General features: G+C 38.2%; 41 protein-coding genes. 12 read left to right on the top strand and 29 right to left on the bottom strand.

The window, feature by feature from the left end; translation table 11 throughout:
• Positions 1-382: 382 nt before the first annotated feature.
• From EGT49_RS08595 to EGT49_RS08490, 22 genes are all read right to left on the bottom strand, one after another.
• Complete coding sequence (locus tag EGT49_RS08595) at positions 383-1,072, bottom strand: 2,3-diphosphoglycerate-dependent phosphoglycerate mutase (RefSeq protein ID WP_010020956.1); 690 nt, start codon at positions 1,070-1,072, stop codon at positions 383-385.
• Positions 1,073-1,280: 208 nt separating this feature from the next.
• On the bottom strand, positions 1,281-2,693 hold the full coding sequence (locus EGT49_RS08590; protein ID WP_135373472.1) for a hypothetical protein: 1,413 nt from the start codon (positions 2,691-2,693) through the stop codon (positions 1,281-1,283).
• A 68-nt stretch (positions 2,694-2,761) separates the two neighbouring features.
• Complete coding sequence (locus tag EGT49_RS08585; protein WP_135373470.1) at positions 2,762-3,814, bottom strand: AI-2E family transporter; 1,053 nt, start codon at positions 3,812-3,814, stop codon at positions 2,762-2,764.
• A gap of 10 nt (positions 3,815-3,824) precedes the next feature.
• The gene (locus EGT49_RS08580; protein WP_135373468.1) at positions 3,825-4,625 is read right to left on the bottom strand and encodes a YdcF family protein; all 801 of its coding nucleotides are present in this window, start codon (positions 4,623-4,625) and stop codon (positions 3,825-3,827) included.
• A gap of 12 nt (positions 4,626-4,637) precedes the next feature.
• Positions 4,638-6,062 carry a hypothetical protein gene (locus EGT49_RS08575; protein WP_135373466.1) on the bottom strand — a complete coding sequence of 475 codons (1,425 nt, stop codon included), beginning with the start codon at positions 6,060-6,062 and terminating at the stop codon, positions 4,638-4,640.
• 126 nt (positions 6,063-6,188) lie between these two features.
• Positions 6,189-7,157 carry a peptidoglycan recognition protein family protein gene (locus EGT49_RS08570; RefSeq protein WP_135373464.1) on the bottom strand — a complete coding sequence of 323 codons (969 nt, stop codon included), beginning with the start codon at positions 7,155-7,157 and terminating at the stop codon, positions 6,189-6,191.
• Between the two features lie 104 nt (positions 7,158-7,261).
• Positions 7,262-7,759 carry a sigma-70 family RNA polymerase sigma factor gene (locus tag EGT49_RS08565; RefSeq protein ID WP_135373462.1) on the bottom strand — a complete coding sequence of 166 codons (498 nt, stop codon included), beginning with the start codon at positions 7,757-7,759 and terminating at the stop codon, positions 7,262-7,264.
• 161 nt (positions 7,760-7,920) lie between these two features.
• Entirely contained in the window at positions 7,921-8,658 is a 738-nt protein-coding gene (locus tag EGT49_RS08560) for a hypothetical protein (RefSeq protein ID WP_135373460.1), read from the bottom strand.
• A gap of 352 nt (positions 8,659-9,010) precedes the next feature.
• Entirely contained in the window at positions 9,011-10,738 is a 1,728-nt protein-coding gene (locus EGT49_RS08555) for a glycoside hydrolase family 73 protein (protein ID WP_135373458.1), read from the bottom strand.
• Positions 10,739-10,866: 128 nt separating this feature from the next.
• Positions 10,867-11,106, bottom strand: a complete 240-nt coding sequence (locus tag EGT49_RS08550) for a hypothetical protein (RefSeq protein WP_135373456.1) — start codon at positions 11,104-11,106, stop codon at positions 10,867-10,869.
• A 59-nt stretch (positions 11,107-11,165) separates the two neighbouring features.
• Positions 11,166-12,185 carry an acyltransferase gene (locus tag EGT49_RS08545; protein ID WP_135373454.1) on the bottom strand — a complete coding sequence of 340 codons (1,020 nt, stop codon included), beginning with the start codon at positions 12,183-12,185 and terminating at the stop codon, positions 11,166-11,168.
• A 552-nt stretch (positions 12,186-12,737) separates the two neighbouring features.
• On the bottom strand, positions 12,738-13,016 hold the full coding sequence (locus EGT49_RS08540; RefSeq protein WP_135373452.1) for a hypothetical protein: 279 nt from the start codon (positions 13,014-13,016) through the stop codon (positions 12,738-12,740).
• A 568-nt stretch (positions 13,017-13,584) separates the two neighbouring features.
• Positions 13,585-14,535, bottom strand: coding sequence for an ABC transporter substrate-binding protein (locus tag EGT49_RS08535; RefSeq protein ID WP_135373449.1), 951 nt, complete (start codon positions 14,533-14,535; stop codon positions 13,585-13,587).
• A gap of 87 nt (positions 14,536-14,622) precedes the next feature.
• Positions 14,623-15,282, bottom strand: a complete 660-nt coding sequence (locus tag EGT49_RS08530) for an MgtC/SapB family protein (RefSeq protein ID WP_135373474.1) — start codon at positions 15,280-15,282, stop codon at positions 14,623-14,625.
• Positions 15,283-15,327: 45 nt separating this feature from the next.
• Positions 15,328-16,155, bottom strand: coding sequence for a PTS system mannose/fructose/sorbose family transporter subunit IID (locus tag EGT49_RS08525; protein ID WP_135373447.1), 828 nt, complete (start codon positions 16,153-16,155; stop codon positions 15,328-15,330).
• Entirely contained in the window at positions 16,152-16,991 is an 840-nt protein-coding gene (locus EGT49_RS08520; RefSeq protein WP_135373445.1) for a PTS mannose/fructose/sorbose/N-acetylgalactosamine transporter subunit IIC, read from the bottom strand. The genes EGT49_RS08525 and EGT49_RS08520 overlap by 4 nt, the downstream gene beginning before the upstream one ends.
• Before the next feature lie 21 nt (positions 16,992-17,012).
• Complete coding sequence (locus tag EGT49_RS08515) at positions 17,013-17,504, bottom strand: PTS sugar transporter subunit IIB (protein ID WP_135373443.1); 492 nt, start codon at positions 17,502-17,504, stop codon at positions 17,013-17,015.
• Between the two features lie 15 nt (positions 17,505-17,519).
• On the bottom strand, positions 17,520-17,933 hold the full coding sequence (locus EGT49_RS08510) for a PTS sugar transporter subunit IIA (RefSeq protein ID WP_135373441.1): 414 nt from the start codon (positions 17,931-17,933) through the stop codon (positions 17,520-17,522).
• Between the two features lie 129 nt (positions 17,934-18,062).
• Positions 18,063-20,621 (bottom strand): sigma 54-interacting transcriptional regulator, encoded by a 2,559-nt coding sequence (locus EGT49_RS08505; RefSeq protein WP_135373439.1) that lies wholly within the window; start codon positions 20,619-20,621, stop codon positions 18,063-18,065.
• A gap of 131 nt (positions 20,622-20,752) precedes the next feature.
• Positions 20,753-22,201 carry a hypothetical protein gene (locus tag EGT49_RS08500; protein WP_135373437.1) on the bottom strand — a complete coding sequence of 483 codons (1,449 nt, stop codon included), beginning with the start codon at positions 22,199-22,201 and terminating at the stop codon, positions 20,753-20,755.
• A gap of 357 nt (positions 22,202-22,558) precedes the next feature.
• Positions 22,559-22,771 carry a DUF2922 domain-containing protein gene (locus EGT49_RS08495; protein ID WP_135373435.1) on the bottom strand — a complete coding sequence of 71 codons (213 nt, stop codon included), beginning with the start codon at positions 22,769-22,771 and terminating at the stop codon, positions 22,559-22,561.
• Positions 22,772-22,789: 18 nt separating this feature from the next.
• Positions 22,790-22,990: a DUF1659 domain-containing protein gene (locus EGT49_RS08490; RefSeq protein ID WP_135373433.1), complete on the bottom strand. Its 201-nt coding sequence runs from the start codon at positions 22,988-22,990 to the stop codon at positions 22,790-22,792.
• Between the two features lie 155 nt (positions 22,991-23,145).
• Between EGT49_RS08490 and EGT49_RS08485 the strand changes: the two genes are divergently transcribed.
• The 5 genes from EGT49_RS08485 (at position 23,146) to EGT49_RS08465 (ending at position 27,507) form a co-directional block, all read left to right on the top strand.
• Positions 23,146-24,024, top strand: coding sequence for a hypothetical protein (locus tag EGT49_RS08485; protein ID WP_135373431.1), 879 nt, complete (start codon positions 23,146-23,148; stop codon positions 24,022-24,024).
• A 222-nt stretch (positions 24,025-24,246) separates the two neighbouring features.
• The gene (locus EGT49_RS08480; protein WP_135373429.1) at positions 24,247-25,086 is read left to right on the top strand and encodes an SLAP domain-containing protein; all 840 of its coding nucleotides are present in this window, start codon (positions 24,247-24,249) and stop codon (positions 25,084-25,086) included.
• 1,089 nt (positions 25,087-26,175) lie between these two features.
• Complete coding sequence (locus EGT49_RS08475) at positions 26,176-26,520, top strand: hypothetical protein (protein ID WP_135373427.1); 345 nt, start codon at positions 26,176-26,178, stop codon at positions 26,518-26,520.
• A 28-nt stretch (positions 26,521-26,548) separates the two neighbouring features.
• Entirely contained in the window at positions 26,549-27,103 is a 555-nt protein-coding gene (locus EGT49_RS08470) for a helix-turn-helix domain-containing protein (protein ID WP_135373425.1), read from the top strand.
• Complete coding sequence (locus tag EGT49_RS08465) at positions 27,103-27,507, top strand: protein-export chaperone SecB (RefSeq protein ID WP_135373423.1); 405 nt, start codon at positions 27,103-27,105, stop codon at positions 27,505-27,507. The genes EGT49_RS08470 and EGT49_RS08465 overlap by 1 nt, the downstream gene beginning before the upstream one ends.
• Before the next feature lie 530 nt (positions 27,508-28,037).
• Here EGT49_RS08465 and EGT49_RS08460 read toward each other — a convergent pair.
• Together EGT49_RS08460 and EGT49_RS08455 are read right to left on the bottom strand one after the other, a co-directional pair.
• Positions 28,038-28,286: a P8 family protein gene (locus EGT49_RS08460; protein WP_135373421.1), complete on the bottom strand. Its 249-nt coding sequence runs from the start codon at positions 28,284-28,286 to the stop codon at positions 28,038-28,040.
• A 166-nt stretch (positions 28,287-28,452) separates the two neighbouring features.
• On the bottom strand, positions 28,453-29,907 hold the full coding sequence (locus EGT49_RS08455) for an APC family permease (protein WP_135373419.1): 1,455 nt from the start codon (positions 29,905-29,907) through the stop codon (positions 28,453-28,455).
• A 454-nt stretch (positions 29,908-30,361) separates the two neighbouring features.
• Here EGT49_RS08455 and EGT49_RS08450 point away from each other — a divergent pair, with 454 nt between their 5' ends.
• The gene (locus EGT49_RS08450) at positions 30,362-37,549 is read left to right on the top strand and encodes a beta strand repeat-containing protein (protein ID WP_135373417.1); all 7,188 of its coding nucleotides are present in this window, start codon (positions 30,362-30,364) and stop codon (positions 37,547-37,549) included.
• 199 nt (positions 37,550-37,748) lie between these two features.
• On the opposite strand, the gene EGT49_RS08445 is transcribed toward EGT49_RS08450, so the two are convergent.
• Positions 37,749-39,473, bottom strand: coding sequence for a pyruvate oxidase (locus EGT49_RS08445; protein ID WP_135373415.1), 1,725 nt, complete (start codon positions 39,471-39,473; stop codon positions 37,749-37,751).
• 497 nt (positions 39,474-39,970) lie between these two features.
• On the opposite strand from EGT49_RS08445, the gene EGT49_RS08440 reads away from it, so the two are divergent.
• A complete protein-coding gene (locus EGT49_RS08440; RefSeq protein ID WP_135373413.1) occupies positions 39,971-40,495 on the top strand; it encodes a DUF308 domain-containing protein in 525 nt (174 codons plus the stop codon).
• Here EGT49_RS08440 and EGT49_RS08435 read toward each other — a convergent pair.
• Positions 40,492-40,857: a PaaI family thioesterase gene (locus tag EGT49_RS08435; protein WP_135373411.1), complete on the bottom strand. Its 366-nt coding sequence runs from the start codon at positions 40,855-40,857 to the stop codon at positions 40,492-40,494. The genes EGT49_RS08440 and EGT49_RS08435 overlap by 4 nt on opposite strands.
• A gap of 113 nt (positions 40,858-40,970) precedes the next feature.
• Between EGT49_RS08435 and EGT49_RS08430 the strand changes: the two genes are divergently transcribed.
• The 3 genes from EGT49_RS08430 (at position 40,971) to EGT49_RS08420 (ending at position 44,346) form a co-directional block, all read left to right on the top strand.
• Positions 40,971-42,425, top strand: coding sequence for an AMP-binding protein (locus tag EGT49_RS08430; RefSeq protein ID WP_135373409.1), 1,455 nt, complete (start codon positions 40,971-40,973; stop codon positions 42,423-42,425).
• Positions 42,426-42,537: 112 nt separating this feature from the next.
• Positions 42,538-42,954 carry a MarR family winged helix-turn-helix transcriptional regulator gene (locus EGT49_RS08425; RefSeq protein ID WP_135373407.1) on the top strand — a complete coding sequence of 139 codons (417 nt, stop codon included), beginning with the start codon at positions 42,538-42,540 and terminating at the stop codon, positions 42,952-42,954.
• A 3-nt stretch (positions 42,955-42,957) separates the two neighbouring features.
• Positions 42,958-44,346, top strand: a complete 1,389-nt coding sequence (locus EGT49_RS08420) for an MDR family MFS transporter (RefSeq protein ID WP_135373405.1) — start codon at positions 42,958-42,960, stop codon at positions 44,344-44,346.
• Here EGT49_RS08420 and EGT49_RS08415 read toward each other — a convergent pair.
• The 3 genes from EGT49_RS08415 to EGT49_RS08405 form a co-directional block, all read right to left on the bottom strand.
• Positions 44,334-45,086 carry an alpha/beta fold hydrolase gene (locus EGT49_RS08415; protein WP_135373403.1) on the bottom strand — a complete coding sequence of 251 codons (753 nt, stop codon included), beginning with the start codon at positions 45,084-45,086 and terminating at the stop codon, positions 44,334-44,336. The two genes, EGT49_RS08420 and EGT49_RS08415, sit on opposite strands and share 13 nt — an antisense overlap.
• A gap of 353 nt (positions 45,087-45,439) precedes the next feature.
• On the bottom strand, positions 45,440-45,715 hold the full coding sequence (locus EGT49_RS08410; RefSeq protein WP_135373401.1) for a hypothetical protein: 276 nt from the start codon (positions 45,713-45,715) through the stop codon (positions 45,440-45,442).
• 1,336 nt (positions 45,716-47,051) lie between these two features.
• On the bottom strand, positions 47,052-47,330 hold the full coding sequence (locus EGT49_RS08405) for a LysR family transcriptional regulator (RefSeq protein WP_135373399.1): 279 nt from the start codon (positions 47,328-47,330) through the stop codon (positions 47,052-47,054).
• Between the two features lie 94 nt (positions 47,331-47,424).
• Between EGT49_RS08405 and proB the strand changes: the two genes are divergently transcribed.
• Both proB and EGT49_RS08395 read left to right on the top strand, forming a co-directional pair.
• Positions 47,425-48,234, top strand: coding sequence for a glutamate 5-kinase (gene proB / locus EGT49_RS08400; protein ID WP_135373397.1), 810 nt, complete (start codon positions 47,425-47,427; stop codon positions 48,232-48,234).
• Positions 48,235-48,244: 10 nt separating this feature from the next.
• Positions 48,245-48,610, top strand: a 366-nt coding sequence (locus EGT49_RS08395; RefSeq protein ID WP_135373395.1) for a MarR family winged helix-turn-helix transcriptional regulator, incomplete at its 3' end; no start/stop codon positions are given.

Genomic DNA, 48,610 nt, shown 5'->3' with positions numbered 1-48,610 from the left:
ACTTTTACAATATCCGGCTTTTCGTCCATTAAAAATACCTCACCATTTATTTTGATGAGGTAATCATATCGCTTATTGTGGACCGAGAGAATACGGTCGGTTATTTACTGCTTACGAAAAAATAGCGTAATCACTCATTACAAGTAAAAAAGACCACACATAATATTATGGAATATTTCTATCTCCCGCTTACACTTTCATTAAATACTTCTTTATTCAATGACTTCGCTTTCTATTGAAAATGGCTGGAATATGTATTTCATCCTCTATGAATGGATTGTGAATTTGGCGACCAAATAGCGTCCGTAGCGTCCCAAAAAGGCAAAAAAAATACAGCCATATACAAAATACGGCTGTATCTTTATATTCAACTAATCAAAAATTAGTTAAGCTTTGTCTTGTTAACAACGTTCAACTTTTCGTCCAAGTCATAAACAACTGGTTCACCAGTAGTCATTTCAACGTCCATGATATCAGCATCAGAGATGTTTTCGATGTACTTAGTCAAAGCACGTAGTGAGTTACCATGGGCAGCGATGATTACGTTCTTGCCGTCTAATAGCTTAGGAGCAATTTCATCTTCCCAGAATGGAATTACACGTTCCAAAGTAACTTTAAGGTTTTCACCACCAGGAATAATTCTTGGATCAAGGTTTGCGTAACGACGATCGTTAGCTGCTGAACCTTCATCAGTTTCTTTCAATAGTGGAGGTAATGTATCGTATGAACGTCTCCAGATATGAACTTGTTCATCACCGTATTTTTCAGCTGTTTCCTTCTTGTTTAGACCTTGAAGTGCGCCGTAGTGACGTTCGTTAAGTCTCCATGTCTTTGTTTCAGGAATCCATAGTTGATCACAGCCTTCAAGTGCGTAGTGCAATGTCTTGATAGCACGTGTCAATACTGATGTGTAAGCTTGGTCAAATTGGATGCCAGATTCCTTAAGAAGTTTACCAGCATTTTGAGCTTGCTTTACACCTTCTTCACTAAGGTCAACGTCAACCCAGCCAGTAAATTGGTTTGATAAATTCCATTCACTTTGTCCGTGACGAATGAAAACTAATTTTGCCATTTATATGATCCTCTTTTCATTTCATTAACAATCTCCATTTTACACGATATTGGCAATAAAAAAAAGAGAGTGGCACCCAAATAGTGTGTTTCTTTAGTTTATTTCCAATTACTAAAAAGCAAAAACAGCACCTATTCAGAAAACGCACTGGATCGTTTACACGATATCCTCACGTTCATTATGAATAGCTGCTGCATTTTTATATTTATTATTGTTTATAAATTGGTGTATCGATTTCTTTTAAAGTAGTGATATCCAATTTAGATTTAGCGTTCTTATTCAAGTAAGTATTCACTTGATCAGTTCCAGCTAAAACAGCAGAAACTTTATCGGTACCTTCTAGTAAATTGGAAATAGCATCGGCATTTTCACTCTGCTTCATCACGATTGGAATCACTTCGACGCCGCTGTCTCTTAAACTCAAAAGTTTTTGATAAAATTCTGAGCCGATAGAAACGAAGACCGTGGCATTACTTTGCTTGAGTGCTTGATTTTTGAGCCACCAGACGATTAAATCTTCATCACTGTCAAATGTACTAATTAAGACGTTGCCTTCGCTGAAGAGCTGAATATAAGGCTCATCCCCGGTGTAACTCTTGATCAAAACTAATGTCCCATTTTGACGATAAAAGTTTTCACGCACTACTTTATTGGCGTTTTTATGATCATAGAATTGGGTCGCTGAGATAACGCCGTTGACATCAAAAATATCACGACTCAAAACCTGATTGTCTTTGTAATGGCGAATGATTTGGAGTTGGTGGTTGTCATCTCGAGAGACTTCCATCACTAAATTATCTTTAGCATCCAAAATTTTATCGACCTTGTCACTCATATGTTGCACACGGTAATTAGGGTCGAACGGAATTTCGGCTGGCGTGACAGGAACATTCAAGTTACGACCTTGCAATTCATTGTACATATTTAACAAATAAGCATTACCGTCAACGAAACCGGCATTTTGATAATTCATCCAAGTCACATCAGAACGGTCGTTGTAAGTTACGGAAATGGCATTGGCCAACAATCCACGATCAGCCAGTGTCATAGTGATCTGTTGCCACATCGAACTCGTTGCGCTATCGGGATTGGCTGGTAAGTCATCGACGAAAACGAAGTACTCACTATTAGGATCCATATAGACTTCGTTAGCCATATCAGAAGTACCAAACCAGTCTTTTAATGACGTGTTGATTTCTTCAATTCGGTCACTGGCCTGCTTTCTTTGGTCAACTTGGTCACTTCCAACTGTCCGCAAAATATGATTGCAATAACTACGGTCAGCCAATAATTGACTGCGCAATTGTGACTTCAAATCAGCACTTTGATCCAAAGTATCCTGCAAATTTTGTTCAGTATACTCCCAATTATCAACATCTTGATTCTGTTGCATTGGTTGAGGCTGTGGTTGCGGTTGTTGTTGGTCAAAATAGTAATTAGTGCCATTACCATTATTAAAATCATTTTGATTAAATTGAGTCCCCGAACTCATTGGGTCATTGAATTGGCTTTGACTAGGATCAAAATTATTTTGGTCTGGTTGTGGATTTTGATATGAAGAGTTATTTAGATCAGAATAATTACCATCGTTGTCTTTCTTTTTTCTATCAAAAAATGACATACACTTAATCTCCCATCTACGTCAGTTAATTATCTTCATTATATATGACAACTCCAATTTAAACTCAATTATAACGATTTCTTTAATTTTATTCTCTTCTTTTTGGGGTTCTTGGTGATTGAATGCACACCGAGAATATCTAAGAAGAAAACAAAAATTGGTATACCAATGATCAAGCCCCAAGTTCCGAGCAATTCTTCGGAAACAATCAAGACAACAAAGGTAAAGAAAATTGGTAGATGCGTCATACTCGACATGAATTGTGGATTCAAGAAGTACGTTTCAATCAAATGAATTACCACGATCATCACGATAATGTAGATGACATAACGGATACCACCAACCGTATAGGCGACAAAACTCAGTGGCACCATCGAAATAATTACCCCAGCAACCGGAATCAACGACAAGATAAAGACCATCACTGAAAGTGCGATAATTCCCGGCATCTTCATAAATAACAAGGTAATCGTCGTTAAAACCGTGTTGACAATAGCAATTAAGAGTTGCGCTTCTAAGACAACTCCAAAAGTATTGACAAATTTTTGTCCATAATACTTCAAATCAGAAAACACCCAACCGTATTTACTGTCCAAAAATTGACGACCAAAGGAATTCATCTGCTCAACTTGACTTGAGTAAAAGAAACTCAATAGAAATGAAATAACGATATTGAACCCTACAGCCCCAACACTACCGATATAATTGACAACTTGACCGATGGCAACTTTGATCTGATTGTCCAAATTTATCTGTTGCAAGAAGTTATAGATTATTTGTAAATACGGACTGGCATTGACATCTTCATGCTCATAAAACTGTTGCAGTGACGAGAACATCTTCGCCGTTTGATTGACTAATTGCGGTACGTAATTAGCAACTACAAACACTAACAAGGCAATGATAATCAAATAAACTGGAGCGATTATCCAAACCGGTTTGATCTTAGGAATCTTTCTTTGAATAGCTCGAACTAATTGAACTGATAAAAATGTAAAAATAAAGGTTAGTAAAAACATACTCATCATCGAACGGAACAAGTAGATCAGGACAATGACTAAGACTAACAGCGTAAACCTTCTCAAACGTTTGTTATCAACAAACTTATCATACAGACTCATAAAAAACTCCTCACATACACATGCTGACTGAGAATACAAAATCCATCCCCAACAGTGTTATTAACGAATAACGATGATACCAGACTATCGCTGTGAACTCTCTGAACATAGCGGGCCAACGTAACATCTGAACGGTTCTAGCCGTTGAAAATTGGACTTTTAAGCCTAACTTTTGAGCGTGCCATTTGGCTCTTGGAATATGAAAATCACTAGTTACTACGATTGCTTTGGGGTGTGACGCTTTTTGCCAAAGTCGGTGGACGATAATTGCCGAGTATTCCAAATTTTGGACCGTATTGATCGATTCCGTTTCCTGAACGATTTTCTCATCCGGAATACCTCGATCGAGTAAGTACTCACGCATCATTTCTGCTTCGGTCTTTTCCGAATAATTCATACTCTTGCCACCGCTGACGATGATCACAGGTTTGGTTTCAAAGCTTTGATACAATTCAATCGCTTTATCCAAACGCTCACTCAAAATTGGTGGAACGTGTGAACTGAGACACTTATTGCCTAACACAATCAAAAAATCCGGCTGGTTTGCGGCAGGAAGATTTTTCAAGTCGTGTTTCATCTGGTACATGTAGCACAACATGATGACTAAAAGTATCAAATCGACCGTCGCTAAATTGAAGGTGTAGGCTCTTAGATATTTACCCATCGATAGTTTAGCAATCACGTAAAAAACACCAATTGTAATCGCTGTCAAAACAATTGCAAAAAGAGGCATGCGACTGTACGCATATCTAATTTTGTAGACAATTACAACTTCGATCACCGTTACAGCAATCATTAAAATTAAATTCACATTCCCCTCCACTTAGTTTAAGCTGAATATCAACTTAGGAACTTGCAATTCAAAGTCCTTCACTAATGTCCAAGTTACGGTCGTTGAATCTTTATCTGGTTGTTTCAAGAGAAACAACTTATTATCTAATGAACCGTAAATCAAAAATTTACCTCGAGTCGTAGTTACGGCTGGTCCATTCTCCGAATAAGCTGAAGGCGAAACTAAAAACATATACTGCATCAATGGTTGTTTATCACCATTGACACTAATCCCTTGATAATCCGTCGGCTGCAAATTAGTTCCATACTTTTCACCAAAGTTGACCCCTAAATTGCCAACTTTTTTATCATGGTTATCCGATATGGCCCCAACTAATTGCATCAAATCAGCGTTTGATGATAACGGATTTTCTTTATACTTATCATAATATTCTTTTGTCTGAATGATTGCATCTTTCAAACTAGTTTGTTGTTCATTAGATTTAGTCAAAAGATTACCATTCTTATTACTTTGCCCTTTCTGCATGCGAACGGTGTAATCGTTGCAGTAGAGATACAATTGGTTTTCGTCACTCTCAATACGAATCTTCGCACGTTTAATTTGATTCCCGGTCGACTTGGAATTTACTTTCAAGTTCACACGCTGTGGCAAAAGTCGATCGGTGTTTTGACCATGATAGTAGTAATCAATCGTCACTTCGTTCTTCGGAGTCAAATAAACTTTGCCGTAAAGATTCTGCACGTAACCATTTTCCACGATTGTCGTCATAACGACCTTACTGTCAGTCTCTTCGGACAACTTCTGAGCTGAATGTTCAGTCAGAGTCAGTTGGTAAGTGCCATTTTGATTAATCGTCAGATTCCCATCAGTCCGCCGATAATCGATAATAGTTTGAAAATTGTAGTTGCCAATCATACTATTATTAGCCACCAACGGATCGGCATGGGCATCAATATCAATAATGTGATTAAACAACTGATCATAGGCGATTTTTTGTGAGGTATCTTTTGGAGTTTTACTGACATTGGACGGCTTATCAGTCTTAGTAATGTAGGCAAATTTATACGTAGCGCCGTTATACTCGACCGAGTAACCCTTCATATGCTTGCCATAAACATTTTCGTGATAGGTCTTCAGCAACTTTAAGGTCATCTTATTTTCCGCCGTGTCGAAAGTAATGGTTTTGCCATCACGATCTAACTCGTACTTGGGATTATTCGATTGCGCGTCAAAACGGTCAATCCCAACTTTCCCATTGATAGTCGAGACATCTTTGATCCGCGCCCGCTGATTTTTTAAAAACTTAATTGAAACAGTATCGTTTTCTCCTTGGTCCTGATAAAGATACCAAGTATGATTATTAGCGACAATCTTACTAGTTTCTTTTGACTTACAACCTAAAATTACGAGAAAAAGACACAAAACGCCGCAAACTACCCAAAATTTTTTAACCATGTTTTCACACAATGCCTTTCTGATAACAATTATACAACTTCCAATTTCCCCTTTTAGAAAATATCATAGCAAAAAAAGGCACGCTTGACAGCGTGTCTTTCATAATAAAAAATTATTAAAATCTAATTATCCAATAACATAACTTTGTTGAACCCATTCGTTAGTAGCAACACGGCGATATGTTGTACCGTCAACAACTTTAATTTGGTCAGTTTGCCAAGGAGTATTATTTGCCAAAGCACGGTTAGTGATAATTGTCATCTTACCATCGTTACCTAATTGATACAATGGAACTGCATATCTATTAGGAGCATTGACCTTGATAACACCTTTAGCTGGTGTACCTGAATTGTTGTTATTATTGTTGTTATTTGTGTTTTCACTACCACCGTTAGTATTTGAACCACTTGTCAATTGATTGTAGTACTTACCAACTAGATTGTAGAATTGTATCATGCTATAACCCCAGGCAGCAAAGTAACCAACGGGATCAGTATGAGTTGTTTCACCGTACATTCTTGAAACGTCGTTATGTGAAACAACGGTCTTACCAGGTGTAAACGGCAAACCATATTGAACTAATCTATAAGCTGTATAGTAAGCTTGGTTAGCGACTGAACGAGCAAATTGATCCTTTGTGCTTACACGGCACAACTCAACTTGGATGTATTTGTTGTTAGCAGTTGGACCAGCACCCCAAACACCGTAATCGGCACTGTGGATATTTAAAATTTCTTTATCATCAACAAAAGCATGGACATAAGTCTGTGTTGTAGGCCATGACCAACTGAAGTATGAAACCTCATCTTCGGCACTAGCACCTGGTGTAGCAGTTTCGTGAATTACGACCCCTTCTGGCTTACCAACACCATTTTCGTAACCGAAATATTTATTAAATGTACCAGTACGATATTGAATTGAAACTGGTTGAATGTTATTTGCATTAATATAATCGTTAATTGCTGAAGTGGCGGCTTGTGCCTCTTGAACGTTACTTCCAAATTGTGGAACGACTTGTCCGACAGTTGCGAACCCGACACTAGCAAGAGCAGCTGAAGTAGCTAAACTCGTCATGAATTTTTTCTTCGAGACCATAATATATAATTCCCTTCCCACGTTAATTTCCTTAACTAATAAATTATAACAACTTTTTTCCCCTTTTTGAGAAAAGTAATGAATCTGTAAACAGATGGTAAACTTCATTCGGCTTTCATCCGACGTAATTTTTGCAAAAGCTTGTCGCGATGGTATCTCAAGTTACGTGACGTACACTTTTCTTGTCGAGCTATTTTCAATAAAGAGGTTCCATTTATGAAATGTTCTTGCAATATTTCTCTTTCAAGCCGATTTAATTCAGTCAAGTTGATGAACTCCAATGACTCTAATATAACGCCTTGCGGAACACTTTTGAAATCAAATTCGTCTAACTTATTAAAATCATAATAACTTTTCTCTTGCCGCAACAGGTCGGTCATTCGCCAGACGAGTTTTTGAAAAACGTACGGTTTAAACTTTTCTAAATCCTGATTTTTTTGGCGATATTTCAAATAAGTTTGCGCATAAATGATCAACGCTTCTTGAAAATAATCCTCGTAGTCAAAGCGAGTTGGATAAATGTGGACTCGTTTTAATACTCCGTGAATTAGTTTTTGATTCTTTAGAGCGTCTTCAAAACCTTGCGTGATTTCTATTTCCATATTTGTGAGTTCTCCTTTTTACTCACAAGCGCTTGTGGTAGACATAGAATAATTGAAATCACTCATTTTTATTAGTTGCTAAAACCATGTAATTTGGTGCATTTCTAGGCAGTAAATCAAAAAAAGCACCCAGTAAACTGGCTGCCTTTTCGTTTTGGTGCCTAAAATAGTTTTTTAATTCTTTGATAGTTATATTTGTAATGTTGCTTCGTGGCTTCTTTTACTGGACCTTCGATGCCGATGTTTGAGAACAAGAAATCCACATGTGAATCATTTAAAGACCGGAGGCTTTCTATTTCTTTCAACCTTTGATGTTTTGCACAAGTGCAATTATCAAAGATTTTCATAAGTTGATCTTTTTCATATATCAAATAGGCGGCCCAAGACTTACTCTTCAGCTCTAAAATCTTCAAATGAGTCCGTCTAACAATATCAATGTCATGCAGTCTTTTCTCAAGTTTACCTCGCGGAAAATCTAACGTGATTTTGTTATTTAACGTAGTTATAAAGTGAATCTTTTTATCAAGAATTTCAAAATCTTCAATGAAGTGTAAACCAATCCAGTCGGTATTCCGACGACTTCCTCCTGCCATTGGCATGTAGGCAACACGGCCATTCACGTACGGTAGATGCTGTTTCAATTTATACTTGGAGTAAAGAAATTTGGAAATTTCAAATCCTACTCCATCTGATCGATACATTTGATTCATGAGTTGCTTAGTAGTACGAGTATCTGTATAAATGCCATTAGAAATACTGATTACAAATGAGTTACCGGGGATATCCAAATTCGAAATATCAAATAATGCAATAATTTGATTATTTGGTTCAAAATTTTTAAGTACTCTTGATTTCAAATGTTTCTTCAAGTTTTCAACAGTTTTTTTAAAGCACCGCATAATTAAATCCTCGATCCTTAGATTCACTCTATGTGAGTGTGTATTTACTATAACAAGAACGTGTGTTCTAAGATATAGTTTAATGTCGATTTTTTAATTTTTTTGAGTCAATAAAAATAGACCTTGGAAATCCCTTTGATTTGGGAGTTTTTAGGTCTATTTTTTGGATTTATTTTTTTATAACCATAGTTTTATTTTAAATAACCATGGTTTCTGGCGATATAGCTAAAACGCGTTCCGCAGGCCAGGACTTGGACATATAGCTACGCTTCCCAAATCGCCCGCAAGTGCGGCAGGCAATTCGTGAAGCTAGGCTATCTACCAAGTCCTAAGCGGGCCTGCTTCACGCTCTCTAATTTTCGTGGAAAATACAATACTTCCCATTAACCCATCCAGCATTCACTTTATACCAAGTTTGTCCATCAACGATTTGTTTTGATGTAACTCGCCAGGTTGTTCCGTCGGCTAGTCTGGTTCCGGTGAACTTATTATTAGCTGCGGGGCTATTGTAGACGTTGACTCCGTATCCTGGGATGTAATTGATCTTTGCCATTCCATCGACACTGGTTATATAATTTGAACCTTTAACTTCAACGTCATTGGCGCTGACCCATTGATTTGTTGCTACTCGATACCAGATCGAACCGTCACTGTGGGTCGACTTCTTGTCGATCTTCCAATTTGTGGTTCCGGCTAAACTTACGGCTAGTAAGTTGTGCTTATTGTCGTAAACTTTGGCACCTGGTGTTGCGGTAATCTTGACGATATCTGGATATGGAACTTCTTTATCCTTGGTATAATCGCCATTTGATTGTTGTGATTTCAATGTTACGTCATTTGCTTTGACATAAGAGTCATTACCAACAAAGTAGAACTTGTTGCCCGAATTATCAACGACGTATTTCGTGGTGATCCAAGCTGATTGATATGGCAAAACTCGGTTCGTGGCTGTTCCTAAATCAGCATTCTTATAAACAACTGCACCTTTGGTATCGATCACAATTGCTGTGTCAGCAATCTTAACTGCTGGATTAGTTTGTTCAGAAGCCAGTTTCATATCAGAAGCTTTAACGAATTCGTTAGTTGCCACTTGATAATAAGTCGTGCCGTCTTTGGTAACAACTTTTGAAGATACACTCCAATCGGTATTATAAGCCAAGGCACGGTTTACTACTACTTTATTTGGATCGGCGTTGATATAAATCGTAGCTGAATTTTTATTTACTACGGTCGCAGTGTCATTCATTTTCGTTTGCGTACCGTCAATCTCATTTTCGTTACCAGTACCACTTGTGCTGGCTTTTCCGTCATATTGTGTCAAATTAGAGCTCTCAATAATATTATTTAATACTGATGCGTATGTTGGTGAAGTTGCATATCTGCCTTGCAACCATTTTGTAGCATCTTTATAGGAAGAAGCATTTTCTCTCCAGGTTCCTTGGTAAAAAGCGTTGTTGCCAGTGATTCCGTTGCGGAGTTTATCACCATTATCAGCGAATGATTCATAAACTGTTGGATAACTTCTGAAATTATCAGAAATAAAGTAGTAACCTTTTTCAGCACTCCATTCACGGGTCTTCATCGTGACGTATTGACCTTTATAGCTACCTTTAACTCCAAAATAGTTATTGTATTGCGTTGCTAAGGTTGAAGTCCCCCAAGAACTCTCCAAAATAGCTTGTGCCAACATGACCGATGTGTACAAGTTATACTTGGATGCAGCTTGTTGAGCCATTGGTGCTACTTTGTTCAAGAAGGCCTTTTGTTGTGCAAGCGAAATCCCACTAGTACTGGAAGCCTGTGTTAAAGCCGCGATTGCGTTTGCTGGCAAGACACTTCTAGTTCCATTTTGATTAGCTTCAATTGCATCAGCCACGTCATCGTCGACCGGAGCACCATTTGAATCCATCACACTAGCAACCGTTTCATCTTTTTTAGCAAGTGATTTTTCATCTTGGTCATCTGTTTGATTTCCGTCATCATCTGAAAAAGCAGCTTTTACTGGAGAAGCATTTGAAGACACACCAACAGCTGCTAAAAAGCTAGCTAAAGCAGTTGAGGCAACCCATTTCTTATTCATACTTTGTCTCCTCCCAATTCCTTGTCTATTAAACTTAGACTACTATTTAAAGGAAAAGGGAACAACAAAACCTTAAGAAATTTGGATAATTTTAAACAATTTTTGTGATTTTTAATAAACTTGTAACATTAGTCCTCAGTTGGGATAAAGTCGACGTATTCAGCTTCGATCCATTCGCCATCTTCAGCGATTCGATAGAAAGTTTTACCGTCATCCCCTGTACCTTTGGCATCAGTATACCAAGCCGATTGACCTTTAACGTAACGGTCTTGGAGCATCTTGCGGTTCACTTCGAAATTGTCGAATAAGAAGACCACATAACGATCATCTTGAGTTACTTTAACGATTCCATTAACTTTTTCAAGCATTGTAATACCACCTTTAAATCATATTAATTACATTATACCTTACTACCTCAAAAAATATTCTAAGTAAATAATCTTTTGACAACCGGAATCTTGCTGAGAACAAAGATTATCAATAATGAAGCGACAACTGACAACAACCAGACGTATAAAAAATTGGCCGTGACGTAATATTTTTGTACCGTCTGAATTGCCAAACCGTGCACCAGATAAACGCCATATGTCAGTGGAGCAAGCAATTCAATTATGCGTGAAAAGTTGTCCGTATACTTAGGTTCAAAACGTTTGAACAATATGAAAATCAAAGCGGCAATGATCGGAATATTGACATTAGAAACGGCGTTTAAGAAATTTAGATTTTTGTTCAAAGCTAGGAAGCTGATCACGATATTTATCGCCAGCAAAATTATTGGCAGCAAGATGTTCAAGTTCAACTTCAAATGATGGCGTTCAATCTTAGAAATCCGATAACCGATAAAGAAGTAGCCGATATCCTTAGACACCACGATCCGTCCGAGGTCAAACGAATCGAAGTACATTCCAATATTTTTCGGTGTGGTCGTCGTCAAAGTTGGCAAGACGAGGTCAATTACCGCCCACAAAATCAACAAGTAAAGCAGTGTTTTGTCGTCGATTTTATCAGCAATTGCCTTCAAGAATGGCGATAATAGATACAAACCAATCAAGGGATACATGAACCAGTATGCTACTAAAACGGGCTTGTGGTACATCAATAACAAAGTATTGGCGAAGTCATTCATATCAACTGGACCCGCCAACCAGCGGGCTAAAAAGGCAGAAACGACCGACCAAACCAGAAATGGCACCACTACTCGTACTAGTCGATGTTTGAATAGATATTTCAGATCATAAGTTTTGCGACTGTTCAAAACCATCGCTCCACTGATCATGAAAAACAGTGGCACGGCAATTTCAGTTATGATAACAATCGAGTTGACTACATCCCATTTCAAAGTTCTTGGCGTAGCAGCTAGGTCATTCGCACAAGCATGCGCCAAAACCACCAACAACATAGCAAACACCCGAATCGTATCCACATAAATCAATCTTTTTTTCTTCAAAATAACGCCCTCAAATCAATTAATAATAGAAATATTTTACCATGAAAAACTAGATTATGAGTTGTTCTGTAGTTTGATTGGTGATTAAACTAGATAATTAATCCTTCTTTAGCTCAGTTGGTGGTTGATGCCGTCTTCCGCAACAGCTCTGGGAAATGACTGGAACGCGGTGGGCACGACTTGAAACTACCGCAAAGTGCGCGGCATTTCCAAGCTCGGCCTTCTACGTAAGCGCTAAAGCGCTAAGTAGAATTTCACGGCTGAGCATTTCCCAGAGCTGTTACTCCAGACTGAATTTCAGTTATTTGCAGTTGAATCTTATATTTGGAAATGGACAGAGTTCTATTTGTAGTATGTCCAAATATGTTTTGTTGCTGGGATACGTTTATGGCTTTCTTTCCTGTAATAACGCGAATAGTAGTAGGCCTTATTGAGACAGCCACATCCTTTGAAAAAGTAGCAATTCTATTATTTTATATAGTACATAACAAAAGAGTCACGCAATCATTTACGTGACTCTTTTTTAAGAATGAAATTTGATTTTGATAGTAATTAATCTTCTTTACTATCGCTTTGGTAAATGGCATTTCCATCATAGTCTCCGCCATTGACGGTAAAGTGATTATTGTCACTCAATTTAATCTCGGGCCCAATCCAATACCATCCTGGAGTTAAGTTGGTTGCTCCAAGATTGGCACGATCAAAGACGTGCATTTCCATATTCTTGTATTCGCTATCAGCAAAACGAACTTCTCCATTATCATACGTGACACATAAATTGAAGTTTGGTAGTAGAGAAACAGATTTTACTTCTGGTACTTGTTGAGTCATCAAAATCTCCCCTTCCATTGTTTACACCTTCATCTTACCCTCTCTGATAGCGTTTACGATGGAATTTTCGATATTACTTTACAATTTGATATTTGAATCAAATATTAGGAAAAACAAACATAATTATTGAGCAACTCAATTAAAATGCTCAACTGAATGGAAATATGATTATAGGTATTACCTTTTACCCAATAATCAAAAAACGGGCTGAACGATTAAAGTTCAACCTATTTTTATTTTGCTGTAATAGTCTTTATCATACAAAATACATGCTACATTCCTACGATTCAAATCATCCCATCAAAATCCAAATAGAATGCCATCTCCTAAACCAATAGAACGAACATAACCCAAAGAACCACAAATCCAGTCCGGAACAAAAAAACTCGATTGGGCTCAGATGTGAAATTATTCTTAGCAATTTATTGCTTAGAATAAGGCCGAGCTTTGAAATGCCGCGTACTTTGCGGTAGTTCAAAGTCGTGCCCACATCGTTCCAGTCCCAATCGAGTTTTTTTGTGGAGGACGGCATACTTAATCCTACATCCAAATAGAACTTAACTATCTTCTATTTAATATGACGAACCTTAATAGTAGCCTTCTTGTAATTAACTTTACCTTTATACAACTTCTGTTTCTTAGCAAACTTGTAAGCTTTCTTGAAGTTAGACTTCTTAACCTTGTGCATCTTCTTGAATCTAACATCCATCGCATTCAACTTAGTAACAGCTTTTCCACTGACATCATACTCAGAGAATGAATTGTTCACTTGCATGTAAGAATCAGTCTTGTTGATAGTTCTGATTTGTTCATTGATCACACTAGCCAAAATATTGGTGTTAGAAATATTCTTCTTAGCGTAGTCGTTGTTAACAATCAAAATGTTACCATTATCGGCATTCTTCTTTTGCTTGTTCAAAACTTTTGAACCGTTAACTTTGGCTTCGGTCAATGACGGATCTGATAATACCGCAGCGTCAACTGAACCATCCTTCAAAGCATTTACTCGATCCTTTTGTGAGTCAACTTGTTTAATATGAACTTTGGACAACTTAACCTTTTTCTTCTTCAAAAGATTCTTCAAATAGTAATACGACATGTTACTCTTATCAACTGCAATCGTCTTACCCTTTAACTTCTTAACAGTCTTAACTTTTTTGTTGGCAGCTAAACCAAAATAACCTGGCATCGTGCCGACAATTTTCCAATTCGAATGTTTTTTTGATAAAGCCGCATAATTAACTAAATCAGTTACGGCTGCATTGACTGTCCCGTCAGTGATAGCAGCATTCAAATCCTTAGTTGAATCATAGGCTTTAACGTCCGCATTCAAATTATTTTGTGAATAACGATTTAAATTCTTACCCATTGAAGCAATGGCAGATGGAATATCCTTAGTTGTTCCAATCGTGTATTGAACATCAGCAGCAGAAACTTTCTGAATCCCGACAAATGAAAATGAGCTCAGAATCATTAAACAAACTGCGAAAAAAATGCTTAATTTCCTTAATCTCTTCAAAACAAACAACTCCCTTTACGTTTTCATTTTCATCATAACGTAAAGGGAGTTGTCTTTTCTACCTAAATAAACTTACTTATAATTTTTTTACACATTGATAGTTTCGACTTTAACGATATTATCGTTCATCGACAGATTTTCTACGATATCCACATAGTTAACATTTTTGCCAAAATCAATCGAATAAACGTTGGTATAAATATTACGGTTATTCAACTTCGTCGCGCGAAACTTAACATCTTCAACCGAAATCTGATTTTCCCTAAAATAATCGTCAATAAATTCCTTCGTCGCCAATTTTTCCTTATATTCAATTTTGATTTTGCGTACCGGACTGATCCGGATAATTTTTTTCAAAAACGCTACCACACTAAACACCACCAAAAATCCACTGACTGCAATAATATAATTTCCCATCCCAATTGCGATCCCGATACAGGCCACGACCCACAAACTGGCCGCCGTCGTCAGACCACGAATCGAATGGTTCTCCACAATGATCGTCCCGGCACCTAAAAAGCCGATACCACTGACAACTTGGGCAATCAATCTAGCCTCGTCAACGCGGATGATGCCTTTATATTGTGGATAAGTCTGAGCAATCGTCAAAGCATTGTAACTCAAGTTCTTTTGAATCAAAGCGATAATGCAAGCTCCTAAGCAAACCAAGATGTGCGTCCTCAGTCCGGCAGGTCGGTGCTTATAAGCTCGATCTAACCCAATGATTCCGGAGAAAACAGTTGCCATTAGTAACCTAATAATAACTGTCACAAAGTCTAAATGAGCTGGCAACTAAACAACACCGAGCAATCCTAAAATAATCGCCAGAACTAAGACGCCAAGTAAAATCCAGTTAACGTTAACTTTCTTACTCAATAACCAGTAACAAAGCAATGTGATACCAAGTGGAACTAAACCCTTGAACAATTGGTCTAAATAAGTTTGAATCAAGATTGGCTTACCACCGGCGATTGGAACCGACAACTTACTTTCGAATTTAACCATGCTGGCAGTCATACTACCGATCATCAACAAACCTAAGGTGCTGGCAGCTTTGTTCAAGATCTTCATACTGCCGTTAGCGTAGATTTTTTCAATGAAAGTTGATCCAAGTGAGAAGCCCATGTAAGTCAAATAGTATCTTGTCAAAATTGAAGGAATATTATAGATCAACAAGAACAAGATTGGTCCCAAAATTGAACCTTGCGTTGCGAGAGAAATTCCGACACCAGCAGCGATAACACGGATAACGCCCCAGAAAATTGAGTCACCGATACCTGACAAAGGACCCATCAAAGAAGTCTTCAAGGCAACGATTGATTCAGCATCGAAATCTTTTTCTTCAGAATTCTTCTTCTCCATCGAAGCAACTAGACCCATAACGAAAGTACCAACGTTTTGAGTGATGTTGTACCAAGTAGTATGACGCATCATTGCTTCACGTCTACCCTCGGGATCATCTTTGTAGTAACGCTTCAAAGCGGGAGTGATAGAATAAATGAAACCAGGAGCATGAGCTTTAGTAGCACCGGCACGACTGGCAAAAACGGTAAATGAACGCCAGAAGATACCATTCAACATTTTACGGTCTTCTTTTGACATGTTTTCAGTTAATTTCATGAGAAAAAGTCCTCCTCTTCTTGTTCCTCTTTCGTTGCATCTGAGTTACTTGGACCGGCCACAGCTGGTCTTTGTTCTAATTCTTTTTGTTTGTTTTCCATATCAAGTAATTGTTTGTCTTTAAAGCTAGTTACGAGAACTAGAATGATACCTAACGCTGCTACAGCAACTGATGGCAATTCTAGATAAGCTACTAAGATAAAACCTAAGAAGAAGTATGGAGCCAATTGTTTACTCCACAACATTCTCATCAAAATAGCGAATCCGACGGCTGGTAAGAGTCCCCCAGTGGCAGAAAGTCCAGCCATCAAATTATCAGGAATACTGTTAACTAAAGCTTGGACCGGTTTGGCACCTTCGAGCACACTGAAGAATGTGATCAAAGAGAAAACAAAGTAATTGATAAACCACATTAAATAGTGAATAAATGCCATTTTCTTAGGACTATTTTCTTCGGCATATTTATCAACTAGTGGAGCGAATAAGTTCATTACAACGTTTTTCATAAACATCGAGATAAAAGCAGCTAAGACACCGATTGGAACAGCTAGAGCTAAGGCAGCTTTTTCATTAACATTCAACACAATTGAGAAAGTCGTTGCCAAAACGGTTGCCGTAACTGGTTCAGCTGAAAGTGCACCACCAATATCAACCGCACCCATGAAGATAGCTTCTAGGGATGCTCCCATAATAATACCAGCACGCATATCGCCAAAAATAAGACCAGCAATACAGCCAACAACTAATGGACGTTCGATCATGGTTTGACCAAAGAGCCAATTACCACCGTAACAGATGAAAACCGTCAAAGCGGCTAAAAACGCTTCTTTATACATAATTAATTTCCCCCTCAAACACTATTTTTTTAACATCGAACTAATACTTGTCTTAGGATTACTTGGAACAACTTGTTGAAAGACTGGGACATCTAGTTTGGTCAATTCCTTTAAAGCCTCAAGTTCTGAGTCACTCAACATCAAAGTACTACCAACTTGATGAGTCTCCCCTTCAGATTTATCAGCGAATCGACCGACATTAGCAACGTTGATACCGTCAATATCTTCAACATTTTGAGCAATCTTTAAAGCATCAGCGACACAATTTGTTAAAGCAAACATCCGCATGTTTTTACCCTTAGGATTGTTGAAAACTTTAATCGCGTCATCAACTGATCTGATCAACAATTTCTTGCCAGTCGGTGTAGCCATCTTCAAAGTCATTTGCACCATTTCGTTGTTAGCGGCGTTGTCGTTAGCAACCACAATTCCTGGTGTATCCAATTCCTTTGTCCAAACTAAAGCTACCTGTCCGTGAATCAAACGGTCATCAATTCTTAATTGTGCAATCATAATTTTTCCCTCCAATTATTCTAAGAAACTGTCATCTGACATTTCCGAATTTTCGTTTGGTGCCTCCACTAATTGAACTTGACTCTGGGAAATTAATCCGTTGAGTTTTTCCTTAGTCAATTCATCAGCTTCCAAAATCACTGACAAAACAATCGATAAATTAGTGCCCGATATTACTAAAACATTCTCGTGGCCAACAACTTCTAGCATCACCTTCTGATTAACACTGCCGCCAACGAGATCGGTAAAGATAACCCCGACTTCACCATTTAATTGTTCAATAAATTTTTTGATGTCCGGCACATAATCATGGTCATCAACATAAGCATCGATCACCGAAACCTTATCTCCCATACCAGTGAGAATTTCCAGTGAACTCTGCAACCCACTAGCTAAATGTCCATGACTAGCAATTAAATATTTTTTCATATCATTTACTCCTCGTTTTGTCTTCACTTTTATATAAGCAAGTTTCGTGCCAACTTGTTTAATCCCCATCACGCCAACAAAAAAAGAGCTAGTGTTTAACGTTAAACACTAGCTCTTCTCTTGTGAACACTAAAACAAAGTCTTAAACACTTCATACATGAGTGACAGTTCATAGTCATTGACCACGACATTATATTTCAACTCAAGGGGCTGGAAAATGCTCTTAGAAATCGAGATAAATTCTTGCTCGTCACCACTAGGCTTGATTTCCGGTACTTTGGGCGACTTTCTAACCATCAGCCGCTCGATCATCAAGGCAATGTGCATGTACAAATTGAGCTTAACTTTCCCATCGAGTTTGAGGTGATAGTAACTCTCGTACTTGTAAATGACCGTCTCCACTTCTTTGATGATAATCTTGGGATTCAAGAAGCTGAGCCGCTCACTGACTCCTTCGATGGAGAAGAAACGCAACAATTCCTGATTCAAACGATCGATCGCATCAGCTTTCAAATACGGCGTCAACAATTTCGTCAACTTCTGTTCTCCTTTAGCATCCAACAGGTCATAAATGTTGATATTAGGAATTTGGAAATCCTTGGGCAAACTAGTCGTCGTCAAAACAAACAAAGTTGTGTCAAAGTAATGATTGTCATTTTGATGAATATTTTCCTTCAACTTGTAATAATCCAAAGTGTTGATCTGAATGTCATTGGGAAAATATGGCAACATCGTTTCTTTAATTTTTTCAGAAATTCCTAAACCAGAAATACAAGAAATAATGATATTTTTCTTATTCGAATAGCCGGCATAGTACTTACTGTGAATTTGATATTCATCCTCCGCTGCCGTCGCGATCGACCTGAAGGATTCTTTACTCTGAATCTTTAAAGCCACATCCAAAGCAGTCGCGGTGGTCAAGTTATCAATTACCAACAAATCGCCATTGAGATGATTCTTAATTTCCGCATACAACTGATTTAAAGAACCCATATCGACTAACATCACTGTCCCATTGGAAGTGTCATAAGAATCGAATAAGTCTTTAGTCTGTTTGACAATTTCGTTGATTCCAGTATCAATCGGCATGTCGATGGCATCGAATAAGTAATTGCCACAGAGCTGATTTACGACGGCTTGAATACTAGTGGCCGTATACTCACCGTGAGCCAGTAACAAACCACGTAGTTTCAATGATTCATCAACCCGTTCACTCAGTAAAATCACTAGAACGAGCCCAACTGTTTGATACTTAGCACTCAATTGATAATGAAGTTCCTTGAAGAAATACTTCGCCACGTGCATCGAACGTGGGCAAAAACTCTCCAAGCGTTTTTCCAAACTTTGCAATTGATTTTGTGGCAAGACAAAATCAGCTTGATACAATTTAAAGACGATCTGGGCAATATCTAAGACGTTACCGAGACCGAATTGTTTACCGACAATTCTTTGAAACTGATTTTTGAACCTTAAGAAAGTCGGTTGATCAAACTCACTGATATTGAGTGATTGCTCAATTTGTTCCAAGTCGTGAATTGCTTTCTTACAACTGAATTGAAAGGAATTAACTTCCGACTGACTTAATTCGGTAAAAAGCTTCGTCAATTCTTTTTGGTAACCGAGATTGGAACTGGTGAAATCATAGTTTTTCTGTGGATCGATTGAAACGTGTTCCGTACTTTCTGCCAGTGGTTGATCAAAGATGATATTTTGCGGTTTAATCACAATTTCCGTCTGTTCTTTTTGATCCTTATAGGAATTGGCACAACCGACTTTGATAATATTTTTCAACCGCCCGATATTACCATCTGACTTCAAATCGACTAGTGCTTCCAAGACATTCTCATCAATTTTCAATGGTTTAGCCATCTTTTGTGCTTCATTGTAAAAAATCGAGTAGATCAAACTCAACCGTTCATTTCGGGGGCGGTCGTGATAATCAGGCAAGTGAACTGCAATCGAAATTCGCCGACGAAAAGTTTCCAATAGGACATCATCCGTTTTTTCAGTCGTAGCGAAGAGAAATCTAACTTTACTAGTCTTGGCCGTCTTATTTTCACCCATGCGCATGAAAGTTCCCCGGTCAATGAAACTAAAGAGCTTCTCCTGATTCTCACTCGACAAACGATGAACTTCATCCAGAAACAAAAAACCACCGTCAGCTTGTTCCAATAACCCCGGCTTATCCTCATTGGCACCAGTAAAAGCCCCTTTGACGTAACCGAAGAGAATACTCGACAACAATTCCGGATTATTAGCATAATCAGCACAATTCAGAGTCAAAAATGGTGCTGAGGAGGTAATCACGTGAGAACTTTTAGCTGATTGATAAATTTTTTTAGCCAGAAAACTCTTACCCACTCCACTATTACCAGTGATGATGATACTCAATCCATTAGGAGGATAATTGATTGCTGCTTCACATTGAGAAACAACACTCTTCAAACTACCATTAGCGCCAATAAAAGTTTTCAAACCATCACTTGAAATTTTCTTGTCAACCAAATCCCACAAAACTGGTCGGCCATCAATCTTTTTAACTTGTCCGTCATCCAACAATTGATGTAAATAATGACTAGTAACTGAACGACTAAGATCAGCCAATTCAGAAATTTGACTAGTATTGATTGGCAACTGATCTGGATTGAGTCGTTTGAGTTTTTCTAACAGTTCAAATTTAGCTTCCAATGGTAATTCCCCTCTTTTGAAGATTCTTCATTATTTAGTTTATAGTATCTCAGAAGTTTTGCAATCGATTTCAAAAAAGTGCATAAAAAAAGGCTCGCTTACGCGAACCTTTAAATTTCAGTAATTAATAATTACTTGAATGAAACGCCTTCACCGGCTTGTAGCCATTCGCCAGTAGCAACACGGTAGTATGTGTTACCTGCAGCGTCTTTAGCAGTCTTATCAACTCTCCAAGCAGTACCTGAAGCTAGACCACGGTCAAGAACGTTACCGTCATCACCGAATAGTGACATTACGTAACCAGCTGGTTTTGTCAATGTAGCAACACCAGAAGCAGCCTTGATGTCTGTCAAACCGTTTGATGTAACAGTTTCACCATAGTTAACATCGTCAGCATTGATCCATTCGTTTGTAGCAACACGATATTGTTTAACACCGTCTTGGTTTACACGAACCTTATCTGTCTTCCATGCTGTGTTTGCAGCCAAACCACGGTTAACGATTGTGTTATTGTCAGCATCTTTTAGTGTGTATACTGAGTGATCACTCTTTGTTGTAACAACACCTGTTGTGTCAGAAACTGTCCACTTGTCTGTGCTGTTTGAAACATTGATAGCACGAACAAAGCTTAATGTGTTTGTTGTTGAGTTGTAACCGAAGTCATAACCAGCAGCAGCATTTGAGCCGTTTACACTAACTGTGTAAGCTGAAGGGTTCTTGCTGTATGCAGCCAAGAAGCTTTGTAGAGCAGATGACTTGTCAGCTTGGAATGTAATTACTTGGTAATATGTACCAGCTTTAAGGAATGATGTTTGACCACCATTTACATTAGCATTTGGGCCAACATTTGTAGCAGCTGTTGCATCAGCAGTATGACCATCAGCAACCTTCATAGCAGCTTTGTATGTATCATAGAATACAGGTTTTGCAGCAACATATTCTGTATCTGTAAGTACTGAGTTACCGTCTTGATCCTTAACAGTAGCATCGTTACTTACATCAAGTGTTGTAGCTGTTGTTGTTGAGTTCAATGAAACATTTACAGGTGTTGTGAATGAAACATTTGCTTGTGTCATTTCACTTGTAGTATCAGTGTCTCTAGTAGCTGTAACACTGTATGTCTTTGATTGTGCAACACCATTCAAGTTATTGTATGACAATGTAATTGTGAATACAACTTCTGGATATGTTGTGTCGTTAAGAATCTTGTACAAATCATTGTTTGTAGTGATTGATGTGTTACCATACTTAGCTGAAACGTTTACTTGAGCTGTACCCTTTGAATTCAATAGAGCAACATCTGAAGCGTCACCAGTAATAAGTGCAGCATCTTTTGTAGCAAACTCTTCAGCATTTACAGTACCTAATTGTACCTTACCAGCAGCAACTGTCTTAGCAGTCTTGTCTTGGAATTGGTTACCAAAAGCAGTAACAGCTTTGTCTTGTTCTGATTGGTCAGTTGGTTTTACAGATGAAGCATCTGTAACAGCATCAGCTTGTGAAACAACAGGAGCAGCAACTGGTGCAACAGCTAGAAGTGTAGCAGCAGCGATTCCTGCATATTTAATAGATTTTTTCAATGTTAATCCTCCCCTGGACTACAAGAATTTATTATTTTAATTGTCGTGGGGCTATCCCACTGACAATCATTATATGAAACTCCGGCTTGTGAATCAACTGAAATTTAAAAAGTCCCCACTTTTGTAACATTTCTGTATTAAATATCACAGTTTTGTAACATTTCCATACCAAAATGCATTAAATTAACAAATTCCTCTAAGAAAAAAATTCAAATCTCATGCATAAAATGTTTAAGCATTGACTATATAAATTTTATTAACCCAAAAGAGCCTACTCTTATTCTATTCTAAATAAGTCGTAGGCTCAAGGCTTATACCTTAAATATTTGAAGAATTTTTAGTAAAAACTGGAACCGCTTAGAAGATAGTGCTCTCTTCACGATCAACGTACTTGGCACCAAGAATTTCGTTGTAAAGTTGGAAAGTGTTCTTTTCAAACAATTTGCTAGCTTGAATCTTGTCCATGGCTTGTTTGACTGTTGTTTCATCAAGTCCATCTTTGACATAACTTAGTACTAGATCCTTATTCTTACCGTCAGCTGTCTTAAATTTCAATTGTAATTTTTTCATAATATTCCCCTTTTATTGTTAGTCTAATGTGTCGTGCTTAACTACTTCTGTGTCACCAAGTGTGTCGCCGTTTGATAATAGTAGTAAGGCGTCTGTGAAGAGTTTGATTTGGGCTTCAGTCGGATCTTCTACTATATTATTGAAAGTTCTCGCCTTCTTGCCGTTGGCGTAGTTTTCGTTGTTCAATGTGACGATGATTGATGTTTTCTTCCAGTTCATTTTTCTTACCTCTTTTTTTATTTTGTAAGTTCTTGGCCGGCTTAAGTAACTTACACAAATACTAACGAAGCGTGATGGCAAAAACGGAAATATTTTTTGAAATTATTTTGAACATGGTATAATTCTTACAGCAATAATATGGAGGAATTTCAAAAATGAAAAAAGCTTTATTACTAGCAACAACTGGGGTGGCACTATTGCTAGCTGGCTGCAGTAACGGCGCACAAAAGTCTACTGACAACAGTAGTAGTACTTATAAGACTGAGATGTCTAAGGGAAATGATGCCGTAAACGATGAGAAATATTCAAAGGCTATGGATCATTTTGCTTCCGCAATTAAGGCGAAAAAAACTGACAAAGCGCATGACTCAAAAGTTCAAGCACAAAACTTGGTCAAGGCTAAGAAGTTGATGAACCAAAGAAAATTTGACGGTGCCAAGAACGCACTCAATGAAGTGACTGACCAGGATAACGGTAATCAAAAAATGGTCAAACACGCTAATAAGCTCTTAAAGAAAATTAAAGTAATCAAAACAAATCGTAGTAATTTCACTAAAAATATCGCTACTGCTCAAGATGTGATGAATGATGCACCTGATCAAGCTAAAACACTTCTTGAACAAGTAACTAACTTTGAAGGTATCAAGGGGAAATATTATTCAGACCTTTACAAGCAAGCTAAGAAGCTGTTAGCTAATCTACCTGTTAAAGCTGAAAATGATACCACAACCGATACTAAAGCTGACAACAGTGCTAATACTAATAATAATGATTCTACTAGTGCTGACTCTAACAATGGTTCTGATAACCAAAGTGGTAATCCAGCCGCTAACGGCGATTTCGATATTGAAAAGAAAGAAATCGATGGTAAGACGATCACTGATGCTGACATCAACAAGGCTCGTGAAGATCTTTCTAAACAAGGTGTTAATGCTGGTGCTTGGAGTGACAATGATATTGTTCGTGCCATCAAGAACGCTTATAAAGATGGTCGGACTACGGTTACTGCCGACGATGCTAAGATCCAAAATTAATTGTAATAAATATCTAGGGAGAACTCTCTCTAGGTATTTTTTTGTCTAAATTGCGTGATTTCTATTAAAAATATTCATTTATCAAAATTTTTTTGAGAGAAAATTGCTCAATTCTAAAGAAAGATTTACGTTTCTGTTAACTGTTCTTAACACTTATTGATTAATTTTTCGTTGCATTATAAGTTTACTATGAACCGTAAAATAAGGATTGGAGGTTTATAGATGAAAAAGAATAAAGCTCTTATTGGTTCAGCGCTGGCTCTCTTAATCGCTCCGGCTGTTCTGTCGAATTTGTCACCTCAAGATGTTGATGCGGCAGTCACTACTCCAAGTAATTTGGTCGGTACGGTTCGTCGTGGCAGTGGTGTCTTGGTCAATTCCCAAGGTCAAACTATCACGAGTACTTACCTTCCTAACTTCAGTTCTTGGAAACTTGGGGCAACGACTCAGATCAACGGCATCACTTACTACCAAGTTGCGACTGATCAATGGATTGCTGCAAGTAGCATCGTTATTTCTGACGCTACTCCACAAGTCGATACATCTGTTTCGGGTCAAAATGCCACAGCTAGGTGGAATGCTGCCGTTGTTAACAGTCAAGGACAAGCAATCACAGGTGTAACTCTACCTGCTCAATCCAACTGGAAATTAGGCGCATCTTTAACTATCAATGGTAAGCTCTACTATCAAGTTGCCACGAATGAATTTGTAGCCGCCAGTGATTTGAACATTGGACAAACACAGACTACCCAAGCTGCAACGACTACTCAAACTACACAAAATCAAAATGTACAAAACCAGACACAAGATCAACAATTAGTCGGACGAGTTGTTAATGGACCAGCCGATTTATACGATACGTCAATGGACGCATTTTCAAGTCGACAATTAGCTGAAGGTACTGATTGGAAAGTTGGTAACATGGTACAAAATAAATATGGTTACACTTTCTATCAAGTTTCAACTAATGAATGGGCCCAAAGTTCTAATATGAAGTTGAATCAAGATGCTTCGAGTCAAGTTACCAGCGAGCCAGAATTCGCTACTTCAGTAACACAATAATCAGCGAGTGGATTTATTATTTTTTAGATTTCACATTTTCTTCATATTTACCGATTAATATAGTAGTTGGTAAACAAGAATAATTGTTCTACTCTAAATATATTTAAATAAACAAACTAGTATCATTCACCTCCCTGATATTGCGGACCTCCAAATTTTTTTGGAGGTCCTTTTTTGTTAGGAGTTCTTTTTGCAGGACTAGACGTTGGGCTGAATAGTAATTGGTCTTTATTTTGGGTGGCGTTACATTGCCGTCTTCCGCAACAGCTCTGGGAAATGCTGGAACGCTGTGGGGCGACTTGGAGCCAATTTCAAAAGCGGAAATTGTCTTCAAGCTCACCCTTTTACTAAATGCTAAAGCATTAAGTAAAATTTCACGGCTGAGCATTTCCCAGAGCTGTTACTCCAGACTAGAATTTCAAATTTATGCGATATTCTGGTGAATTCTGAATGGGATACTATATCTATTCGAGAATATATGTTGAACTGATTTATAGTCTGGACACGTTATAAGCGTTAGTTTCTCAATTTGTCTAATTTTATTCAAAAATAAAAGAGGGTCTTATTGGAGCTACAGCTAATTGCTGCATTCCAGTAAGATCCTCTTTCTGTGCATTCCAACACAATTTGGTTTGTTACAGAGGGCAACACACTACATCTAATCACTAAAAAGAACAAAACATCCCCTCCAAGAACTGTTTTCTAACGTAGCGTGACACCAAACCACAATTTGATTCCATAAAAAATCAGAACATAGGTTAATTCCAATAGAACAGTTATTTCAAAAAAATGGAAATCAAATAAACCATAGAACCATTATTCAGCACCGGAGCAACAAAGCTGATGGGCTCTGCCCTGAAATTATTCTTAGTGCTTTAGCACTTAGAATAAGGTCGAGCTTTGAAATGCCGCGAACCTTGCGGTAGTTCAAAGTCGGCCCAGGGCGTTCCAGCCCAATCAGCTTTGTTGCGGAGGAGCGGCATACTTCACCAAAAGACATAACTATACATATGAGTCCTTTTTGTTTCTCCTGAGTAACAAAAGATGCTATAATTACCTCAATAAATCTGCAACGGACGCGTGACAAAAATGGCCAATCCAAATGATATAAAGAAAGTTATTGAAGCTATCAAAAAGAAGAGATTCTTTTGGAAGCTTAGTCATAGAAGTAAAAATTACCAAACACTTTCTATCCTAGGATTGGGTGAAGAAGCTATATTCAATATTATTTACAATGATTTATCTTGGAGAGACTATTCTTCAGGTCCTTTACTTGATGACCATATCCCTCCTATTCCAGGTAATATCTGGATATTCGGATTAACTATTTCTAACCAAAAATGTTATTTAAAATTTCAAGATAAACCAAGTGGTATTATCATGTGGATTTCAATTCATAAGCAAGAATATCCACTGTACCTACCCTATAAATGATTATTTCCATACAGGAGGTATCTAACATATGAATAAAAAAAAGATTTTTTACAACGAAGAAAAAGAAATTTCCGAAGCCTATACAGAAAAATGGTTGCTAGAAAAATGTACCGTAAAAGATATCGACAATTTGATTGTGAATCATCATTACTGGGAAGATCCTGAAGGCGAGCTTTGGGTAGATTTTAATAATCCAATGGAAAATGTATACGCAGATTTTAATGCATATAGAGAAGTTAAGAATTTTATGAAGCCCAGTGAATTAAAAAAATTAAGGGAAACACTTAATTTAACTGTCAGAGAATTTTCCAAATTAACCGGTTTAGGATATTCGAATATTTCTCAAATCGAAAATAATCAGAGAATCCAAACAAAATATCAAGATTTAATTTTCAAATTGATTCAAGAAAAATTTATATACACTGGTAAACTTCCATTAGAAGAAATCCCAAATGAACTAACTGATAAAATCAATCATAAAATTAACAAAAATGACTATTCCCAATCAAAGACTATTGAAAATAAACATAATCTAAAATCCGATTCATATAATTTCGATAAAATATTAGGAGATGCAATTTAATGGCTGCCTTAAATTTCAACGGATATATTGTTAAAAAAATGAATTATACTAAAAACGATAATTTTAAAAGCAATTCTGAAATAGCACTAAAGCCGAAACTAAAATTCAACAATCAAATAAAAAACGATAAAATCGTTGTTGAGATTAGTGCATCCATTGGTTCGCTAAAGGATAATCGTATTCCCTTTAAAGCTTCTTGTTCTTTAGAAGGAACTTTTGAGTATATATCTTCCGAAGACGAAAGCAATATTGGGCCTGATAGCTTAATACGTAATAATGCTGTAGCAATACTATATCCTTATTTAAGAGCAACTATTTCAAATTTAACTTCACAATCAAATGAATTTCCTGCTTACATTCTTCCAACCGTTAATGTTGCAAAACTACTAAAAAACAATGATTAGAATAATTAGAAAGTAAATAAAAGAGGACCCTTATTAGAACTACAGCTAATTGCTGCAATCTAGTAAGATCCTCTTTTTGTGCATTCCAGTATAAATTGGCTTTGTTACACTACATCCAACCATAAGCAAAATAAAATATTCCCTCCAAGAACTGTTTTCCAACGTAGCGTGACATCAATTAAAAATCTATTTCCATAAAGATAAGAACATAGGTTAATTCTAATAGAACATCTATTTCTAAAAAAATGGAAAATATCCAAACCATAGAACCGTTATTCAGCACCGGAGCAACAAAGCTGATGGGCTCAGATGTGAAATTATTCTTAGCAATTTATTGCTTAGAATAAGGTCGAGCTTTGAGATTTTGCGTACTTTGCAAAAGCTCAAAGTCGGCCCACATCGTTCCAGCCCAATCAGCTTTGTTGCGGAGGAGCGGCATACTTCCCCAAAAGACATAAAAAAATCCTTTAGAGAACACTTCTTGTACTCTAAAGGAATGGTGAAACAATATTTAAATGTAAAGATCAGTGCTACTTCTTAAGGTTCTTTTCAACCCAGTCGCGGACATCTTCATCCTTCATATCCAAGAATGGTTTTTCTGCTTCTTCGGTCTTAACTGTGTCGTGATTGTTGTTCTCCATGAAATAATCCCAAATAGCGTCACGGACAACTGTCTTATCATCGCTCCAGTCGAAAGCCTCGCTCATCTTTAGGTTCAATACTTCTGGTTCTTTTGCAATGGCTGCATCTGCCATCTTTGATGGATCTACTTCTGCCATATCTAACAACCTCCTTAGTTACGAGATCATTATAGTTCTCTTTTAAAAAAGTGGCACACTTTATACTCATATTTTTTTAGAAATATCAAGTTTGGCACGATTATTTCACTTATAAACGTTGATAAATAAATCTTTCATGCGTGATTGGACACTTTGTACAACCACTTTATTTGCTTTTCTCCCGATTCTTTGCTTTCTTACCAAGGGTTGAGTGGCGGATTCCGTAGGCAAAATAGATCACTAAACCGATGGCAAACCAGCCGCCAGCATAGAGTTTGGCTTGAATGTCCAGTCCCCAGAAAACGACCAGCGAACCTAAGAATCCTAGTGCGGGCAAAATTGGGTACAGTGGCATCTTGAAATCGGGGTCGGCGATGTCCTTTCCTTCACGATGGCGCAATGGATAAATTCCCAGCGACACGAACATGAAGGCTATCAAGGTCCCGGCGGAAATCAACTGAGCTAAGAATGCGAATGGGCAAACGGCTCCGAGAATAATTCCCACGATGGACAAAACGAGTAACGCGTTATTAGGTAGATTCTTGTCGTTGAGTTTTCCCAGCCACTTAGGTAGCATCCCATCACGCCCAAAGGAATAAATCAAACGTGATCCGGCTAGCATCATTCCAATCAAAGCAGTAAACATCCCGATAACGGCAATCGCTTGAATAACACTGGCAACGACTGGATGTCCTGCTTGTCGAAGAGCCCAGCCAACTGGTTCAGCGTTATTTAAATAGGAGGAATACTTGAACATTCCCACCAAAACTAACGCCACGGCAATGAATAAACTGACCGCAATCACTAATGACCCTAAGATTCCTCGGGGCATCGTCTTACCAGGATCTTTAGCTTCAGCTGAATTGGCAGCGATTGAATCAAACCCGATATATGATAGGAAAATCATCGATACTCCGGCATAGATTCCTTGCCAACCACCAAAGGCAGTTCCATCACTATTGAGTTTATATTTGGGAATAAATGGGAAATAGTTTTCCACATGAATTGCAGTTAAACCGACTACGATAAAAGCCAAAATAGCTAAAACTTTTAAAATAACTAATAAATTTTCAACTCGAGCTGCCCCACTGACTCCGCGAGACAACAACCAAGCTACTGCCGCAATCACGACTACGGCCACTAAATCTAAGACTCCACCATTACTACCTAAAGTATTGGCGATGGCATTAGGAAAATGGACTCCCAGTGGTTCCATTAAACCTCGAAAGTTGGCCGACAGTCCCGAACCGACAAACGCTAAAGCGATGAAATATTCCGCCAGTAACGCCCAGCCAGCAACCCAGCCGAAAAATTCACCGAACATGACATTGATCCACGAATAAGCTGACCCGGCAAACGGCATCGCAGCCGCCATTTCCGCATAGGCAAAAGCCACTAAACCGGCAACGATAGCCGCAATAATAAATGAGAAAACAACTGAAGGCCCAGTGTGTTGAGCTGCAACGACTCCTGGCAAAGTAAAAATAGAAGTAGAGACAATTGTCCCAACACCCAAGGCCAAAAAGTCCTTCACTGTCAAAACTCTCACTAAATGTGAATCTTTATCCTCATAAATACTCGGATCCTCTTTCAAGGTCAAACGTTTAAAAAAACCACTCATAGGCAAAACTCTCCTCAATAATTGACTGTCGTAAATCGACAAGAAATATTGCCTATTTTAATGGTTTTTTAATTTTCTTGCAAGAAATTTATAAAGTTACTAATTGAGAAATTTGTACTCCAAGCTAAATAGAGATTCTATTATTAATTCAATCCAAAAAAAAGAAAGAAAACTTTTATAACTTAATTTGAGAAAGAAGCAAACTACATTTCAATCCTTTTTCGTAAAATATCACTCAGAAAATCAACAGGTGTGTATTTGTTACACTGTTAACTCATTTTTTAATGAATATTTTTGATATATATAAGTTTTATTTTTAATACTTTTTTATGCTAAAAAACGCACCAATTTTATTAAGAATTCTTTATCATTTTTGGAATGTCATAAATACCTCAAAGAATATAATTATTACCGTGATATTTTATATATTTTATAAAATAAAGGGGTAATTATTATGAGATTTCAACAATTAAAGCGTGATCCTAATAGTATAGTTAGGAAACGTCTTGTCAAATCCAAAAAGAATTGGGTGGTTCTAAGTAGCCTATCCATTGCGGGGGGATTATTTTTAATAGGTGCTCCCTTTACTACTGTTAAAGCCGATACAATATCTGACTCAAATGTTCAGACTACTGTGGTTAACGTTAAAGATAAATCTTCAGGGAATACTGATACACAATCAGTCACAAAAGCTGATCCTGTTGAAAATACTCAAATAGCAACCGACAATCAAGTCCAGACAGATGTTCCGACAACTGATGAAAAAACAACCACAGAAACAAAATCGTTAACTGATACTAAGCAAGAAACTTCAATATCTACTGACAACACATCAAAAACTTCTGATAATTTGAATACTAATATTAATGATGTTTCAACTACAACAGATGCTAAAACAACAGATACTGATACTTCATCTAATTTAGAAATATCAAAAACTACCTCTCCTACGAATACGGAGGATTCAAGTAATGCTGATATTCTATCCACTCAAAAAGACGAAACTTTACAATTAAAGGCTCTTACTGCAATGGCTCCCGAAGCCTCAAAGATAAACTCTGGGAATGGTTGGGAGGTTGATCAAACTGGTACAAATTTGAATATTACTGGTCAATTAGATGAAAGCACTGGCAAGGACGACACACGTTGGGGCGGAAACTCAAGTACAATCACCACGATCAATATTAATAATAAAGTAACCGCTCCAAAGAATTCATCGTATCTTTTTTCAGATATGCCCAATTTGACAGCAATTAATAATCTATCAAATTTCGATACTACCACTACCGAAAACACTGAAGGTATGTTTAAAAATGATAGCAGTATTGAAAGTATTGACTTATCTAATAATAATTTAGCTACAATTAAAAATGCTAGCCATATGTTTGAGAACAATTCTAGTTTAAAAACAGTGACCTATCCAACTAAAGGCGTGAATAATGCCTCCACAATGAATAAGATTCAAGATACCAGTTATATGTTTGCTAACTGTATTTCTTTAACTGATCCTGACGTATCTGGTTGGCAAACACACTACATCAACAACATGACAGCCATGTTTAAAAATGACGCAAATATAACTGATTTGAACTTACAAGGATGGCTAGAGTACGCAAAGAACATCAATACTGGGGATTCTTCACTAGGACAAGGTATGTTTGATGGTACCGATTTACAAACCATTACAATCGGAAACTCCATGTACTTCAGTCCCGAAACAGCTTTGACATCTAAAAGTGGTGCAACTTGGACAAATGGTTCTCAAAAATTTTTAGGTGTCCCAATAACAAGCGATGACGGAACAGTTACCGGTGGTATCGGTAGTGTATATAAGGGGCCTGGTTCAAGCGTTGCCGGTGCTGGAATAATTGCCTCAACCTATCATGCTATTGCCGCTGATCCAGGTACAACGGTAATGAACTTAATAACCGTTCCAACCAACCATGGAAACATTACCGTTGAAGCTCAAGGAAATGTTGGCGAATCTAGTGACGTCACTCTTCCAGAAACAATCTCCGTCGATGGACAAACTTACATAACTACTGCTAAAACTGTCAAAGCCACTTTTGGCCAAACAATGGCTACAGCAGACCTTGATGCATCTGGAAATGCTATCAGCAGTAGTAATCCTATTGTCTATACAGGTGAACCAGTTGTTGGAACACAAAAAGACATCCCAACTAATTTAACTGGAAAAATAACTATTGATATCCCCGCCGGTCACGTTGGTGATAGTATTGCCGTTACTATCCCTAAAGATCAAATTCCTGCAGGATATCATGTAGTCAAACCAACAATCAATGTCACTTACACAAATGACACGACAAATCCTTATTTACTTGATACATCATCGGTCGAACTTGTAGGAAACGATGTAACTAAATGGTCAACCCCTCAAGATGCTATCGAATTACCTACTGGCAGCAATATTACAGTTACCGGTACAACTAATTCAAATGGTGACCCTGTTAAAATTGGTGACACTGTAACGATTGCACCTAAGGTTCCTGGTTATACTATTAAAACAGCCGGCTCAGCCACTGTTATTGCTGACGCAGATGGTAATCCTGTTCTTTCCAAAATTAATCAACCTACTTACTCAGCTAATTCTGTAACATCTTGGTCGACCGATCCAGATGCAGTTAAAATTCCTAACGGTCAAACTACCGTTTCTGGAACTACCAACTCAAGTGGTCTGCCTGCTAAAATTGGCGATACGGTAAAAATTGCACCTGACGTTCCTGGTTATACTGTTTCGATTCCAGGTTCTGCTACTATTGTCGCCAACGACAATGGCACTCCTAAACTTATTGATATTACTCAACCTAAATACTCGGCCAATCCAGTTAATCTTTGGTCTACCGCAATCGATGAAATTTCCATTCCGACCGGAAAAGTTACTGTTTCTGGATCTACTAACTCAGATAATCAACCGGCTCATATTGGCGACACTGTAACTATTGCTCCTGAAGTTCCTGGTTATACCGTCTCAACTCCAGGTTCGGCTACTATTACTGCTGACAAAGATGGTAATCCTATTCTTTCAAAAGTTGTTCAACCACAATATACAGCTAATTCGGTCGACTCTTGGTCTAGTACTACAGGCGAAATCAATATTCCAACGGGTAAAATTACTGTTTCTGGTACTACAAATTCGGACGGTCAACCCGCTAAAATTGGTGACACTGTAACTATTGCGCCTAACGTTCCTGGCTATACTGTTTCAACTCCGGGTTCGGCTACTATCGTTGCTAACGATGATGGCACTCCTAAACTCATTAATATTACTCAACCAAAATACTCCGCTAACTCTGTTTCTTCTTGGTCTTCTACTGAAAATCAGATTATTACTCCAACTGGATCAACCACCGTCTCTGGAACCACCAATTCAGACGACCAGCCAGCCCATTTTGGCGATAAGGTGACAATTGCACCTGACGTTCCGGGCTATACTATTTCAACCCCAGGTTCAGCTATTATTTCTGCTGACAAAGATGGTAATCCTGTTCTTTCCAAAATTAGTCAACCTAAATACTCGGCTAATCCAGTTTCTTCCTGGTCTTCTACTGAGAATGAAATTGCTATTCCAACTGGATTGACTACCGTTTCCGGTACTACCAACTCAGACGGTCAACCTGCTAAAATTGGCGATACCGTAACGATTGATCCTGATGTCCCGGGCTACACCATCACAACTCCTGGTTCAGCTACTATCATTGCTGACAAAGATGGTAATCCCATTCTTTCAAAAGTTGTTCAACCTAAATATTCGGCTAATCCCGTCAATACTTGGTCCACAGCAACCGATGAAATTTCCATTCCGACCGGAAAAGTTACTGTTTCTGGATCTACCAACTCAGACAATCAACCAGCCCATTTTGGTGACACTGTAACTATTGCGCCTAAAGTTCCCGGTTATACCATTTCAACTCCAGGTTCTGCTACTATTACTGCTGACAAAGATGGTAATCCTATCCTTTCCAAAATTAATCAACCTACTTACTCAGCTAATTCTGTAACATCCTGGTCAACCGATTCAGATGCAGTTAAAATCCCAAACGGTCAAACTACCGTCTTTGGAACTACCAATTCAGATAATCAATCGGCTCATATCGGTGATACTGTAACAATCAAGCCTGAGGTTCCTGGCTACACTATTTCCAAATCCGGTTCAGCTACTATCGCTGCTGATAAAGATGGCAATCCTGTTTTGACAAATATCACGCAACCTGTTTATTCAGCTAATGATGTTAAGAATTGGTCAACGACTGAAAATGAGATTGTTACTCCTAATGGTAATGTCACAGTTTCTGGAACTACTAACTCAGATAATCAACCAGCTCATACTGGTGACACTGTAACTATTGCGCCTGAGGTTCCTGGTTATACCATTTCAACTCCAGGTTCTGCTACTATTACTGCTGACAAAGATGGTAACCCTATCCTTTCAAAAGTTGTTCAACCTACTTACTCAGCCAATTCCGTAACATCTTGGTCGACCGATCCAGATGTAGTTGAGACTCCCGTCGGTCAAACTACCATTTCTGGAACTACCAACTCAAGCGGTCAGCCTGCTAAAATTGGTGATACTGTAACAATCAAGCCTGAAGTTCCTGGCTACACCATCACAACTCCTGGCTCGGCTACTATCACTGCTGACAAAGATGGTAACCCTATTCTCTCAAAAATTGTTCAACCTAAATATTCAGCTAATCCAGTCAATTCTTGGTCTACAGCCACCGATGAAATTTCCATTCCGACCGGAAAAATCACAGTTTCGGGGACTACTAACTCAAATAATCAACCCGCTAAAATTGGTGACACTGTAACTATTGCGCCTAAAGTTCCCGGTTACACTATTTCCAAACCTGGTTCAGCTATTATTTCTGCCGACAAAGATGGTAACCCTATTCTTTCAAAAGTTGTTCAACCTAAATATTCAGCTAATCCAGTCGACTCTTGGTCTAGTACTACAGATGAAATCAATACTCCAACAAGTAAAATTACTGTTTCTGGTACTACAAATTCGGACGGTCAACCCGCTAAAATTGGCGATACCGTAACTATTGCACCTAAAGTTCCCGGTTACACTATTTCTAAACTCGGTTCGGCTACTATTACTGCTGATAAAGATGGCAATCCCGTTTTGACAAATATCATCCAACCAACTTACACGGCTAATGAGGTAAAGAATTGGTCAACGACTGAAAATGAAGTTATTATCCCTACTGGTAAAATTACTGTTTCAGGAACTACTAATTCTGAGAATCAACCTGCTCATATCGGTGATACCGTAACGATTGCACCAAATATTCCCGGCTATACTATTTCTAAACCCGGTTCGGCTACTATCACATCTGATAAAGATGGCAATCCCGTTTTGACAAACATCACCCAACCAACTTACTCAGCTAATGAGGTAAAGAATTGGTCGACTACCGAAGATGAAATTATTACTCCTACTGGTAAAGTTACTGTTTCAGGAACTACTAATTCTGAGAATACTCCGGCTAAAATTGGTGACACCGTGACAATTACACCTAATGTCCCTGGTTATACTATTTCTAAACCCGGTTCAGCTATTATTATTTCTGATAAAGATGGCAATCCCGTTCTATCAAAGGTTGCTCAACCTGAATATTCTCCTAACGCAGTTTCTCAATGGTCTACTAAAAAAGACGCTGTAGTAACACCTAATGGGAATATGACAATTTCTGGAGATAAAAACGCCACTGGAACAAGCGCTAAAATTGGTGATAAAATTTCTATCACTCCTGAAGTTCCGGGCTACACTATTTCCAAACCTGGTTCAGCCACAATTACGGCTGATAAAGATGGTAATCCCGTTCTTTCTGATCTCGTCCAGCCCGTATATTCTCCTAACGATACAAAACCTATACCGGTTGAATTTAATACACCTAATGGTAAAGAACAGTACATTATTCCTGCAGGAAAAGTCGGTGATAAAGTTACAGTTACAATACCTAACGTTGCTGGCTATGATCCAAGTACTTCTGAAATCAAGGGTACTATCTCAGCTAACAATACTTTTGTTCCTGATGGTGACGTTAAACCCGCCGATGTAAAATATCTTGGAAAAGAAATCAACGGGCAATTAAGTACAGTTGATGTCAACCTAGGAAACGGAATTCAATCCATTAAGATACCTTCTGGTACAGTCGGTTCAATTTCAGGGCCAATTCAACTGGACTACATCGAAGGTTACAATCGACCAGCAGTAAAAATTCAATATACACCAAGTGGTTTCAATATTTTAGATTTGGACAATAATCCTATCAGCAAGACTTCCCCAGTAATTTATACTGGCGTCAAAAATCCTGAAACTTCTATTAAGATTCAAAAACCAGATGGATCGATTATTAACGTTAAAGTACCTGAAGGACACTTTGGGGATAAGAATGTAACTCTAAGTCTGCCATCAGAAAATGGATATATCACACCATCCATCACAGTAACTTACGGGCCTAATGGAATTCCATCATTTACCAATCAAGCTGGCCAAATAATTGATTCAGATAATCCTGTCAGTTATAAAGGAAACATTAATAAAGCTTCAACGGTTAAAGTCAAAAATCCTGATGGAACCACTTCGACTTTGAACATCCCTGAAGGTCGTTTCGGAGATGCTCCTATCACCGTAACCGCTATCGATAAACCTGGATATACCGCTCCAAAAGTCATCGTAACTTTCACCCCCGATGGAATTGCCACAATTACTAATCCAGCAAATTCCAAAGCACTTGGATCTGATGACGTGCTTTCTTATACACAAATCGTTTCAAACGAAAGTACTTCAAGTGCCCATATCGAAAATATCAAATCCACCATCGCCACTTTTGCTGACCAACCAGACGTGCAAATTTACGCTAAAGATTCTGACAATCAAATGTCCGTCGTTAACCGCAAGTTAGTCCACAATTCTGATTGGTTAACGGATCAATTGATGACTCTCAATGGCGATACTTTCTATCGTGTGGCAACTAATGAATGGGTCAAGGCTAGTCAAGTTTACCTTTACAAAGCTGAAACCCTTTCTCTACAAGCTAAAACCGATTCCGATAAGCAGATGATCAAAGCTGAAGGAACTGCTCTTGATAATTTACTTGCTAAGGGAACACAATTCACTAGTGACCGCATCGCCTACATCAATGGGCAAGAATATTACCGTGTCGGCATCAACCAGTTTGTCAAAATCAGTGACACCGAAATCGTCAATGACCAAAATATCAATTTAACCGTGGCAACTTTCAGTGATCAGCCTGCCGTTCAAGTTTATGCTCTGAACGACGACCAAATCACTCCTGCCAACCGCAAATTGATGCCGCAAACGGACTGGTTAGTCGACCGTCAAACAACGATCAGCGGCCAAAAATTCTACCGCGTCGCAACTAACGAATGGGTCAAAGCTAGTCAAGTTTATCCGTTCGTCTACAAGCAAACTATCGTTTCCCCAACCGCTGAGAAAAAACTGTATACAGCGGAAGGCAACTTAGTCGCTAACCGGAAGTTAAATAGTGACTCCGCTTGGAAAGTTGATCGAATAGCTTATCTAAACGATGAAAAATATTTCCGGGTCGCAACCAACGAGTTTGTTAAAGCAGCCGATTTAGAAAAATTCTAAAGTAAAAAAATAGAGGTGATAAATTCCAATTGGAGTTTATCATCTCTATTTTTTGTTAGATCTAAATTCTTCTTTCACTCTGATAGTTGGTGAGATAGATTGCCGGTCCTTTTCTGCTTCTGTTAGTGGCTCTTTTAGATGTGCGATTCTTTCCTACTAATTTCAGTAATTTATTCTGAATCAAAATCATTTTCAAAAATTATAAGAATGAACGTAAAATCTCTTTCATTGGTGGCAATTCTGGCAAACTCTTCTTGTCGATCACGTGACCCAAACCAAATTTAGCGTAACCTTGAGCTTCATCCATCATAATCTTACCTGGTAGTGGAGCTTCGTCGTTAACAGCGACATCTAATAGAACTGGTTTTTCAGGATTGCGATACTTTCTGATAGCATCTGAGAATTGTTCGTCGGTTGTGATGGTTTCACCAATTCCGCCGCAAGCTTCAGCAAATTTGGCAAAGTCGATAGTTGGCAAACTGATTCCGTAATTTTGTTGTCCAGCGGATTGTTGCTCGTATTCGATAAAGGCTAACAACTTGTTATTTAAAACGATAAATAACATTGGTAAGTTGTATCTGACGGCTGTAGCAAAATCCTGCATGACCATCGAGAACGCACCATCCCCAGCAATCGCATAGACTGGCCGATCTGGCATATCCATCTTAGCAGCGATTGCTCCAGGCAAAGCACAACCCATGGTTCCTAACCAAGCAGAAATTGTGTACATTTGTGAGGATTTAGCGGTCAAGAATCTGGCCCCAAAGGCGGTTGAAGTTCCGACATCAATGGACCAAACTGTGTCACTTGGAGCACTCTTACTGATGTTATGAAACATTAATGATGGCAAAACACCAGTGTGTTTCTTGGAATAGACATCCTTCATCCAACTACGCCACTGACCAATCTTAGAAACAGCTAGATCCAAGAAGTGACGTTCTTTAACAGGTTGTCCTAAGGCGTTCCAATGTTGCAAAACTTCTTTGACATCTCCTTGGATAGCTAAATCGACGTGGCGACGTTTGCCTAGGCGATCCGGATTAATATCAACTTGAATGGCATCAACTTTCTTATTCAAGTATGGAGCGTAAGGGTAATCGGTTCCCAACATAATTACGAGATCTGCTTTTTGCATCATTTCAAAAGCGGGCTTAGTCCCTAACTTACCCAATTGACCTAAATTGTAGGGATGGTCATCGTCGACCAAACCCTTAGCAGGCATAGTCAAAATAATAGGAATTTTATATTTCTCGATAAATTCTTTAGTTTCCTTTTTAGCGTCCTTGATTCCGACACCAGCCAAAACGATTGGATTAGAGTGAATCTCCAGCATTTCCTGAGCTTGCTTGATTTGGTCGTCATTGACCTTGTAATCGTCAAGCTTAAAGTTATCGACATTCGGTGTGAAATTGTCTTTGATCATGTGAGCCGGAATATCGTCAGGAATCGTCAAAACAGCGACACCCTTCTTAGCGATAGCGGTTCTAATAGCTTCATCAGCGATTCTAGGCAAAGATTGTGGGTCCATGATGATTTTATTGTAGACGGCTACATCTTCGAACAAAACGTGTGTATCGACCTCTTGGAAGAAGTCCGTATTCAACAACTTTGATTGAACTTGACCCAAAATAGCCAACACGGGAGCGTGATCCATTTTGGCATCATACAAACCATTCAACAAATGAATGGCTCCGGGTCCACCAATTGACAAACAGACCCCAATTTTACCAGTTAATTTAGCATGAGCAGCAGCAGCCAAAGCGGCGACTTCCTCATGTAAGACGTGTGTGAACTTTATTTTATCTTGAGCGCGATACAGAGCATCGATCGTGGTATCAACAGAATCTCCCGGAATTCCGTAAATATTATCAATACCCCATTTTTCCAAAACTTTTACCATTTCATCAGATGCACGAACACTCATTTTTGGTTCCTCCTAGTATTAATTACCTCTAAAGTACCACAATGATTTCACAATTAAAGAGATATGCTCATGCCTGATATAACGGTTTATAAATACTTTTATAAATCAGTTTGTGAACATCTTTATTATGACTGATTTTATTTCTTCGATTTTCTGGTATCATATATTTAGACATTTTTAGGTCTCGTCCTGATTTGCCGTCTTCCGCACAAGCTCTGTGATGAGCTGGAACGCTGCCGGCACTATTTTGAGCTTTTGCAAAGTACGCAAAATCTCAAAACTAGGCCTTCTTGTTGGTGCTAAAGCACCAACAAGAATTTGGCGGCTGAGTCATCACAGAGCTTGTGCTCCAGACTAAATAAGTGGTTTTTATTATTTATTACTTTTAGTTCAAAACAAATAAGTTGTACTAATGAACATATTATTAGTGGAGCCTATCCGTATTTTCTTATAAGCCACCTGTGACAAAGACCTATTTTTAAGGGGAGCAAAATATTATGGTTAAGCAGTTCCAACTTTATCGTTGGTTGCGTTTTTTATTCTTACTGACGGCCGGAATTTTGATCGTATTAGAGCCAGTAAAGAGTTTCAATATTATCATTTACATTGTTTCCAGTTACATTGCCATTTACGGAGTCCTTTCGATCATTGATGGCTGGAGTATCAAGCGAAGCACCGGTGAAAATAATATTGCCATTGGTTTAGGGGTCGGTGCACTATTTTTAGCCTTAGGGGTTTTACTGTTTGCTCGTTTCTTCATCCCATTAGTCCCACCAGTTTTAGGGATCATTCTTTTGGTCAACGGAATCAACCAATTCCGTGATTCGCATGAGATGGCAAAAAGAGTCCAGAAGATAACACCTTACCTAGATTACTTTTACTCAGCATTGTTGATGCTGGCAGGTATTGTGTTTATTCTGAACCCTTCAAAGACAATTATTTTTATTTATCAATTATTTGGAGCTAGTTTGATTGTTTTGGCATTCTTCGAGATTATCAATTCACGAATCTATCGTCACTAGGCTTCAATTTTCTTTAAAGTTATCGTACAAAGACTATTGCTGATGGCACTGTTATCATAGTGAAGCGTTGCTTGCCAAGTTTGGATGTTACTACCATCTTTGACCGGTTGAGCTTCAACGATGATCCTGCCAAGTTTTAATGCATTCAAACTATGCAAAGAAACACTCGTGATTGCGGCACTTCCTTGACGGAAACTCAAATTAGCTCCCAGACTGGCGGCTGTTTCTGACAGCATAGCGCTGATGATTCCTGGTTGTTCTGTTTCTTTATCCAAGTGATCTTGCGTGATTTCCATCCCCAAAATCACTTTGTGTTTCCCTTTTTCAACTACTTCAATGCCTAAATCGTTTAGCAAACTCATTTTGTACCTCAATTTTTTTCATAATTAGTTAAAATTTTATTATTTAAATGTTTTACAATCAAGTTATAGCAATATCAATGATATCAAATCCATCCTGGAAAAGAGGTCATATTTTGGAAAACTGGTTAGTCAAACGCGCAAAACTCGATCCTGACAAGGTCGCATTAATTCTCGAACACGCTGATTTCACTTTTAAAGAACTGAATTCGTGTGTCCAGTTATTTGCGAGCAAATTATATACTAGCGGTATTCGAAAAAATGACCCTATCGCCTTATTTTCCGATAATTGCTTTAACGGCTACGTTGCCATTCTAGCACTTCAACAGGTCGGTGCCCGGATTATTATGCTCGATACCCAATTGAGCGCCAATGCTTTGGAGTATCAAATCAAAGATTCACAGCCTAAGACGGTCTTAGTTTCGGATTCTGCGCCCACGAAAAACATTTTAAATGTCTCCTGGGATAAAACTTGGATGTCAGACGTTTTAAGTCTCAACAAGAGTTTTGATTATCAGCCAGTTTCCGAATTCGATAACGACCAAGTGGCAACGATTCTTTACACTCCTAATGATAACAGTGATATTGGTGTTATGCTGACATATGGCAATTATTTCTTCTCAGCAATGGGGACAGATCTGACTTTAGGCATCAATAAAGACGACATTTGGGTCTTAACACTGCCCCTTTTCAACGTTCCTGGTTTTTCAATCATCATGCGCTCAATGATTTACGGAATTGGCGTTTACTTGATTGACGGATTCAATTTGCATCATTTAAATAAAGTTTTGATCAACGAACGAGCTACGATTATTTCACTCACACCACCGATGCTGCGCGAATTGTTGAATTCCCTGCCTCAAGGCAAAGGCTACAATGAAAAATTCCGCTGTGTCTATCTAGGCTATGGATTGGTCGATAATTGGACCTTGTTGCGTTGTAACATGTTGGGAATCCCCGTGTTGCAGTCTTATGGTATGACCGAGACTACTTCTAACATCGCTGCTTTAAGTTTTGACGATGCGGAAACTAAGACCGGTTCGTGTGGCCAACCATTTTTCACTGAACAAATTCGTATCACGGACATCAATCAAGATGATATTGGTTCAATCGAAGTCAAATCGCCCACTATCGCAATAGGTTACTTGAATAAGCGGCAGTTGTATCAATCACGCTTTACGAGTGACGGTTTCTTCAAAACTGGTGATATGGGGTACTTGGATGAGAATAATTTTCTCTACGTCAAGGGTCGCAAGAATGAATTAATTTATCGTGGTGATAAAATTATTTATCCTAAAGAAGTCGAGAACACATACCGCAGTATCAATGGTATCGTCGATATTTGCATCGTGGGCGTTGCCGACAAGAAGGAAAATCAAGTGCCAGTCGCCTATTTGGAATTAAAGGAAAATGCCTTTTTGACTAGTGCCAGTTTGGAAGAATTCGGTAAACATAATTTGATCGATTATCAAGTGCCAGTTGAATTTCGGCTGATCGACAAGCTACCAAAGACGACTAATGGCAAGATTTTACATCGAAAATTATTAAGTTTGGAATATGAAATTATTTAAGAACATCTGCAAAATTTGTGGATGTTTTTTTATTTCCTATTGCTTTTCAAAAAAATCCAGAGTACGATTAATAATCGTTAGTCATCTAACGTTTATAATTGAGAGGTCACTTATGAGAAATACTAATATGTTAGTCAAAATCGCGTCTAATCAACTATCTAGACGATTAGATATCTTTGCCAAACAGCACGATGCTACTTGGGTTCAGATGTCGATCATTGATTTTTTGAGTAATCATCCTGATAAAGAATTGTTCCAGCGTGATATTGAACAAGAATTCTTCATTCAGCGTTCTACGGCCACGATTGCTTTACAACGCATGGAAAAAAAGGATTTGATTATTCGTAAGCCATCAACATCCGATGCCCGTCAAAAATCAGTCTTCTTAACTGACAAGGCTTGGCAACTGGAAAAGGAAATCAAGCACTTCATGCACTTACAGCAACAAGTTTTAGATGAGCACTTCACAACTGAAGAACTTGATATCATCGAAAAGTTTTTAAAATTCGAAGCTTTTCAGGAGGAATAATTTATGGAAAAACAAGAAAAAATCCCTTTAAATGTTTTACTAGCTGTCCTCGCCACTGGCTTAATGTCTTTTTGTGGCGTAATTGTCGAAACATCGATGAACATTTCCTTCCCAACTTTGATGAAGGAATTCAATGTCACTACTTCGACCGTTCAATGGATGACCACAATCTACTTGTTAGTCGTCGCAATTATCGTACCGATCTCTTCATTTTTGAAGCACAATTTTAAAACTAAGACGCTCTTTATCTTAGCCAATCTGTTCTTTATTCTTGGCGTCGTGATTGATGCAATTGCCCCAATCTTTCCAATGCTTTTGCTCGGTCGAGTCGTGCAGGGAATTGGAACCGGAATTGCTTTACCTTTGATGTTCAATATCATTTTAGAAAACGTCCCCGAAAGTAAAATTGGTCTAATGATGGGTTTGGGGACTCTAATAACGGCTGTAGCTCCTGCCATTGGTCCAACTTTTGGTGGTCTAGTAGTCAGCGCTTGGGGCTGGCGTTATATTTTCGTCATCTTACTACCAATTTTGATTATTTCATTTTTCCTAGGCATCAAAAATATTCAACAAAAAAGCCAAATTCAAAAGAGTGAATTTGACGTTCTAAGTTTTATCGCTTTAATTTTAACGTTTGGTGGACTCATCTTTAGTTTCAGCAACATTAGCCAAATGTCCCCGCTCGTAATAATTGCTTTTGTAATTGGAGTCATTGGCCTAGTCGGCTTTATCATCCGTTCACAACATTTGAATAATCCTTTGATTGATTTGAAAGTTCTTCAAAACAAGAAATTTAGTGGGCACTTACTCAGTTTCTTCCTCTTTCAAATTTCATCCCTCGGATTTGCCTTCATTTTGCCTAATTACATTCAATTAGTTAACCACAACAACGCAACAATTGCCGGATTAGCCGTTCTACCAGCCGGAGTCGTCGGAGCAATTCTAGCGCCACTCGGTGGAAAAATCTTGGATGAAATGGGTGCTCGTTTACCAATCCTTTCTGGTGTCACGCTAGCCGAAATCTCGTTAATTATTTTCGCTAGTTTGAGTCTCAAGCTCTCTAACACAATGATTGTTTGGTTCTACATCATTTATATGCTGGGCATGGGTATGTCATTTGGAAACATCATGACTGACGGATTAAAATTTTTATCCGACCAAGAACAAGCTGACGGTAACGCTCTTTTCAATACGTTACAACAATTTGCGGGTGCTACGGGAACTTCGATTGTTTCAGCCATTATCGCTTTGAGCCAGAACAATCACAACCTCAGCACGGCCACCGCAACTGCCATCGGTTCACAACACGCTTTCATTCTGTTGGTCGTTTTAGGCTTACTGAATTTAGTCGTCTTAACGTTCGTCGTTTCCAAGAAAAGTCAGTTCAAATAATATTCGAAGAAATTAGCAATTTTATCCATCAGCGGTGGTTCAACCAAGTGTCCTGCTTTATAACCGGTAATAAACGCCACCTGTTTTGAATAGGGTTCTCCTTGAATTTTGTCAAAGAAATCCTTTGATTCATGATAAGGAATCCGCGGATCGTTTGTCCCGTGCCAAAAAAGTAACGGCCGATTATCAATTTTTTCCGGTTGGCTATTGAGGTCGTAATACTTGATCCAACTCGTCAGCATTTCCATATCTTGGGGCAAGTACATCTGACGTCTCTTCGCATCTTCACGAACTAGTTTTGCATAAGCTAATAAATTGGGAGTTCCCATAATGATGCTGGCAGCCGTAATTTCCGGATGTTGGGTCAATAAAGCTCCAGTCGTCATGCCACCCATGGAATAACCACCAACGCCAATTTTTTGATCTTTGATTAGATTTTGTCTTTGATAATAATTAATTAATAAGGAAAATTCCGAAACATTACCTTGAATGCTATTCCAAAAGGTAAATGAGGGAATTGAAGAAACATCCGCATGTCTTTGTCCGTGATTCATTGCATCGGGCAGGATTACGCGGATATTTTTTTGTGCTAGTTTTCTAGCTTGAGTTAAAACTTGTTCCTTAGCCGAGCGCCACCCATGATAGAAAACTACTAGTGGTAACGGTTGGTCGAGGTTTTCTTCTTTGATTGCTTCGAGGACGGGGACGTCTTGGATTGTTCGGGGGATTATTTTTATCATTTGAGTTTTCTCCTTTATCAGTATTTTAATTATCTGTTGGAGATTTTGGTAGTTTTTGGGTAAAAGAAAAACAGGGTTGTGATTTAAACCCTGTTTTTTATTTGCGTATTTGTTTGTGTGTTTGTATTTATATTTTTTTATGGTTAGTGTTCTTTTGATTTATAACCATGGTTCTTTTTCTTAATAACGATTGTTCTTTTAAGAATAACCATGGTTCTATGCTTTATAGTCAAAACGCGTTGCACAGGCCAGGACTCGGCATATAGCTACGCTTCCCAAATTGCCCGCAAGTGCGGCGGGCAATTCGTGAAGCTAGGCTATCTGCCAAGTCCTAAGCGGGCCTGTTCCACGCTCTATATAAATGGCAACTTTCTGTTCTTGATCTTAAACAACAATTCTTCAACATCTCTATTGTGCTTATGTCCAGTATTGATGTCATACTCGATCAAATCTTTTCTAAAATTGCCTAGTTCTGTTTCTAAGTTATCGTTATATTCTAACAATTTAATATGCTTAAAAACTAATTCAATCAGTGTACCTTCGCAACCCAAATTGAAGGAACCGACTGATTCTTCCACGGAACGGATAAAGTCCTCACGTTCAGCGTTAGCAACTCTTACTTCTTTCAAATTCGTACCACCCTTCTCAGTAATATCCTCAAAACATGCAATATATATTTAATCTCTCTTTATCGTCACCTATTATGGGACATAACCATGACGATATGCTTTCAACTTTATATAAAATACTTATACTTTTCTGAACATTTTATATATTATCAGCATTCTATACACTCTAAAGTATGACATTTGTCATTTTCTATGTCACGTTAATCCACAAAAACAACAAAATAGTGTATTTATTTCTCCATAACTTGTAAAATCTTGTTTTTTTGATCAAATTATTTTTCCTGAATTGTAGAAATACTTTTATATCCGTTTTATAATTAATTTGGTTATATAAGCGAGATGTATTAACCTAACAATGTTTCATTGTTATCCTTTTAGAGTAGTACTCCTTCTCAACTGCTTAGGAATCAGGGTTAGTGGTAGGCTCTGGTTTAATTTCTCGCAAAAGTAAAGGCTAGTGGTAGGCCTTTATTTTTTTGCACTTTTTATTGGTATAATTGGTTCATACCATTTTTCGAAAGAATAGTTTACAAATATAGACAACACAAACAAAATTCGGACAAAAATAAAAGAATTGCAGGCTAACACATATAAAATACGTGAAGTCTACAATTCTTTATTCAGGTTTAGCAAAATAATGATTAATTTGTTGATAGTGGTTGTTCCTTAGTTTGGATGGTGGATAGATGCCGTCTTCCGCGACAGTCCTGGGAAACGCTGGAACGCTGTGGGGCGACTTGGAGCCAATTTCAAACCCGGAAATCGTCTTCAAGCTCACCCTTCCACGTAAGCGCTAAAGCGCTAAGTGGAATTTCACGGCTGAGCATTTCCCAGGACTGTCGCTCCAGACTATTGAACAGCTCTAATTTCTATTGAGGTAATATCTTGTGGGGTTTGTATATCACGTTCTATTTTGAATCCGAGTCCAAATTTGGTTTAGATTTTTGTGCTTCATAATTTAATTGAGGAACTTTTTTAAAAAATAGAAATTCTATTCCAAATCTCCAGAACTATTTTCTAACATAGTGTGATACCAATTGAAAATTCATTTCAATAAAAATGAGAACATAGGTTAATTACAATAGAACATCTATTTCCAAAAAAATGGAAAATAATCAAACCATAGATCCGTTATTCAGCACCGGAGCAACAAAGCTGATGGGCTCAGATGTGAAATTATTCTTAGCAATTTATTGCTTAGAATAAGGTCGAGCTTTGAGATGCCGCGAACCTTGCGGTAGTTCAAAGTCGGCCCACATCGTTCCAGCCCAATCAGCTTTGTTGCGGAGGAGCGGCATACTACACCCCACCAATCAAATAAACCTACACAATAGAATTATTTCTTATTATATTCAGGATCATCCAAATCCCGCTCAATATCCACACCATATAACTTATTAACTTCCGCATCCTTAGGAGCCGGATGAACAACTACAATCGCAATAGCACCCTTACTGCTGACATAACCAACAAAAGTAGTTACCTCTTCAACGTAGTAAGCCAAGCCGTCCGTGTGAATAATATACTGTCCAGCAACGGGCATACTTTCGATGTAAACTTTGTTCATTCTAATATAGTCGTCGCCTTCGTGGAGCACGATCAATACTTTATACATAAATACACCCTTTTCTTATTTCCTAACTTGTTTTAGCATAATAATATTAGTGCCAAATAGTCAATATACATATTAATTTCATGAGGATAAAAAAATGCAAAATAAGCGTCAAATCTATGCTGATCGCATTGTGGTCAAAGTAGGTACAAGTACCTTGATTCATCATAACAGCAAAATCAATTCCAGCGTCATCAAACAACTCGCCAAAGTTTTGAGCACTTTGAAAAAAGATGGCAAAGATGTTGTCCTAGTTTCTTCTGGGGCTATCGGCGTCGGTATGGGTGTTTTAGGACTCGATCAACGTCCGGTTAAGATTTCTAAACAACAAGCAGTAGCGGCTGTAGGACAGGCAGAATTGATGCAGATTTACAATGAAGCCTTTCACGAATACGACATGTCCGTGGCACAAATGTTGATCACCAAGGATATTATCGATTATCCCGAAAGCCACACCAATGTGATGAATAGCTTCCAAGAATTGTTGTCCATGGATAATACCATCCCCATCGTCAATGAAAATGACACCGTGACCGTTTCCGAGTTAGACCACCACACTAAATTTGGTGATAACGATCAATTGTCCGCCATCGTAACTAATTTGGTCGACGCCGATTTATTGATCATGTTGTCCGATATCGACGGCTTTTACTCCGCCAATCCAAATAAAGTGCCAGACGCCAAATTGATTGGTACAATTGGAGAAATCGCACCAGAGATAGTTGCCGCTGCTGGTGGTCACGGAACCAAGTTTGGTACAGGTGGCATGACAACCAAACTAAAGGCTGCCCAACGTATTCTAAAACACAATCAACAGATGGTTTTGACAAATGGTAAAGACCCTGAGATCATCTTCAATATTTTAGCTGGCGAACCGGTCGGTACACTATTCTCCAAAAATATTTAGGGGGAAATTTATGAATTCTGAATATCCAATCTCAAAAGCACTGATGGGACTCGTTTCAGGTTACAAAAATACTGTTACCAAAAAAATCCGTCCCCTCGGACTATATCCGGGCCAAGATTTGATTCTTTTGTGCTTGATGAAAAATAACAACATTTCCCAAAACCAACTCGTCACCACACTTTGCGTCGACCACTCAACAATTGCTAAATCGGTCAGCCGCATGACTAAAGCCGGTTTAGTTAAAACTCGCAAATCCAGTACCGATAAACGAATTACTTTAGTTGGGCTGACGAGTGATGGCAAAAAAGCAGCTCAGCAGATACATGAAATTTGCCTTGAGGCTGAGAAAAAAGCTATGACCGGCTTTAGTGAAGAG

The sequence above is a fragment of the Companilactobacillus suantsaicola genome (assembly GCF_004745525.1).
Taxonomy (GTDB): domain Bacteria; phylum Bacillota; class Bacilli; order Lactobacillales; family Lactobacillaceae; genus Companilactobacillus; species Companilactobacillus suantsaicola.
The sequence above is the reverse complement of the archived record's forward strand: the minus strand, read 5'-3'. Positions and strand labels throughout refer to the sequence as shown.

Coding starts and splice junctions, on each gene's coding strand:
- EGT49_RS08595 (WP_010020956.1), bottom strand. CDS start 1,072: ATGGCAAAATTAGTTTTCATTCGTCACGGACAAAGTGAATGGAATTTA.
- EGT49_RS08590 (WP_135373472.1), bottom strand. CDS start 2,693: ATGTCATTTTTTGATAGAAAAAAGAAAGACAACGATGGTAATTATTCT.
- EGT49_RS08585 (WP_135373470.1), bottom strand. CDS start 3,814: ATGAGTCTGTATGATAAGTTTGTTGATAACAAACGTTTGAGAAGGTTT.
- EGT49_RS08575 (WP_135373466.1), bottom strand. CDS start 6,062: ATGGTTAAAAAATTTTGGGTAGTTTGCGGCGTTTTGTGTCTTTTTCTC.
- EGT49_RS08570 (WP_135373464.1), bottom strand. CDS start 7,157: ATGGTCTCGAAGAAAAAATTCATGACGAGTTTAGCTACTTCAGCTGCT.
- EGT49_RS08565 (WP_135373462.1), bottom strand. CDS start 7,759: ATGGAAATAGAAATCACGCAAGGTTTTGAAGACGCTCTAAAGAATCAA.
- EGT49_RS08560 (WP_135373460.1), bottom strand. CDS start 8,658: ATGCGGTGCTTTAAAAAAACTGTTGAAAACTTGAAGAAACATTTGAAA.
- EGT49_RS08555 (WP_135373458.1), bottom strand. CDS start 10,738: ATGAATAAGAAATGGGTTGCCTCAACTGCTTTAGCTAGCTTTTTAGCA.
- EGT49_RS08550 (WP_135373456.1), bottom strand. CDS start 11,106: ATGCTTGAAAAAGTTAATGGAATCGTTAAAGTAACTCAAGATGATCGT.
- EGT49_RS08540 (WP_135373452.1), bottom strand. CDS start 13,016: ATGACTCAACAAGTACCAGAAGTAAAATCTGTTTCTCTACTACCAAAC.
- EGT49_RS08530 (WP_135373474.1), bottom strand. CDS start 15,282: ATGGCAACTGTTTTCTCCGGAATCATTGGGTTAGATCGAGCTTATAAG.
- EGT49_RS08525 (WP_135373447.1), bottom strand. CDS start 16,155: ATGAAATTAACTGAAAACATGTCAAAAGAAGACCGTAAAATGTTGAAT.
- EGT49_RS08520 (WP_135373445.1), bottom strand. CDS start 16,991: ATGTATAAAGAAGCGTTTTTAGCCGCTTTGACGGTTTTCATCTGTTAC.
- EGT49_RS08515 (WP_135373443.1), bottom strand. CDS start 17,504: ATGATTGCACAATTAAGAATTGATGACCGTTTGATTCACGGACAGGTA.
- EGT49_RS08510 (WP_135373441.1), bottom strand. CDS start 17,933: ATGAAAAAATATTTAATTGCTAGTCATGGACATTTAGCTAGTGGGTTG.
- EGT49_RS08495 (WP_135373435.1), bottom strand. CDS start 22,771: ATGAAAAAATTACAATTGAAATTTAAGACAGCTGACGGTAAGAATAAG.
- EGT49_RS08490 (WP_135373433.1), bottom strand. CDS start 22,990: ATGAACTGGAAGAAAACATCAATCATCGTCACATTGAACAACGAAAAC.
- EGT49_RS08485 (WP_135373431.1), top strand. CDS start 23,146: ATGAAAAAAGCTTTATTACTAGCAACAACTGGGGTGGCACTATTGCTA.
- EGT49_RS08480 (WP_135373429.1), top strand. CDS start 24,247: ATGAAAAAGAATAAAGCTCTTATTGGTTCAGCGCTGGCTCTCTTAATC.
- EGT49_RS08475 (WP_135373427.1), top strand. CDS start 26,176: ATGGCCAATCCAAATGATATAAAGAAAGTTATTGAAGCTATCAAAAAG.
- EGT49_RS08470 (WP_135373425.1), top strand. CDS start 26,549: ATGAATAAAAAAAAGATTTTTTACAACGAAGAAAAAGAAATTTCCGAA.
- EGT49_RS08465 (WP_135373423.1), top strand. CDS start 27,103: ATGGCTGCCTTAAATTTCAACGGATATATTGTTAAAAAAATGAATTAT.
- EGT49_RS08460 (WP_135373421.1), bottom strand. CDS start 28,286: ATGGCAGAAGTAGATCCATCAAAGATGGCAGATGCAGCCATTGCAAAA.
- EGT49_RS08455 (WP_135373419.1), bottom strand. CDS start 29,907: ATGAGTGGTTTTTTTAAACGTTTGACCTTGAAAGAGGATCCGAGTATT.
- EGT49_RS08450 (WP_135373417.1), top strand. CDS start 30,362: ATGAGATTTCAACAATTAAAGCGTGATCCTAATAGTATAGTTAGGAAA.
- EGT49_RS08445 (WP_135373415.1), bottom strand. CDS start 39,473: ATGAGTGTTCGTGCATCTGATGAAATGGTAAAAGTTTTGGAAAAATGG.
- EGT49_RS08440 (WP_135373413.1), top strand. CDS start 39,971: ATGGTTAAGCAGTTCCAACTTTATCGTTGGTTGCGTTTTTTATTCTTA.
- EGT49_RS08435 (WP_135373411.1), bottom strand. CDS start 40,857: ATGAGTTTGCTAAACGATTTAGGCATTGAAGTAGTTGAAAAAGGGAAA.
- EGT49_RS08425 (WP_135373407.1), top strand. CDS start 42,538: ATGAGAAATACTAATATGTTAGTCAAAATCGCGTCTAATCAACTATCT.
- EGT49_RS08420 (WP_135373405.1), top strand. CDS start 42,958: ATGGAAAAACAAGAAAAAATCCCTTTAAATGTTTTACTAGCTGTCCTC.
- EGT49_RS08415 (WP_135373403.1), bottom strand. CDS start 45,086: ATGATAAAAATAATCCCCCGAACAATCCAAGACGTCCCCGTCCTCGAA.
- EGT49_RS08405 (WP_135373399.1), bottom strand. CDS start 47,330: ATGTATAAAGTATTGATCGTGCTCCACGAAGGCGACGACTATATTAGA.
- proB (WP_135373397.1), top strand. CDS start 47,425: ATGCAAAATAAGCGTCAAATCTATGCTGATCGCATTGTGGTCAAAGTA.